This is a genomic window from Corynebacterium sp. HMSC062A03, assembly GCF_001811145.1.
GTDB lineage: Bacteria > Actinomycetota > Actinomycetes > Mycobacteriales > Mycobacteriaceae > Corynebacterium > Corynebacterium aurimucosum.
On the sequence record NZ_KV803693.1, the window covers coordinates 1 to 40,762 of the forward strand.

Genomic DNA, 40,762 nt, shown 5'->3' on the forward strand with positions numbered 1-40,762 from the left:
GTATATGCTCCACCAGCGCAATCCCCGAGTTGCGTAGGTGGAGGTAGGTTTCGATATCCCCCATGGCCACAGAGACTAAAACAGCACTAGCAACCCCGCAACTGGAGGAAGAAAATTCCTGGTTAGAGGGGTAATCGGGCTGGTAGGAGAAAAGCCCCTCAGATGAGGGGCTTAACGAGACTGAATAAATACGCTCAGCAGAGTGCTTTATTTAGACCCGGTCGGGACGCAGGCCGCGCCGATGATGCCAAGCGCAGCCAGCAGGCCGAGACCACCGGCAGCGTACTGAGCTTCGCGCGGGATGTTGCGGGCCATCGACTCAATCTGCTTCCGGACCGGCTCGAAGCCCGGGATGTTGAACTGTGTATTGGCAAACCCAAGGAAGGCCAGCGGGATGGCAAGGGCTGCGGGGATGGCGAGACCGAGGGCAGTCGGCAGGCAGCGCTCGCCAGTAGAAGAACCGGTTCGGCTGGCGGGCTTGCTGTCTACCTTGATGGTTTCGGAAGTGCCATCGGTGTACTTCACAACGAGGTTGCCCGCAGCGTCAGTGGTCACGGACTCGATACCACGGCCATCCTTGCCGTCTTGACCATCGGCTCCGTCCTTACCGTCTTTGCCGTCGCTACCCGGTGAGCCCTGGTCGCCCTTCGGTCCGACAAGGAGACCGAGATTATCGGTTGTGCCGTCGGTGTAGGCGACGATGACCTCGCCCCTGTCGTTGGTGGTCACGGACTCAATACCACGGCCGTCTTTGCCTGGCTTGCCGTCAGCGCCGTCTTCGCCGTCGGTACCATCCTTGCCATCGGCACCGACAACATTGCCGGCGTCTTCGGTGGTGCCGTCGGTGTAGGTGATGATGAGGTGGCCCTCGTCGTTGACGGTGACAGACTTGATGCTGCGAGACTCATCAGCCTGATCCTGGTCTTGAGCTGGATCCGGATTCTCAGCAGAGCCGCAGCCCTCGAGCTCGTCCGCAGAGCGTTTCACCGTCGCAAGGTTGAAGCCCACCTTGACCGGGTCGTGGTCGGAGGAGCGGTAGGGGTTATTGGCCTCAAAGACATCGCCGCCGGTGTAGTTGCGGCGGGAGTACTCCATGGCAATCGGCTCGTCGGAGTTGATGTTCCACGTCTGCGCGGCCTGGGCGTCGACGTGCTCGTTGGCCAGGATGTGGTCCAGGGAGCCGAGGTGGCCGGAGAACTGGTAGGAGGCCACGTCCTGCCAGTCCTCTTGGGCGTTGAGCTCCTCAACCGGGATGGTGTAGCCAGCGTTGCGGAAGACGGAGATGGCGTCTTCCTTGGAGTAAGCGTTTAAGTCACCCATGACGAAGGTGGCCTTCTTCTGCCACTTCGGCTGCTTGGACAAACCATCCAGGACTGCCTGGGCGTGGGCATTGCGCACGTTCGGGTTGTTGCCCTGACCATCGCCGGTGTCCTTGTCACCGTTGGCCACGGAGCCCTTGGACTTGAAATGGTTGGTTACCACCACGAAGGAATCGGGGCCCTCAGGAGCGCACTTGTCCTGCACTGGCATGAACTCGGCGGCGAGCGGGGTGCGGGCGGTACCCTTGAAACGCTCGTCCTCCAGCAAGGTGGCCTCACCTACTGGCTGGACGCGGTCCTTCTTGTAGATGATCGCGGTGCGGATGACGTCTGTATCGGCTGACGCGTTCGCCGGGGCCTTGACGTAATCCCACTTTTCAGACCCCGCACGGGAGTTGAGCTCACCCACGAGGTACTTCACAGCATCGTCGTAGGAACCGCCCACGGTGTTGGCGGCGTTCTCAATCTCCGACAGGCCGATAACATCGGCGTCGAGTCCCTCCAGCGCGGTGAGGATCTTGCCCTTCTGGTCGTTGAACGCGGACTCGGACCACGCGCCGCGGAAGGTGGGGCTGTCAGAACCCACGCCGTTGCCAAAGCGGTCATTGTAGGATTTCGCGCCGTTGTCTTCGCCCAGGTTGATGAAGAAGTTGAGCACGTTAAACGCCGCCACGGTGTAATCGCCAGCCACCTGCGGGGCCTCCGGACGGGCCGGGTCCCACGTAATTGGCAGATCTGCGGTAGCGGAGTCACCCGTAATCATCGTGGTGGGCTGGAAGCGCCACTGCTCGTGGCCGTAACCCAGGATGACGCCGGAGTCCGCGAACTCCACCTGGTTCGTCGTGCGAATCGTCTTCACATCCGAGCCATTTTGCATGATGTAGGGCAGCTTCGTGGATGCACCATCGCGGGAGAAGTCTCGCGTGGAACCGTCGTCCAAGATGACGTACTTCGCCGCGTTAGAGGCTTCCATGTCCTTTTGCTCCTGGGTGCCAGGGGAGACAATATCGGTGGGCTGGCGCAGCGCCTCGGTGCCCGGTGCTAGACCGAGCTCGCCGTAGCGGTTGAGGCCGTAGTTATCGGTCACCGTGTGCACGCCCGGCTTGAGCAGCATGGACTCGAGCTTCTCTCGCTCCTCATCTCCCTCGGGTAGGGCGTCGATGGCGAGCGGGGTGGCGGGATCGAGTGCGGTGTCGAGGACGGAGCCCTGGGCCAGGGCGATTTGGGTCTGGCCGTAGTACTCATCAACGGTGCCGGTGACCTCGACGGATTCCCCAATCTTTGGGTAGAAGCCGGTGCCGCCGGTGTAGACGAAGACAGCCTCAGAGGCCTCTGCCGGTACGGTGTCGCCCGTGCCCGGGGTCTGGATGGTGAAGCCGTTGAGGGACTTCTCACCCTGCCACACGGCGGTGACAACACCCTGGGTGGTGACGTTCTGTCCCTTGAGCGGGGACTCCGCGCCGGTGCCCTGGATTTCCGGGATGGTGACGGATGCGCCCGGCTCGGCCGGCTGTGGGTCCTCCGGCGCGGTGGCGCCACCGCCGGAGGAAGTAGGAGTCGGGGCGGCGGTGCTGAAGTCGGCGGCGTTGTCGTCGGTGTCGGTGCCGGCGTCATCGCGCTGCGCGGAGGTGGTGTTGCTCAAGGAAGAGGTAGGGGAGCCCTCGCTGAGCGACGCCTCCCCGTACCCCACGAGGTCTACTTCGGCCCCGGAGGCGTCGTAAAGCTTCACCGAGCCCTTGGAGCCGGACAGATTCAGGTTCCCCTCTGCATCAGGAGCAGGAAGCGGCTCACCGGTGCCGCCACCACCTTCCTGGATGAGGAAGTGGCCCGCGGCCGGGAGGGAACCGGACAGCTCGTGCTTTCCGCCAGAGTTGCCGGAGGCGGACAGGTACTCCACGGACCAGCCAGTGAGGTCGAGGCCAGCCGAGGTGGGGTTATAAAGCTCGATGAAATCGTGGTTAAACGCGGCACCCTTGTTGCCGCCGCCACCGTAGACCTCAGAGATGACGGCGTTGGAGCCGTCCACAGCGGCAGTGGCCTGGGGGACAACAATGCAGGTAGAGACAAGGGCGGCGATGGCGAGTGAGCCAATGCGTTTGAAATGCATGAGAGGTTCCTTGGATAGGTGAGAAAAGGGCAGCGCATCTCGTTCTACCTGGGTTTCGGGGCACGTGATACCGGAGCGCAGAGGGCGAGCTGGGGGTTAAGGTGGGATTCCCCAAGAATTCTTCAACCGTTTGGTTTGAATTCATCACCCCCAAAGATTCCGAATCTTTCATGCCGGCGGGATAGACTGGCGGGGCACCTATACTCACGCACAGTAAGGCAAAATTTTCATGGCTCGTGTAGTTGTCAATGTCATGCCCAAGGCCGAGATTTTGGACCCGCAAGGCCAGGCCGTCGTCCGCGCGCTGGGCCGCCTGGGGGTTGCTGGTGTCAGCGACGTGCGCCAGGGCAAGCGCTTTGAAATTGAAGTTGATGATTCGGTCAGCGCCGAGGAACTCGAGAAGGTGGCTTCCACCTTGCTGGCCAACACCGTGATCGAGGATTACGAGGTCATCCAGTAATGAAGATCGGCGTTATTACCTTCCCTGGCACGCTTGACGACGTCGACGCGGCCCGCGCCGCCCGCACCGCCGGCGCCGACGTCGTGTCCCTGTGGCATGCGGATGAAGACCTGCGAGGAGTGGACGCCGTCGTTGTTCCCGGTGGCTTTTCCTACGGTGACTACCTGCGCTCCGGCGCTATTTCGGCGCTGGCCCCGGTGATGCGCGCGGTGGTGGAAGCAGCGAATAAGGGCATGCCGGTGCTCGGCATCTGCAACGGTTTCCAGATTTTGACGGAGGCTGGCTTGCTGCCTGGCGCCCTGACTCGCAACCAGGGCCTGCACTTCCACTGCGTGGATACCTACCTCGAGGTGGAGAACGCACAGACCTCCTGGACCAGCGAGTTTGAGCAGGGGCAGCGAATCCTGATTCCGGCGAAGCACGGCGAGGGCCGCTTCCAGGCGGATGCGGAGACCGTGGAACGCTTGGAGGGCGAGGGCCGCGTGGTCTTCCGCTATACCGATAACTTCAACGGCTCCATCAACGGCATCGCCGGCATCACCAATGAGGCCGGCAACGTGGTGGGGCTGATGCCGCACCCAGAGCACGCCATCGATCTTCTCACCGGCCCGTCCACCGACGGTCTGGGTTTGTTTGTGTCCGCCCTCAAGGTCGTCGCTTAACCCGCGCCGACGGTTATAAGGAGAAACAATGACCGTACACAACGACACCGTCGAGCAAGCAGCCGCACAGCCTGAGCTGGAGCAGCCCTACCGCGAGTTGGGCCTGAAGGATGACGAGTACGCGCACATCCGCGAGATCCTGGGCCGCCGCCCCACCGACGCCGAGCTGACCATGTACTCGGTGATGTGGTCGGAGCACTGTTCTTATAAGTCCTCCAAGACGCACCTGCGCTACTTCGGTGAGACCATGACTGAGGAAATGGGCTCCAAGATTCTCGCCGGCATCGGTGAGAACGCCGGCGTGGTGGATATCGGAGACGGCAACGCGGTGACCTTCCGCGTGGAAAGCCACAACCACCCGTCCTACGTGGAGCCGCACCAAGGTGCTGCCACCGGCGTGGGCGGCATTGTCCGCGACATCATGGCCATGGGCGCTCGCCCGATTGCCGTGATGGACCAGCTGCGCTTCGGCCCGGCGGATGCCCCCGACACCAAGCGCGTTTTGCCTGGCGTGGTTGGCGGTATTTCGCACTACGGCAACTGCTTGGGCCTGCCCAACATTGGCGGCGAAACCGTTTTTGATGAGTCTTATGCTGGCAACCCGCTGGTTAACGCGCTGTGCGTGGGAACGCTGAAGGTGGAGGACCTGAAATTGGCCTTCGCCTCCGGTACTGGAAACAAGGTCATGCTCTTCGGCTCGCGCACCGGCCTCGATGGCATCGGTGGCGTGTCCGTGTTGGCTTCTGACACCTTCGAGGATGGCGCGGAGCGCAAGCTGCCGGCCGTTCAGGTGGGCGACCCGTTCGCGGAGAAGGTCCTCATCGAGTGCTGCCTGGAGCTGTACAAGTCCGGCATCGTCGTGGGCATCCAGGACTTGGGCGGCGCGGGCCTGGCGTGCGCCACCTCCGAGCTGGCCGCCGCCGGTGATGGCGGCATGGAGATCAACCTGGACAACGTCCCGCTGCGCGTCAAGGATATGACCGCCGCGGAGATCCTTGCCTCCGAGTCCCAGGAGCGCATGTGTGCCGTGGTGACCCCGGAGAACGTGGAAAAGTTCAAGGAGATCTGCGCGCATTGGGACGTCACCTGCGCCGAGATCGGTGAGGTTACCACTGGCAAGCACCTCATCATTCGCCATCAAGGCGAGGTCGTTGTGGATGCCCCAGCCGGCACCATCGCGGACGAGGCCCCGGTCTACGACCGCCCCTACGCCCGCCCGGAGTGGCAGGATGCGCTGCAGGAGTTCAAGGGCGTCGAGAAGCAGGACCTCACCGTGGCGCTGAAGAAGCTCGTGGCCTCCCCGGCGCTGTGCTCCCGTGATTTCATCACCGAGCAGTATGACCGCTACGTGCGCGGCAACACCGTGCAGTCCCATCACGCGAACGCTGGTGTGCTGCGCATCGACGAGGAGACCGGCCGCGGTATCGCGGTATCGGCTGATGCTTCTGGGCGCTACACCAAGCTGGATCCGAACATGGGCACACGCCTGGCGTTGGCGGAGGCCTACCGCAACGTCGCTGTGACCGGTGCCCGTCCGGTCGCCATCACCAACTGCCTCAACTACGGCTCCCCGGAGAACCCGGACGTAATGTGGCAGTTCCGCGAGTCCGTGCACGGGCTTGCCGACGGCGCCGTGGAACTCGGCATCCCCGTCTCCGGTGGCAACGTCTCCTTCTACAACCAAACCGGCGAGGAGCCGATCTTGCCGACGCCCGTCGTAGGCGTCCTGGGTGTCATCGACGACGTCCACACGTCCATCGGCAACGAGCTTGGACGCGTAGAGGAGCCGGAGGTCCTTGTTCTGCTGGGTGAGACCAAGGATGAGTTCGGTGGTTCCATCTGGCAGCAGGTAAGCGCTCGTGAACAAGGTCACGAGTCAGAGAAGGGACTCAATGGCCTGCCGCCACAGGTGGACCTGGCCAACGAGCAGTGTCTCGCGGACTTCTTCGTGGGCAACGAAGGCCTGACCGCTGCACACGACATCTCCGAAGGTGGCCTCGCCGTCACCGCATTCGAGATGGCCAAGCGCAGCGGCGTGGGCCTGAGCCTGGATCTGTCTAAGGTCCACGAGGACGCCTTCGTGGCAGCCTTCTCTGAGTCCGCCTCCCGAGTGCTGGTAGCAACGACCGCTGAACGCGTCGACATGCTGCTGCAGCGCGCCGAGGAGTGCGGCGTTCCGGCCGTCGTCGTCGGCCAGACCACCGACAACGGTGAGCTGGAGCTGGGCGGCGAGTCCGTTGCTGTTTCCGAGTTGCGCGAAGCTTGGGCGGCGACCCTGCCGGACCTCTTCGGTCACGCCGTCGGCGCGAACTCCGTCGTGGAGTAAAACGCGCAGTTCCGCTCAGCAGCGTTGACGCTGCATCAGCCCGGCTTCGGCCGGGCTTTTCCTTTTCCGAGTCATTTAAATTGTTTCTTCATCCCAGTTGCCATGAATACCGATACTGGCTTTTTCGACAAGAGGATTGGTGAGGAAGTGTCCATTTAACAAGGCCACTACTTTTTCAGGCCACGTGGTTCCAGGAGACACAGTCCGCAGTAAATGCGCCATGATTATCAAAGCGCCGAATAACTTCTCACTTTGATTCTCTGGAAGGATGTGTAGGTTTCCATTGTTCCGGATAACCTCAGTTGGAGCCGGAGCAAATGAACGATTCCACAGCCTTCCATGGTGGGCACATGTATTCCGAATGACAGTTAGCTGCTCGAGCCAACTCGCCAGCGGATGTTTCTTCGTAAGTCTTTGCTTCTGATTCCTATTCAAACTAGAGAAGTTGATCTTTATATTCAGCGCTTCCGAAATTGACCGTTGATCGTTGGATCCTAAGCCTGCATAGAGCTTTGAAATGTCCGAAAAATCGAGCACTTCAGCCACAACCCACATGGGATACTGTCCACCGTATTCATCAATGTAGTGCTTCACGGCGTCGCTCTTCTTCGCTCTCGCAAGCCGACCGTACGCTGTACTCAGCCACGACACGTGGTCAAAGTTTGGCCGAAAGTCGTCTGAACGGAGATAGAAAGTAGGATCATTGGGGTGTCGAGTACACAGTAGCTCGACGAGCTTGGTGCGCATCGCAACCTCGATTCGCTCCATACCATCATGAATCAGGGTACGGAGTTTCCGATCGGCTTCATATAAGGAGACGACGTCGGCAAAGTCAGTACCATCGACGAAGCTGCTAATTCGGCTAGTTCCGTCTTCAGTGAACTGTCTAGCCGGATACCAATAGGCGGAAAGCCGGTAGTAGCTGACGTGTGAAAACCATTGTTCAGCTAAAGCTCTGTCGATCTTCATGCCGCGGCTTTGCAGGCGAAGAATGTGTTCGCCAATGGTCGCTGCTGGCTTGAGCGTAGAAGACATGAAAAGCCAATCTAGAGGTGGGATGTGTTGCCACGATGACAGTGTTGGCGAGACTGCGCAAATAGAGATCCAGCCCACTCCGTGTTTCCGAAGGGAACCGGGCGGGCTGAACTATTAACCAAAATTTTACCGCAGAATCTTGACATGCGTCAATCCCTTTTTTCGGGCAAACGTGAACCTTGAAGATCTAGTTGTTTAGCTGAGGGTTAGTGGAATCAAATCCTGCAGTGGGTATATTTCGTGGTCGTGGTGATGAAGGGGGCTTGCGTCTGCAGTGAAGCGACAACCAGTCAAAACTTAGGCGCCGATAGTGCGGGCGATGGTCTGGTCCCAACTCAGCTTCATCTGGTGGGAGAAGAGGTTGAAGGTGTGCGAACCCTGGGGGCTGAAGTAGCGGTTCACGCGCACCCCGGCGTTGCGGGCGTTGCGGGTGAATTCCTCCGAGCACTGGTTGGCCACCATCTCTACCGCGCGGGGGCCCAGCCACTGGGCGGGGCTGTTGGTGCCATCGATGGGGCCCGGGGTGCCGGAGGCCGAGCCCACGAAGACCTCGACGTCGCGCAGGCGTCCGGGGTTGGCGTTGGGGTCGTGCTCGAACCACTGCGGGGAGCCTGGCAGGCCCCAGGCATTGAAGGAGGAGCCGCCGCCGTAGGCAATCATCGCGGTGGAGGTAGGGAAACCAATCGCACCGGAGCGCACCGGACAACCGGAGTAGGAGGCTGCGGCTTTGTAGCGCTGTGGGGCGTGGCCGGCGATGTCGAGTGCGGCGCCGCCAGTAGAAGAAATGCCGCCGATGGCATCGCGGCCGGTGCCGTGGAATTCGGCGTCGATCAGCGGGGGCAACTCAGCGGTCATGTAGGTGTTCCACTTGTTGACCCCCAGGATGGGATCCTCGGCATTCCAATCGGTGTAGAGAGAGTAGGCACCGCCGAGCGGCATTACGACGTTGACGTTCTTGCCCACGGCCCAGTGGCGGATATCGGAGTGCGTCATCCAGTTCATGCCGGCCTGGCCGCCCTCCACGCCGGGCAGCAGGTAGAAGGAGGGGCGCGGCTTATCGTCCTCAGGGAGCAGGACGTTATTAGAAATCACCGCATGATTGGCCGGGGACCAGACGTCCACCACCCAGTGGTTGCCGCCCATGTGGCGCTTAGAGGTAATGAAGGCCTTGTCACCGAGCCAGGGCTGCGGGTTGGTCACGCGCGAGGAAACCTCGCCGATGGTGCTGGACTGTGCAGAGGCGGAGCCGACGCCTGCCGACGCCGCTCCCAGCGCCACCATGGTAGCTGCGAACAGCGCCGCGGTGCGGCGAGAGCGTGAGACAAAGGAAAGCATAATGTGGGTAGTTTACGTGGCCAGTGCCCTCGTGCTGCAAATATTGGAAGAAAAACTGGAGGAAACTTTCGCTCCACCCTTGTCTGCCGCAATGCTCGGCCGTATAGTTACGGATACGTAAGTTTTGGGAGTGAATGCGTTATGCGCACGACCCGCATCTCAGGCAAGGCAAGGCCCCCACTATGAACGCACCCAGTGCTCAGAAATCGTCCCCGCAAGAATTTCCAGTTGAATCAGGCTCTGTGCAGGAAAATAGCACGATAGAGCAGCTCATCCAGCGCACGTACTGGATGGCGGACCGCGGCCCGCGCCCATTAACGCGCGGCTGGGGTCACCTCTTTGCTGCGCTTGCGTCCCTGATCGCATCGACAGTGTTGATTACCTTTGCGTGGATGACGCTGCCGTGGTGGCAGGGGTTAGCAGTAACGGTGTATGGCGTCGGCGTGGTTGGCCTCTTTACAGTCTCGGCGCTGTACCACCGCTGGCCATGGGTATCGATGCGTGCTGTGCAGTGGTGGCGGCGTGCTGATCACGCGACGATTTCGGTGTTCATCGCGGCGACCTACACGCCGCTGTGTGCCATCGTGCTGGAGCCCACGCAGGCGCTATGGATGCTGACTGCTGCGTGGGTGGGCGCCACCATGGGGGTTGTCTTGAACTTGGTGTGGATTAATCATCCGCGGTGGCTGGACGTGGTGGTCTATCTCGTGCTGGGTTGGCTCATCCTGCCTCTGTTGCCGAATCTGTGGCACTCCGCAGGGCCGGCCGTGGTGTGGCTGCTTTTTGCGGGTGGCGTGGTCTATTCAGTGGGGGCGCTGATGTACGGCTTCAAATGGCCGGGTCGCAACGCACGTTGGTATGGCTACCACGAGCACTTTCACACCGCGACGATTGCCGCGGCGGTGGTGCACATGGTAGCCATCTGGATGGTTGTTGCGGGCTAGCTTTAAAGGATCTATTGAAAGCGTCTATTAGGCGTTGGTGAGGTCCTCCGCGAGGGGAAATTCGACAACTAGGCCTTGGCAGAGCACACGTGCGTTAGGGTTGCCATCCCACGTGGGGTTGAAACCAACCGCACGCAGCGCTTCGACGAGTAGCTCGCCAACGGCCACAGGTGTGCTGAGCTCGGCATCGGTTTTCATAGTGCCGAAACCAAAGAAGAGATCTCCGGTGTGGATCAGCCTGTCGACGTCCTGCATGTGGCAATAAACATATCCTGTGGCATCGTCTTCTTCCGCCTTTTCGGCGCCGTACTCGGCGCCGTCGGAGGCGTCCCAGCCCTCGTCGAAGCTGAAGGCTAGGTTGCGCTGTTGCAGCTCATCACGGAGGGCATCGAGGCGCTGTGCGTCAGCGGACTTCTCTGTGACCTTCTGTGCGTACTCAGCGGCAACTTCGTCGATGATGGCGTCGAAATCTTCTGGGAACGGGTCCTTGCGGGTGCGGGTCCACTCGGAAGGATCGTCGAGAAGCTCGATGAAGTCGTTGTGAATGTCCTGGCGTGAATGGCCGTGGCACAGATGCAGCGAGATGTCGTTGCGAAGGGTTCCGGAGACCAAGATGTCTTCGGAAGGCGGGAAGGAACTGGAGAACATGGAGTGTGATGTGGTCATGCCTGTGGATGGTAGATGCGGGATACTGACAGTGGCCGAAAACTGGGCGAAAGCAGGGAGGGCACCCCGCCAGGTGGCGGAAGTGCCCTCGAGATGCGTGGCGTGACTAGACGTGGAGCGGATCCACACCGGCCTCGGTGAGCATCGGGATGTTGTGTACCTCAGGCGGAACGCCGAAGGCATCCACGAGTACGACGGACCATGGTGCGAGCGAATCGACGAGGTCGTTGATAGCAGCGCGGGCGGCCTTCATGCGGCCGGCCGGAATCAGGTTGTGCTCCTGGTACCAGCCCGCGTGCTGAACCAAGGTGTCGAAGACAAAGAGGTGGCGCAGCTGCTCGAAGACCTGGCGTGCCAGCGAACCTTCCTCCAGACGCTCCTCTGCCTCAATCATGGCTTGGACCAACAAGGTATCCACACGGGCCCAGCCGGCGGCGATGAGGTGATCCTGGCACTGGTCCACGATGGCAGCAGCCTGCACCTTATCGGCCTTGCGGGCTGGCTGGATGCGGCGCACGAGGGAGAAGAGGATGGACTGGGCACGGTCGTCGATCAGCTTGGCCTGGTAGGTGGCGTCGAAAAGCGAAGCCTCAGAAGGATTCACGCGGTCCACCAGGCTTTGCAGGCGGGTGGTAAAGCCGTAGCGGCGGCGAACCACATCGGTGGCGGTGGAGGCCGCGTATTTTACGGTGTCCCACGGGCTCATGTCATTCATCGCGCGGCCATAGGCGGTGAGCAGGTTCTTGCCCACCATCTGGATGAGCACGGTGTTATCGCCCTCGAAGGTGGCGAAGACATCGGAGTCGGCGCGGTAGGTGGTCAAGCGGTTCTCCGACATGTAGCCAGCACCGCCGCAGGCCTCGCGGCATTCCTGGATGGTGCGGGTGGCGTGCTGGGTCTGCGCAGTCTTGATGGCCGCAGCCAGGGATTCCATCTCGCGGGAGGCGAACTTCTGCTCTTCGGTCGGTTCCGTCACCGACCACGTTCCGGCCTCATGCTGATCGTTTTGCTCCTGGTAGCGTTCCAGAATCTGGTTGTAGAGCAGGTGCAGCGCGTAAGTACGGGCCAGCGGAATGAGCAGGCGGCGACGGTGCTGACGGTGCTCGATGAGGCGCTTTTCCGCGCCGGTGGCTCCTTCGAACTGGCGGCGGCAGTTGGCGTAGCGGATGGCGATGTCCAGGGAGGCCTCGGTGGCCGCGCCCGCTGCGCCGGATACACCGATGCGGCCGCGGATAAGCGTGCCCAGCATGGTGAAGAAGCGGGCATTCTTGGACTCGATCGGGGAGGAGTACTTACCCTTCTCATCGACATCGGCGAAGCGGTTGAGCAGGTTCTCGCGTGGCACGCGGACGTTGTCGAAGCGCAGGGTGCCATTGTCCACACCCACCAAACCACCCTTGTGGCCATGATCGCCCAGGGTGACGCCTGGTAGCTCGTTGCCTTCTTCATCGCGGATAGGGACGATGATGGCGTGGACGCCATGGGAGCGGCCATCGCTGTCCGGGGTAATGAGCTGGGTGAAGACGACGGCCGCACGGCCATCCTTGGCGGCGTTGCCGATGTAGTTCTTCACCGCGGAATCGGAGGGGGTGTTGATGATGAACTCATCGGTCTCCGGGTCGAAGGTTGCGGTGGTCTCTAGGGATTGTACGTCGGAGCCGTGGCCGCGCTCGGTCATGGCGAAACAGCCCGGAAGCTCCAGGCTGGCGGCCTTGTTGATCCAGTCGAGGTGGCGCTCGGTGCCCAGCTGATCTAGCGCGCCACCCCACAGGCCCCACTGCACACCGGACTTGATGGCCAGCGAGCCATCAACCCAAGCTAGGCCCTCGAGGGTGAAGGTGGAGAGATTCGGTTTGCCGGCGCCGCCGTGTGCGCTGCGCAGGCCGTGGCTGAATCCGCCGAAATCGCGAACCTTGGAGAGGTTCTCAAAGGTGTGCTGGCGCTGCTCCGCCATGGACAGGTGGGGCTTTGGGAAGAGCTCCGGGTCATTGAGGAAGGTGCGCAGTTCCTGGCGGAAGGCGGCATGGGGGCCGTCGAGAAGCGCGGCAAGTTCGGTGGCAACGGAAGGCTTGGGGGTGGTGGGCAGGCGGTGCGGGCTGCGGGCCTCCGCCTTGGGTGCATCGGTGGTGGCTTGGTTGTTGAGCTCTGGGGAGACGGGTTTCTTGTCTGAAGAAGACTTGGTGAGTGCCATGATGGGGGTCCTTTCTGAGAGGGCGGTGCTTAACGCTCGACGATGGCTGCGACACCCTGGCCGCCGGCGGCGCAGATGGAAATGAGGGCGCGTCCGCCGCCGTTTTCCTCAAGAATCTTGGCCGTGGTGGCGAGGATGCGGGTGCCGGTAGCGGCGAAGGGGTGACCGGCTGCTAGAGAAGAGCCCTTGGCATTGAGCTTGGCGCGGTCGATGGGGCCGAGTGCAGACTGCAGGCCGAGGCGCTCGCGACAGTAGGTCTCGTCCTCCCATGCAGACAGGGTGGCGAGTACCTGGGAGGCGAAGGCCTCGTGGATCTCGTAGAAATCGAAATCCTGCAGGCTTAGGTTGTTGCGCTCGAGCAGGCGCGGGACCGCGTAGGTGGGGGCCATGAGTAGGCCGTCGGGGCCGTGGACAAAGTCGACGGCCGCGGTCTCGGAGTCCACCAGGAAGGCGCGGGGTTCGATGTTGTGTTCGGCAGCCCACTCTTCAGAGCTGAGGAGGGCCACGGAGGCGCCGTCGGTCAGCGGCGTGGAGTTGCCTGCGGTCATGGTGGCCTGCGTGCCGTGCTGCTCGGCATCGCGTTTACCAAAGACTGGCTTCAGCTTGGCTAGGGACTCCAGGGAGGAGTCCGGGCGCAGGTTGGTATCGCGATTGACGCCGAGGAAGCCGGTGGTGAGGTCATTGAAGAAGCCCTCCTCCCAGGCCTTGTGGAGGTTCTGGTGGGAGGCGAGTGCCAGCTCGTCCTGGGCTTCGCGGCTGACGTTCATCTCGCGGGCGGTGATGGCGGCGTGGTCACCCATGGAGAGCCCAGTGCGGGGTTCGCCATTCTGCGGCTGCTCCGGAGCCAGCTGCGATGGGCGGATGGAGCCGACGAGCTGTGCGCGCTGTGCGGCGGTCTTGGCACGGGTGAGGTTGAGCAGTGTGCGTCGCAGCGTGTCATTGACAGCCAGCGGGGCGTCTGAGGTGGTGTCCGTTCCTCCTGCGATGCCGGCGGAGATGCGTCCTTGGGCGATGGCATCGCCGACGTGGATGGCTGCCGCAAGGGAAGTGCAGCAGGCCTGCTGCATATCGATAGCTGGCGTCGTGGAATCGAGGGCGGAGCCGAGTACGGATTCGCGGGTGAGGTTGAAATCGCGGGAGTGCTTGAGAACTGCGCCGGCTGCCACGAGGCCTAGGCGTTCATCGTGCAACCCGTAGCGTGCCACGAGGCCATCCAGCGCACTGGTAAGCATGTCCTGGTTGGACGCATGAGCGTACTGCTTATTGGAGCGAGCAAAGGGAATGCGGTCGCCACCCAGGATGGCTACGCGGTGCGGGGGGTTGGTCATTGAAAACTCCTTCGCGAGTGGTCTTGTGCGAATCGTCCCAGTGGGAGGGGGTAGCAACCCGACTGTTTATTTCGCGTCACAACTAAAGTGATATTGTTAGTTCTATCACTTAATTAACTAACCTTGCAACCGCTCGATCAAGGCTTGCAAGGTTGTGAAGAACCGAGAAAGGAACAGGCCAGCCTATGTCGCACGTCACATTTGCTGAGAAGCTCATCAACTCACCGCTCGCCGCCAAAGCAGGAGTACCGCAGGGGTACCCCCTGCGCCGCCACAAGATAGGGGAACCGGCGCTCGATGGTCCCATTGTCATCGGCGGTCAGGGGCGCATCGCAGACTTCCTGCGCTCCCAGCTAGCCGTGGACTACCAGGTCATCAACTCTTCGGCAGAGGCGAAGCGCGCTGCCCTCGTCTTCGACGCCACTGGTCTAGACACCCCTGAACAGCTGCGTGAGCTTTATGACTTCTTCAACCCCCAGATGCGCAACCTCCTGCCATGCGCGCGCTTGGTAGTTGTCGGCACCACCCCGGAGGCGGCAGATACCATCGACGCCCGCATTAGCGCACGCGCCCTCGAAGGCTTTACCCGTTCTTTGGCCAAGGAGATGCGCAAGGGCGGCACTGTGAACCTGGTGTGGGTAGACCCCGCGGCCACCGCAGAGGTGGAATCCACGGTCCGCTTCTTTCTTTCCGGAAAGTCGGCTTTCGTGGATGGGCAGGTTGTGCGCGTCAGCGCCCAGGGACAGGTTCCTTCCGGACATAGCAGTGGGACACAGAACTGGGAGCAGCCACTCGATGGGCGGCTTGCAGTGGTGACCGGTGCCGCCCGCGGTATCGGCGCCACCATCGCGGAAGTGCTGGCGCGCGACGGTGCCAGCGTTATCTGTATCGACGTCCCACAGGCCAGCGAGCACCTGGCAAAGACCGCGAACAAGGTCAAAGGCACCGCGCTGCCTCTCGACGTCACTGACCCTCAGGCCGCGGACAAGATTGCCCAGCACGCCCAGGAGCGCCATGGCCGAGCTATTGACGTCATCGTTCACAACGCCGGCATTACCCGTGACAAGCTTATGGCCAATATGAATGAAGGCCAGTGGGATGCTGTCCTGGCCGTTAACCTTCTGGCGCCGGTGCGTATCACCGAAAACCTTCTGGAATCTGGCTCCCTCGCACCGGGTGCGGCCGTGGTCGGTGTGTCCTCCATGGCCGGCATCTCCGGTAACCGCGGCCAAACGAACTACGCCACCACCAAGGCCGGCATTATCGGGCTGGTCGACGCCCTGCGTCCCGTCCTCGCCGAGAATGGTTCCACCATCAATGCCGTGGCGCCGGGCTTCATTGAGACCGCCATGACCGCCGCGATGCCGACCGGCCCGCGCGAGATCGGCCGCCGCCTGAACTCACTGCAGCAAGGCGGCTTGCCTGTTGACGTCGCCGAGACCGTCGCTTTCTTCGCCTCGCCGGCCTCCGCGGCGGTAAGCGGCAACACCGTCCGCGTCTGCGGCCAGAACCTCATGGGAGCCTAAATGAACGTCACCACACTCAACGAGATTCCAGATCTTCCTGCGCTCTACCGCAGCCTGATGGTAGGCGCGGTGCCCATCCCCGGGCTGGGGGCAGGCAAGCGCAAGGTCGACGACCCACAGACTGCTTACCGGGTCGCGGGAGTGCGCGTAGACACCGAGCACCTCGCGCGCTACTGCCAAGCCACGGGCCTGCGTCTGGGCAACGAGCTGCCCGCTACTTATCTCTACGCGCTGGCCTTCCCCCTCGCCATCAAGGTGATGGCCGCCCAGGACTTTCCTTTCCCCGCTGTGGGCGTGGTGCACCTGTCCAACCGCATTGAACAGATCCGCCCGCTGCGCGTCGACGAGAGCTGCGACATCACCGTGCATGCGGAAAACTTGCGACCGCACCGCAAGGGGCTGGTCATTGATATGGTGACCACCTACAGCGTGGAGGGGGAGGAGATCTGGCGCCAGACATCGGTCTTTCTAGGCCAAGGCGCGAAATTCACCAAGGACACCCCGCGGCAAGTGAAAACGCGCCCGGAGGCCGAGCGTTTCCTCGACTTCCCCGGCGATGAGGTGGGAACCCCCACGGCAACGCTGCGCTTTAGTGCCGAGAGCACTCGCGTCTATGCGGCGGCATCTGGCGATAAGAACCCCATTCACGTTTCCGCCGTGGGAGCCAAGCTCTTCGGCTTCCCCGCGCCCATCGCGCATGGCATGTACACGCACGCCCGTATGCTGTCGGTGCTCGACGGCACCCTTCCGGGTGCTGTTCGCATCAGCGCGGATTTCTACAAGCCCGTCATTCTTCCAGCGAGCACGGGAGTGTTTGTGGCTCCGAGCGTCGCCACAAACAGTGAGATCGGAGCCCGCACCGTTGCGTTGCGTAAGGCCAAGGACCCAAGCTCCCTCCACGTGGCGTGCCGGGTTGAGCCAGTGGACTAGCCCCTCGGCACTAGCGCCAAGCAGCTGTGGGGTGGTGGGGGAGCCTCGGGCTAATCTACGTGCTGGTGCTGTGGTGCCACCACCAGCGGCTTCGGGGAGTACTTGCCACGCAGGCCACGAAGAATGCCGGCGTGCTCCCAGAGGCGCTTATCCTCTTCGGTGCGTGGAGTGAACTGGCGGGCAGCTAGCGGCTGCCAGTCGGCGTCCATCGCCATGTAGGAGACGGTGGCGTGGATGGCGGTTTCCAATTGCTCGCGGCCACCGCGCGGGTTGCCCGAGCGCACGTGGACCGACATCTGCATCGAGCGGGTATCCGTGCGCATCATGCGGGCATCCACTTCGATGAGGTCTCCAATGTGAATGGGCCGGTAGAAGCGAATACCACCGGCATAGACCGCGACGGTGTGCTCACCCGACCATTCCATAGTGCAGGCAGCGCCGGCCTCATCAATCCATTCCATGGCCGTTCCGCCGTGAACGTTGCCGCCCCAATTGACATCGGTGGGCTTAGCCAAGAAGCGGTTTACCATTCGGGGTGCATCGGAAGGGCCATCATAAGTCTGCTTTTCCATTTCCGCTTCGATGGCCTGGCGCAGCTCGATGCGGGATTCTGCAGCCTCCCACACACGCTGGTGCTCAGTGGTGTCCGGAATCAGCGGCGGAACAGCCACCGACTTTCCGGTCTCGGTATCTTTGGCCACGAAGATGACGAGGCAGTCGCAGGCGCGGGTAAAAATGCCATCGCGAGGGTCAGCGGAGAGCACCTCGTTGACGATGTGCATGGAGGATCGCCCAGTCATCGCGATTCGTGAGCGCACCTCCACCAAGTGGCCCGAAGGGATTGGGCGAGTGAAGTGAATATGGCCCACGTAGGCTGTCACGCAGTAGGTGCCCGACCACTGGACCGCGCACGCATAGGCGGCCTTATCGATCCACTCTAGAACGCGGCCGCCGCCGATGCCTTGGGCGCCGGCGATAGTGAGATCTGTCGGGGCGGCCATAAACCGCAGCGTGATGGAGGGAGACTTGCCGGTGGGAACCAGCTTCTTTTCTTCCGAGGAGCTTGGTGGCATGGTTGGTGACATGGATAACAAAGTATCAGGGAGCGTGCTGACCGTATGAAAAAGGCTGTTGATGCCGCCACCACCCGCGCTGCTGTCGAAGCGGTGGAGGAGTGGATCCGTGACCCTGAAGGGGTGGAAAAACCAGGTCGACCGGCTCTTGCGAAAGCCACTCGGACCACAGCTCGCCTGTTGGAGGCGGACGCGCCGGGTCACTCCGTGGAACTGCGGGTCCCCCCATTCGTGGCAGTGCAGTGTATCGCCGGGCCTCGGCACACCCGGGGTACTCCTCCGAATGTGGTGGAGACGGATCCCCAGACGTGGTTGCAGCTGGCCACGGGCGTCCTGGACTGGGAGCAGGCGCTTCACGACGGCCGCGTGGACGCCTCCGGCTCCCGTTCTCACGAGATCGCTGGCTGCCTGCCCGTGATTCCGTTAGTTTTCACTGGCCGGAACGGCTAGGATTAGCGCCGTGGTAGCTGAACACGTCCAGAGCATGACTAAGCCCCTGTCTACGGATCCCAGCCTGGATCCGGAGCCCCGCGAAGAATGCGGAGTCTTTGGTGTTTGGGCACCAGGAGAAGAGGTTTCCAAGTTAACCTACTTCGGACTTTTCGCCCTCCAGCACCGCGGTCAAGAGGCCGCCGGCATCGCGGTCGGGGATGATGACCGCATTGTTGTCTTCAAAGACATGGGCCTAGTCTCCAATGTCTTCGATGAATCCATCCTCACCTCACTGCACGGAAACGTGGCCGTCGGCCACACGCGTTATTCCACTGCGGGTGGCAAGGAATGGTCGAATGTACAGCCGATGTTTGGGACGTCGCCCAGCGGCGTCGACATCGCGCTTGGTCACAACGGAAACTTGGTGAACTACCAGGAGCTGCGCACCAAGGCTGTGGAACGCGGGCTCATCAAACCGCAGGAAGAGTCCGTTTCGGACTCCATGTGTCTGTCCATCTTGTTGGCTGATGGCGTGAGCGAAGACAGTAGCGTGTTCGATTCCGCTTTGCAGCTCTTGCCCACCGTGAAAGGAGCGTACTGCCTGACCTTTACGGACGGGCACACCCTCTACGCCGCCCGCGACCCGCATGGCGTGCGCCCGCTTGCCCTCGGTCGGCTCAACACGGGCTGGGTGGTAGCCAGTGAGACCTGTGCGCTCGATATCGTCGGCGCGCAATTTATTCGGGAGATCGAACCGGGCGAACTCGTTGCTATCGATGAGACGGGCATTCGCTCCGAGCGCTTTGCAGAAACTAAGCGCCACGGCTGCGTCTTCGAATATGTCTACCTGGCGCGGCCGGATACCAATATCAAGGGCCGTTCGGTCAACGCTACGCGCGTGGAAATTGGGCGTCGTCTAGCGCGCCAGTACCCAGCACCCGATGCGGACATGGTGATCCCCGTTCCTGAGTCCGGCAACCCGGCCGCCGTGGGATATGCCCGCGAATCCGGGCTGACCTTTGCGCATGGCTTAGTGAAGAACTCCTATGTGGGGCGCACCTTCATCCAGCCCACACAGTCCCAGCGGCAGATGGGCATTCGCCTCAAGCTCAATCCGCTGCGGGAGGTCATCGAAGGCAAGTCCATCGTGGTGGTGGATGATTCGATCGTGCGTGGTAACACGCAGCGCGCACTAATCCGGATGCTACGGGAAGCCGGCGCTGCCGAAGTTCACGTGCGCATTGCCTCCCCGCCGGTGAAGTGGCCATGCTTCTACGGCATCGACTTTGCCTCGCCAGGCGAGCTTATTGCCAATGCCAACCCCTCCGATGATCCGGAAGAAGTAGCACAGACCATCTGCACCGCGATCGGTGCGGATTCGCTGGGCTTCGTCTCCACCGATGAGATGGTGGCGGCTACCCAACAGCCACGCAACGAACTGTGCTGCGCATGCTTCGATGGGAAGTACCCACTCGGACTGCCCGCCGGAAACCCGAATGCTGAGGCCGTGCGCACCCTGCAGGGCTCGACGACAAACTAAGGAATAAGGACTAAGTCATTCATGAGCGAGAACACGTATGCTGCCGCCGGCGTCAACATTGAGGAAGGCGACCGCGCAGTAGAGCTAATTACCCCCCACGCCAAGCGTGCCACCCGCCCCGAGGTGATGGGTGGGCTCGGCGGATTCGCCGGCCTGTTCAAGCTGGGGGACTACAAGGAGCCGGTCCTCGCAGCTGGCTCTGATGGCGTGGGTACCAAGCTGGCCGTGGCCCAGGCCATGGATAAGCACGACACCATCGGCATCGACCTCGTCGCCATGTGCGTGGATGACCTCGTCGTGTGCGGAGCCGAGCCGCTTTTCCTGCAGGACTACATCGCGGTGGGCGAGGTTGTTCCGGAAAAGGTAGCGGAGATTGTGAAGGGCATTGCTGAGGGCTGCGTCCAGGCTGGTGCTGCCCTCCTCGGCGGTGAGACCGCGGAGCACCCAGGCGTCATGGGCAAGGATGAATACGACGTCTCCGCCACCGCCGTTGGCGTGGTGGAGGCCGATGAGCTCCTCGGCCCAGACAAGGTACGTGACGGCGACGTCCTGATCGCTATGAAGTCCTCTGGTTTGCACTCCAACGGCTACTCCTTGGCGCGCTACGTCCTCCTGGAGCAGGCCGGTTTGCCGCTTGACGGCTATATGGAAGACCTGGGCCGTACTCTCGGTGAGGAACTACTGGAGCCTACCCGTATCTACGCCAAGGACTGCCTGGCCCTGGTCTCTGAGTGCGCGGTGTCCACCTTCTGCCACGTCACCGGCGGTGGCCTCGCTGGGAACCTCGAGCGCGTCATCCCGGAGGGCCTGACCGCTGAGGTGAGCCGCTCGACGTGGACTCCGGGCCAGATCTTCAAGACCATTTCCTCGGTGGGCAAGGTGGCGCTCGAAGAGATGGAGAAGACCTTCAACATGGGCGTCGGCATGATCGCCGTCGTTGCGCCGGAGGATCGCGAGCGCGCACTGGCCATGATGACTGCCCGCCACGTTGAAGCATGGGAGCTGGGCACCGTCCGCGTTGCCGAAGAAGGCGAGCCGCGCGTTCTGATGACGGGCGAGCACCCAGGGTTCTAGGTCCTAGGAAAGGAACCTGGGAAAGGAACAGGGCCGGCAGTTTCCTCCTCTTATTGAGGGGAAGCCTTGCCGGCCCTTCGCTTACGTGCTGTGCACGGTGGGGAAGTGATCCACGCGCTTAGCGCGCGTCGGAATCATCCTCATCCCACTCGTCCGAGTTCCAGCGATCCGCATAGTCTTCGTAATCCGCGTACTCCGAGTACGGGTCCTCGTCCTCATCGCGGGAGCGCTTGGAGTTCTGTGAGGCGAGTTCACGCTGGAGCGAATCCAGGTCCATCTCGGGCGAATTGTACTTCAGCTGGCGTGCAACTTTGGTCTGCTTTGCCTTTGCGCGTCCGCGTCCCATGTGCATGACCCCCTTGAGGTGTGTAGGGCGGTCCAGGGATTCTTGGCCGCCCCATCGTCTTAGTCAGATATGTGTATGTTCCTGTAAGACACCATAGCCTGTGTGACGAAAAAATTCCGAACTACCCCCCAGCGTCGCGTCGAAAAGGGCTCTAGCCCGCGGAGAAGAGGCGAATGTGTAATTCGCCACTACTTTCCGCGCAGGCGGTCCACAGCGGCGCGCCCGGCCTTGGGGCCCTCATCGGTGGGGATGGACTCTGGTTCAACCGAAGCTGCCACAGAGCCAATGTTCAGATCCCCGTTGTTGAGAGCGCTGCGCTTAATCAGACCAAGTGCGATGGGGCCATAATCGCAGTCCTCCACCACGGTGCCGAGCCGGCCAACGCGCCGTCCCCCGAGCGTAATGTCGGCGCCGCTATCGGGGCGCTCTGGAGCGGACCCGTCGAGGTAAAGCATCACCAGCAAACGGGGAGAGCGGCCGAGGTTCTCTACGCGCGCTACTGTCTCCTGTCCGCGGTAGCAACCTTTTTCTAGATGAACGAATGCGGGCACATCGTCGTTGCGCCGGATCCATTGTGGAACCTCATGGGCGATGGTTTTCTCATCGAGGTCAGCAGCCCGTTCGGGCTCACGTGCGCGCACTCGCTCTGCGGTATATGCCATGAGACCCGCTAAGCTTCCGCCCTGCTTCTCCAGCTCTGTTACGGCAGCATCGAGCCGCTGGCGCGGCACGAGGAAATCCTGGCGTGGACAGCCCGGCCACTGCACAGAACGCTCGACCAAGGCCGCCGAGGGCTGCTGCAGCGACTGCCCCAGAACCGTGATGACCGCCGCGTCTGCTTCCTCCACGGTGACCTGGGACCAGAACACCATGGCGGTAAGGAAATCTCGCAAAGACTCGAACTGTGCTGTGGGCACGTCGAGGTAAAAGGTGTCCCCGTCGAAGGACAGATCCATGTGGTGTAGGACGTGGCCCTGAATGTTGAGGTCAAGAGCGCCTGCGGAAAAGCCGCTGTCTACATCGTCGAGCTTCTGGCTCAGCAGGTTATGCAGGAAGGCACGGGCATCGGGGCCAGACACCGCGATGACGCGGCGATGGGAGCGGTCGATGATGGCGGAACCTGTCTCTACCGCGCGCTGCTCCACAAGGGGGTTTCCATAGTGCCAGGGGACCCCGGAGACATCGACAAGCGTGCTGCCCTGGAACTCAGTAGCTCCGGGCCGGGAAAGAAGTGGCGAAGAGTAACTCACGCCCTCCGATGGTAGGGCATAATCGGGTCTATGAGCCTTCAGCGCAGGAAAGAGCCGGTCATCTACGTTGTGGAACCGTTTGGAGGGTCGGTGCGGCGTCATATGCCGAACCTTCCGTTGGTCTATTGGGATGATGCCGCGGTGACGCGCGGCGACGGGATCTTCGAGTCCCTCCTCGTCCGTAATGGCAAGGCCGCTAATTTTCACCGCCACGCGGAGCGCTTCCGGCATTCCGCCCGCGCGCTCGATCTGCCGGAGCCGCCGATGCACAAGTGGCAAGAAGCCACTGAGCTGGCCATCGCGGACTTCTATGGCCCCGCCGGCGCGGATGGAGAGGAGGGCTCGTCGCTAGAAGCCAAGTGCACGTGGACTTATACCCGGGGCCGCGCCTCCACCTGTGTGCCCACGGCCTGGGTGGTGGTTCAGGAGGTTTCAGACGCGGTTGTGGCACAGCGCGCTACCGGCGTCAAGGTGATGAGCACCCCGCGCCTGTGGCAAGTAGCGGAGGAGCTACCTGCGAAAACGCTGAATTATGCGGCCACAATGGCTACGCTGCGCCTGGCACGCGAGCGTGGGTTTGATGATGTGATCTTTACTGATCCCGATACGGGACTGGTGCTGGAAGGCGCCACCTCTACCGTGGTGGCGGTCAAGGGGGCGAAGCTGCGCACGCCTGCGGGTAAGGGTATTTTGCCCGGCACGACGCAAGCGGCGCTCTTCGAATACGCCTCCGATCAGGGCTATCGCTGCAAGGCGAAGGAGCTTGACCTGCGCTACCTCGAGGAAGCCGACTCGGTGTGGCTTGTGTCTTCAGTGCGCACGGCGGTGCGCGTGACGCGCCTCGATGGCAAGAAGCTCAAGGCGCCGGCGAACGCGGAGGAAATACGCGCGCTGATCGACGCCGCCCTGGCGCGCTAGACTCCCTCGTACTGTGAGCTAGCGTTAGCTAGCTCAGCTAGCTCGCCTGCTGATTAGCCTGCCACGCGGGTGAGCTCGGCGGACATGAAGGGGCGCATTTCGCCGTCGACAAGCCGCTCATCTACCCAGCCCAGGTTGTTGTTCGGCATGAGGCCATACATACGCTTGCCGGGGCCGAGGTTGGTAGGCCCAGTTTCCGTGACCATGGTGGACGCAGATTCCAGCTGCCAGGCGCGCTCGTTGAACAGCGAGCCGTAGAAGATCTCGTTGATGCCATTGGAGGAGGTGTAGGTCATCTCAATCTCGTCCTTGAGGGAGATGCGCCAGAATCCGGACTCGCGGACATCTGGGCCCACCGGTTTGCCCTCGGAATCGATCTTCCAGGTGCGGGAGGTGTAGGTCAGGTAGTTCTCACCGTCGTGGGCGATGATGAGCTGCTGGCCAAAGGCGTACTGTTCGCCGTCGGTGCTGTGAGCCTGGCCTTCGCCCTGCCAGACACCGACGAGGGGGAGAAGTCCCAGGAGGCCATCGTGCAGTGACGGGCCTTGGCGTAGGTTCGCCGTCTCATCCGGCAGGGGATTATCAGCCACATCAACGGTAGGAATGTTGCGGGAGGCAGCATCCTTCCACGCTTCAGCAGCTTGGTTAACGGCCGCGTTGCCGTCGATCTTGGTGTTCTCCGGGTGGGTATTTTCCGTCTGGTTTTCATTATTAGTCTGTTCGCTCATGCTGCCCCAGCGTAGTCGTGGTGGCATCACGGTAACCACTAGGCTCCAGTAGTCTTGGGAGTCATGCGCGTTTTGCTGATCTCAAACCCGAACTCCACGAGTCAGAATTCGGCCCTTTTCCGTGAGGTTCTGCCCGTTATTCGGGACGTGGAGGGGCTGCAGCTGCTGGCCCGCTTCACGCACTACCCGGGGCACGCGCAGGATATGGTGCGCGGCATGACGCGGGAAGACTTCGATGTCATCTTGGTCTTCGGCGGCGATGGCACGGTGAATGAGGTTGTAAACGGGCTGCTGGGTCCTGCAGATTCCACAGAGCGCCCCAGCCCCCAGGAGATTCCAGCACTCGCAGTGATCCCCACTGGTTCCGCCAATGTCTTCGTTCGCGCCCTTGGTTTCCCCAATACCCCGGTCGAGGCAGCACACGTGTTGGCTCGGATGCTGGAGCGCAATACGCGTCGCACCGTCTCCTTAGGCGTGTGGAATGACAGATGGTTCGCGGTCAATGCTGGTTTCGGGTTAGACGCCGACGTGCTGGCTCGCGTGGACCGTGCTCGGGAGTTGGGCTTTGCAGCTACCCCGTTGCGCTATTTGGCCGTGGCCTTTCAGGCTTATCAGCGCGCCCGCATCCGCCCACCGCGCATTAGCGTGCGTGCGCGCTCGAGTTCGGGAGAAACCTTTGCGGCTGATGACGTACCCGTCATGTTCACCTCCAACACCAACCCGTGGACTTTCCTCGGCCCACTGCCCGTGGTGACCAATCCGCGCAACTCCTTCGACCAAGGACTTGGCCTATTCGGGGTGTCAGACCTTGGCGGTATTGATGGTCTCGTCGGTGTGCTCCACCTCTTCGGCGTGGATCACCGCCACTGGCTGAATAAAGTTACGGATGCCCGTACGCTGCACTTCGAGGATGCCGTCGAGGTGGATCTGGTGTGCCCGAAACCACACCGTTTTCAGGCGGATGGGGAGTCGGAAGGCACTTTCACAGAAGTGCACCTGGAATCGGAAGCGGACGCATTGGAGGTATTCGCTCCCATCGACCCGACCCCGCCCACGCACCGCAGCATCCGCAGGATCCTGCGGGACCTCATTCGAATCAACTAGTTCTGGCGCCAGCTCGGCGGAGTCGTTGGTGCGCTACCCACTTGGTTGGCCGTGTCTTGTGCCTTCTGCGCTGCATCCTCGACGGCCTTTTCTTCTGAGCCGTCGATCTCCAGCGGTGAGAGCTGCGCGGTCTTCAACGTGATGTTGCGGCGCTGCACCTCGAAGGTGATGGAGCCGCCGTGCAGTTTTACGGATGTGGCCTGTGAAGGCAGGGGGAGCTGGCGGGTATCCAAGACCAAACCGAAAGCCTTCTTGAGGCGTTCATCATCGGTTCCGTAGACGCTCATACGAAATTCCGGGCCCACGAGGCGCAGCGTTACCGTCGCGGTGGACTTGGTGTTGTCTCCTGGTAGCGTGCCGGTGAGCTCAGCTTGGGCCGAGGGGCCGCCGGTGGGAGACATGTCATCGGGATTGGCAATGGACAGATCGGTAATGCCCAGCATGCGGCCTAAGGCCACACCGTCGAGGCTGATGCTGCGCGTGTAAGTCGACACCGGTGAGCCTTCTAGCTCGCCGCTGAAGAGTTGTTCGGGGCGGATCGTGATGTCGCGCAGAGTAGTCGAGGCATTGACCATCCCGAGCTTGGGAACCTCCACGTCAGAAGATTTAACCTCCAAGTAGGGGATCTCCTTGGTGAGCGCGCCCAGGGTGAAGGGGACGCCGCCGATATACACGTTCGGCGTGTTTTCCAGCTGGGAGCTGGCCTTCGCCTGCTGGGCCACGGTGTGTTCCGCATGCATCGCCACTGCTGAATCCGCCAGCCATGCGGTCAGGACCACTCCCGCGACGGCGGCAAGACGTACGAGGTTGCGGCTGAGGTAGATGACGGTCACCCCTCTATTACTACCGCACGTAGGGTGGGAAGCATGAATATAGAGACTAATACTGTGCCGCAGAATCTAGATCTCGCGCAGCGCGTGGAGGAACTTGCTGCAGCGGCCGAAACACACGATGGTGTTGCGCCTTTCTCAGAACAGTTTCTTATCGGGCTGCGGGATGACCGCCTGGGCCACCGCCATCTGCTCTCTATCGAGGGCGACGAGGTGCTCGGTGTGGCTGCCCTCGACGGGCAGACAGTGGAGCTCTTTGTCGGTGTGGAACACCGTGGGCGAGGGGTAGGGCAGGCGCTTGTCGACGCCCTCCCGGCATCCCCCCAGATCTGGGCGCATGGCAACCTCCCGGCCGCCCAGGCGCTGGCGAAACGTAATGAGATGGACGTCGTCAGGCGCCTGCTCGTCATGGCTATTGAGGGCCAGGACCTACGCGCAGCGGAGGAAGCGTCCGCAGCGGTCGACGGCCTAGAGATTCACACGTACACCGAGTCGGTGGAGCGCTTCGGACGTGAACATGTCGAGGCGGAATGGGTTCGCACCAACAACGAGGCTTTTTCCTGGCATCCGGAGCAAGGGGGCTGGGACCTGGAGCGCCTACATCGCGGGATGGAAGCCGAATGGTTTGATCCTGCCGACGTGCTATTCCTGTGGGATTCGCACGGTGGTGCGCACAGTGCCCCAGCATTGGCCGGTTTCCACTGGCTGAAATGGCATGCCGAGGGCACCCCAGCCTTTGGTGAGGTCTATGTTGTGGGGCTGGGTGAGGACTACCGCGGGCGTGGGCTCGGTGGGCCACTGCTCACTGCGGGACTGCAGCGCATGGTGGAAAAAGGCGCGGACAAGGTCATTTTATATGTCGAGGCGGACAACGAACCTGCAGTAAAGGCCTATGAGCGTTTGGGCTTCTCGATTGCAGAGGAACACTGCGTCTGGGCGAAAAGTGACTAGCCTCACCGCCTTGTGGTACAAGTTCACCGATTGTTCATCTCTTGATCCCTGTGGGGTTAACCCACCAGATATAGCTTTACTTCCCGTGAGTTAATCGTGCCCGCCTTAAGAGGACGGCGGAGGGCGATTTACTCGGACAATCATTCTCTTGTATCCGCACCGGAAAGGTTTCCCGTGATCCGCAACTTCAAGCGCACTGCCGCTATCTTCGGCATCGTCGCCGCCACCTCCACCGCTCTCGTCGCTTGCTCCGAGTCCAACGACTCCGGCTCCGCTGAAGGCGGCTCCGAGGGCTCTGACGTCTCCGGCGAGCTCGTCGGTGACGGCGCGTCCTCCCAGCAGAATGCAATGTCTTACTTCCAGACCGCATTCTCTGAGGATCATCCGAACGCTTCCCTGTCCTACAACGCTTCCGGCTCCGGCGCTGGCGTTGAGGCTTTCACCAACGGCCAGGCCGACTTCGCTGGTTCCGACTCCGCTCTGAAGGAGGATGACGGTGAGGTTGAGGCTGCTGCTGAGCGCTGTGGCGGCAACGAGGCATGGCACCTGCCGACCACCATCGGTCCGGTAGCTATCGCTTACAACCTCGAGGGTACCGAGATCAACCTCTCCACCGAGACCCTGGCCAAGATCTTCAAGGGTGACATCACCAAGTGGAACGATGAGGCAATCGCCGCTGACAACGAAGGCACCGACCTGCCGGACGAGGACATCACCGTCATCTTCCGCTCTGATGAGTCCGGTACCTCCGCCAACTTCCAGAAGTTCCTGAAGGCCGCTACCGGCGACTGGGACACCGAGGGCAAGCAGTTCCCGGATGCAGTTGGTGAGGGCGCCAACGGCTCCGCTGGTGTTGCTGACCAGGTTGCCAACATCAAGGGTGCTATCACCTACGTTGAGTCCGGTTTCGCTGACCAGAAGGAAGCAGACGGCGTTCAGAAGGCAAAGATCGACTTCGGCCACGGCCCGGTTGAGCTGAACACCGAGTCCGTCAACGTTGCTCTGGAGAACCTGGAGTTCAAGGAGACCGAGTCCGAGCACAACATGGTTGTTGACTCCGACGCTCTGTTCGCGTCTGACGACGAGGGCGCATACCCGCTCATCCTGACCACCTACAACATTGTTTGCTCCGCTGGTTACGATGAGGAGACCTCCGCTCTGGTTAAGGCCTTCTTCACCACCGTCCTGGATCACCAAGATGACCAGCTTGCTTCTCAGGGCTTCATCCCGGTTGAGGGTGCACACCTGGACAAGCTGAAAGCTGCTGTTGACGCTCTGCAGTAAGCGCTAGAGCTCAACAAAGCTAAATACTCTTCGCCCCCACTGCCGCACTCGAATCGCGCTTTGGGGGCGCAGGTATGTAACGACAAACTCCATTCTTAACGCTGAAAAGGATTAGAACGTCTCATGGCAGACAATAATCTCACCACGGCGCCCGAGCAGACGGAGCTTTCCGTCTCCGCTGCTGAGCGGCCTTCTACCGGCGGATCCGAAGAACTTACCAAGGCTAACTCCAGCAGCGGAGTTAAGCGCCCGGGCGACCGAGTCTTCGAATTCCTTTCTTCTGCTTCGGCCACGTTGATCACCGTCATGATTGCTGCCATTGCGGGCTTCTTGCTGTGGCGTGCCGTGCCAGCCCTGGGCGTCAACGACGGTGGCATCATGGGGTTCTTCACCTACGGTGGCCGTTGGGAGACTGGCGATACTTCCGCGATGAAGTTCGGTATCCCGACCATGTTCGGCACTACGGTTCTTATCTCCGTCTTCGCCCTGCTGCTGGCTATGCCGGTTGCACTGGCGATTGCCATCTTCCTGTCTAACTACGCGCCGGCACGTCTGGTCAAGCCGCTGGGCTTCCTCGTGGACATGCTCGCTGCAGTCCCGTCCATTGTTTATGGTCTGTGGGGCTGGCAGGTCCTCGGTCCAGCTCTCTCCGGTTTCTACTCGTGGCTGGAGTCCTGGGCTGGTGGGTTCTTCCTTTTCACCGTCTTTGATAACTCGCCGTCGTTTGCTACCGGCCGTAACCTCTTCACCGGTGGCATCGTGCTGGCCGTGATGATTCTTCCGATTATCGCCGCTACGGCACGTGAGGTCTTCGTCCAAACTCCTCCTGGTCAGATTGAGTCTGCCTTGGCACTGGGCGCAACCCGCTGGGAAGTTATCCGCATGACGGTGCTCCCCTTCGGTATGTCCGGCTACATCGCCGGCTCCATGCTCGGTCTTGGACGTGCACTGGGTGAGACCATGGCTCTGTACATGGTTGTCTCCCCGCTCGTGGACTTCCGCTTCTCGCTCTTCGACGGCGGTACGACCTTCGCCATGGCCATCGCCTTGGCATCCGCAGAGTTCGGTAATGAGATGCGCGCAGGTGCCTACATCGCCGCCGGCCTCATGCTGTTCTTGCTGACCTTCGTGGTCAACGCCATTGCCCGCACCATCGTGAAGAAGAAGTAGGGAGGAGGACACAATGACTACTACTACAAACGCCAAGCCTGCCTCCGCAGGCGCTACCTTCCTTGATATTTCGGCTTCCCGAAAGGCCACCAACACCATTGCCACCGTCGTGGTATGGGCGGCCATGATTATCGCCATGATCCCTCTGGTTTGGGTTCTGTGGGAACTCTTTGCCCGCGGCAGCGGCATCATCTTCAGCGCCGATTGGTGGACCACGTCCCAGCGCGGTGTCATGAACAGCGTTGCGGGCGGCGGTGCTGCTCACGCCATCGTTGGTACCTTCGTCCAAACCGTCCTAGCCTCCATCATCTCCATCCCGATCGGTATCTTTACCGCTATCTACTTGGTGGAGTATTCCAAGGGCGGCTGGCTCGCCCGTACCACCACCTTCATGGTGGACATCCTGTCCGGTGTGCCGTCCATCGTTGCCGCGCTGTTTATCTTCGCTATGTGGATCACGCTCTTCGGCTTTGGCCGCTCCGGCTTCGCCGTGGCGCTTTCCTTGGTGCTGCTGATGATTCCGATCGTGGTTCGCAACACCGAAGAGATGCTCCGTGTTGTCCCGATGGACTTGCGTGAGGCCTCCTATGCACTGGGCGTTCCGAAGTGGAAGACCATTGCTCGCATCGTCCTGCCGACCGCCCTGTCCGGCATCGTTACCGGTATCATGCTCGCGGTTGCGCGTGTGATGGGTGAGTCTTCTCCGGTGCTGGTCCTTGTTGGTTCCTCCTCCATCATCAACTGGGACGCGTTCAAGGGCTCGCAGTCCTCGCTACCGCTGATGATGCTGGATATGTACAAGGCCGGCGCACAACCGGCTGTCCTGGATAAGCTCTGGGGTGCAGCGCTGACGCTGGTTATCCTTATCGCTGTCCTTAACATCGCGGCCCGTGTCATCTCCGCGAAGTTCTCGGTCAAGAAATAGATCGCCGTAACACTCGATTCCGCCATACATTCTTAAGAGGAGAAACTCCTAATGTCTAAGCTTGAGCTCAATGACGTGAACATTTACTACGGCGACTTCCACGCCGTGCAGAACGTCAACATGCAAATTCCGGCGAAGGCCGTGACCGCCTTTATCGGCCCTTCCGGCTGCGGTAAGTCCACCGTTCTGCGCACCTTGAACCGTATGCACGAGGTCATCCCCGGCGCCTATGTCAAGGGCGAGGTCCTCTTGGACGGCCAAGATATTTACGGCGCCAAGGTTGACCCGGTATCCGTTCGCAACACCATCGGCATGGTTTTCCAGAAGGCTAACCCGTTCCCCACGATGTCTATCGAGGACAACGTTGTTGCCGGCCTGAAGCTCTCCGGCGAGAAGAACAAGAAGAAACTGAAGGAAGTTGCCGAAAAGTCTCTGCGCGGCGCCAACCTCTGGGATGAGGTTAAGGACCGCCTGGATAAGCCGGGCGGCGGCCTGTCCGGTGGACAGCAGCAGCGTCTGTGCATCGCCCGTGCGATTGCCGTGGAACCGGAGGTCCTCCTCATGGACGAGCCGTGCTCGGCACTTGACCCGATTTCTACCCTGGCTGTTGAGGACCTCATCCACGAGCTGAAGGAAAACTTCACCATCGTTATCGTCACCCACAACATGCAGCAGGCAGCCCGTGTGTCCGATAAGACCGGTTTCTTCTCTCTAGAAGCCACCGGAAAGCCGGGCCACCTCGTCGAGTTTGATGACACCACCAAGATCTTCGAGAACCCCTCCAAGAAGGACACCGAGGATTACATCTCCGGCCGCTTTGGCTAAACACCGATAGCGCCATAGTGCCGAAAGCCGGCGCCCTCTCTCGACTGTTTAAGGTCTAGGAGTGGGCACCGGCTTTTGTGTTTTCAGGATGAGCTAGGTGTTACTAGCGGTGGATCGGCAGCTATTTCGAGCATGAGCCTCATCTAGTGATGGAACTGGCGCTCCAGCTCTGCCATGCGGGCCTCTAGCTCGGCTTCGCGTTGCTCCTGATCACGCTTGCGCATATAGCGGTCCGGGTCCAGGCCCGTTGCAAGATAAATAATGCGACCGGCAGCGGCGGCACAATGATCGGCGAAACGCTCGTAGTAACGCGATAGCTGCGAGGTTTCCACGGCCTGGCGCACTGTTCCTTTCCATTCCCGCTGGGTCAGCATGCGCAGCAGGTGATGGTTGATGTCATCGACGGCATCATCATCTTCGGTCAACCGAAGGGCTAGCTCCGGATCGCGGGTGATGAGGATGTCCTTGAGCCCCGCGGACATATCGAGAACGAGGCGCGCATATTCCTCGAAGTAGCCCATGATGTCTGCTGGTACCACTGGCTCGGGGTGGCGGCGGCGGGCACTCGTTGCAATGTGCTGGGACAGGCGGCCCATGCGATAAAAGTCTTCAACAATATAGATGGAAGAGATGACCTGGCGGAGATCCTTGGCCATCGGATTTTCCAAGGCTAGCAGGGAGACCGCGCGGTCTTCGCACCGCGAGCGCACCTCATCCAGTTCATCGCGCAGTGACACAGCCTCCTCAGCCGGTTGCAGGGAGGCCTTGATTAACGCCTGGGAGGCGAGGGCCATCAGCTTATGGACGGTCGTGCTCATGATGATGAGATCATGAGAAAAATTATCCAACTGTTCACGGTAAGCAGCGCGCATGCCACGTACTTTAGCTGAACTATTGGTCTAGTGCCTGTCGAACAACAAGTTTGAATAATCGCGGTTAGCCGCCGGAGTGCATAATCTCCGCGCCTTCCGGCACAGTGGCATCCTCCGGATCATCGAGCCAACCCTCGGGAAGGACTACCTTGGCGGGTGAGCCCTGGCGGCCGCGGGCACCATCGGCGTCGTCGGCAAGCGCAGGCGAGTCGGCCCACGGCGCCAGCAGTTCGCGCAGATCCTCCAAGGAATTGACGCGAGAAAGGCCCGCACGTACCTGGCCGCCCACGGGAAAACCACGCAGGTACCAGCCAATGTGCTTGCGAATATCGCGGCTGGCTTGAGCCTCGCCCTCATGCTGGGCTAGAAGCTCTGCGTGGCGGAGCATGATGCGCGTGACTTCGCCTAGCGTGGGCTCTTCCGGTACTGGTTCACCCCGCAGGTGGGCGGAGAGTTCCGCAAAAAGCCACGGGCGGCCCAAACAGCCGCGGCCCACCACGACGCCGTCACATCCAGTTTGCTCCATCATGTCGTGCGCATCGGTTGCCTTGAAGATATCGCCGTTGCCCAAGACTGGGATGCCTGTGTCTGCCAAGTGCTCCTTCAAGCGGGCGATTTCGCCCCAGTCGGCGTGACCGGAGTAGCGCTGGGCGGCAGTGCGCCCGTGCAAAGCAACTGCTGCGGCTCCTTCCGCCACAGCGATACGCCCGGCATCGAGGTGTGTCTTGTGCTCTTCATCAATGCCGACGCGCATCTTCACCGTGACTGGAATATCCGTGCCCTCAGTCGCCTTGACTGCGGCGGAGACGATGTTGCCAAACAGGCGGCGCTTATAAGGAAGGGCAGAACCCCCGCCGCGGCGCGTGACCTTGGGGACCGGGCAGCCAAAGTTCATATCGATGTGGTCCGCCAAGTTCTCATCCACGATCATCTTGGCAGCCTTGTAGGTGTACTCCGGATCGACGGTGTACAGCTGCAGCGAGCGGGGCTGTTCTTGGGGAGCGAAGGTGGTCATGTGCAGGGTCTTGGGGTTGCGCTCGACCAAGGCGCGAGCGGTGACCATTTCGCACACGTAGAGCCCGGAGACAGTCCCGGTCTTTTCAATCTCTTGCTCACGGCACAGCACGCGAAAAGCCACGTTGGTCACGCCAGCCATGGGGGCGAGGACAACGGGGGAGTTGAGCTGGATTTTTCCGATTGCAAGAGTCACGCCGCCAATTGTGCGCGGAAAGAGCCTGGGGTGGCAAATTCTGATGAGGAAAGTGAGGTGTGCACACGGTTTGGGGCAGAGTGCGGTAAATTCGCCACTGATTCGCTAGTGTGGTGCATGTAACTAATAGGAAAGGACCGTAACGTAGGTCGTTTCTGCACATAAAAGGAGGACTAATGTCTGAGAGAATTGCATACGCGCCGTTTGAGAAGCTCGTGATGAGCGCTGACGAGGCCGCACAGTTCGTCAACCACGGTGATCGTGTGGGAATCTCCGGCTTTACCGGTGCTGGCTACCCCAAGGCCCTGCCGACCGCTATCGCGGAAAAGGCAAAGGCGGCCCACGAGGCGGGGGAGGAATTCAAGATCGACATCTTCTCCGGTGCCTCTACCGCCCCGGACTGCGATGGCGTCCTGGCTGAGGCAAACGCCATTCGCTTCCGCTCCCCATACAACTCTGATCCGGCATTGCGCGGCCGCTTCAACGATGGCTCCGCCCTCTACCAGGATGTTCACCTCTCACACTCTGGCCAGCAGGTGGAGGAAGGTTTCTACGGTGACTTCCAGGTAGCCATTATTGAGGCCGTGCGTATCGATGAGAAGGGAAATATCGTTCCCTCCTCCGCAGTAGGTAACAACCTCGAGTACATCGAGGCCGCCGACAAGATCATCATTGAGATCAATGAGTGGCAGTCTCTCAACCTCGAGGGCATGCACGATATCTACCGCATTGAGAAGCTGCCGAACCGTCAGCCGATCCCGATTACCAAGCCGGCTGACCGCGTTGGTACCACTTACATTGAGATCCCGGAAGAGAAGGTCGTGGCTGTAGTCAAGACCAACGCCCCGGACCGCAATGCTCCGTTCAAGGCCCCGGATGAGGTCTCTGAGAAGATCGCTGCGAACTTCATTGAGTTCCTCGAGGGCGAGGTTGCTGCCGGACGCCTGGAGTATGACAAGTTCATCATGCAGTCCGGTGTGGGCAACGTCCCGAACGCAGTGATGGCCGGCCTGCTGGATTCCAAGTTCGAAAACATTCAGGCCTACACCGAGGTTATCCAGGACGGCATGCTGGATCTTATCGACGCCGGCAAGATGACCGTCGCCTCTGCTACCTCCTTCGCCCTGTCCCCGGAGTATGCGGACAAGATGAACGCTGAGGCTGAGCGCTACGCCAAGCACATCATCCTGCGCCCACAGCAGGTGTCCAACCACCCGGAGGTTATCCGCCGCGTTGGCCTGATCTCCTCCAACGGCATGATTGAGGGCGACATCTACGGCAATATCAACTCCACCAACGTCTCCGGCTCCCGCATCATGAACGGTACCGGCGGCTCGGGTGACTTCACCCGTAACGCCTACATCTCCACCTTCGTGTCCCCGTCGGTGGCAAAGGGCGGCGCTATTTCCGCCATCGTGCCTTTCGTGTCTCACACCGACCACACTGAGCACGACACCATGGTCATCATCACCGAGTATGGTGTTGCGGACCTGCGTGGCCTGGCTCCGAAGGAGCGCGTGGAGAAGGTTATCGCCGTGGCGCACCCGGACTACCGTCCGCTGCTGGAGGAGTACTTCGAGCGTGCCAAGGCGAATAAGTTCCAGCACACCCCGCACGATCTGAAGACCGCTTTTGACTTCCAGGTGAACTTCATGGAGAAGGGTGACATGCGCGGCTAATTGCGCATCTCTGCTAGGTAGTGGCCCTTTCCGCTGGAGGTGAGGGCCATTTCGTTTTCTTTAGTGCGACCTACTAAGATGGTTGGGCGTTGGGCCTTTAGCTCAGTTGGTAGAGCTACGGACTTTTAATCCGCAGGTCGCGGGTTCGAGCCCCGCAGGGCCCACAAAAAGAGCCGCCTTCGGGCGGCTCTTTGAGTAGTTTTAGGGGCGTTGAGCTTGCAGGGATGCGGCTGGGGTTTGTTAGCTCTTGACGAGCTTCCGAATGGCCCGCATAGCCTCCTCTAGCTTCTCTGAGGCTATTTCCCCGTCCTCGGCGGCGGCTCCTGCCACGCAGTGCTCTATGTGGTCCTCCAGGAGCGCCAGGGAGACATTCTCGAGCGCGGAGGTTACCGCCGAGATCTGCGTGATGATGTCAATGCAGTATTGGTCCTCTGTGATCATGCGGTGGATGCCGCGGGTTTGCCCTTCGATGCGCTTGAGGCGCGCTAAGTATTTCGCCTTTTGATCGTCATTGGAGTTGTAGCCGTGTACACCCGGCTCATGGCAGGAACAGGTATCTCGCTGGTCAGTCATAGTTTTTCACCTTTCTGCCGGGGCGATTTGGTTAAGTAAGGATGTCTCCAGTATATTTTTACAAAGTTGCCTCAAGGCAACGGGCCCCCATCGTCTAGCGGCCTAGGACACCGCCCTTTCACGGCGGCGGCACGGGTTCGAATCCCGTTGGGGGTACCAACACCTTTGTGTTGGCACACAAGTAAATATATATGGCCCTGTGGCGCAGTTGGTTAGCGCGCCGCCCTGTCACGGCGGAGGTCGCGGGTTCAAGTCCCGTCAGGGTCGCCATATTAAGCCTCGAGGCATTGTTAGAGAAACAAGCCTCGGGGCTTGCGTCGTTTTGTCTCCGTCAGCGATTAATCCTGCTGGCGCATGCCGCCGGTGGAGCGGGAAAGCTTATAGGTCTAGGTGCTGTGGGGTGGGCTGTATACCGAGGTCTAGTGCACGGTAAAACTGAGTCTGACGTGCTGATTTGCTGTGCTTATCTAGCTGTGTGTAGAGTACTTATTCGTGCCCAGCGCACAAGAGAAAACTAAAAATGGCCCTGTGGCGCAGTTGGTTAGCGCGCCGCCCTGTCACGGCGGAGGTCGCGGGTTCAAGTCCCGTCAGGGTCGCCGAAGTCCTAGTGGCTTCTGGCCAGATAGCTCAGTCGGTAGAGCACACGCCTGAAAAGTGTGGGGTCGCCAGTTCGATCCTGGCTCTGGCCACAAGATAGCCCCCTCCATTTTTGGAGGGGGCTTTTTTGGTGCATTTTTTGGTTTAATGGGCGGCATGACTACTTCTGTTGCGCACCAAACCGATCAATCCCGCTTCGTTATTACCGTCGATGGCGAGGAAGCGGGTTTTGCCGAATACAGTGACTCCGCAGCCACGCGCGAGTTCACGCACACGGAAATCTCTGAGGCCTTTCAAGGTCAAGGCCTGTCCAAGCCGCTCATTAAGGCGGCGTTGGATGATGACTCGACGGTAGGCCGCCAAGTCATCCCAACGTGCAGTGCCGTAGCGCGGTTTATTGAGAAGAACCCTGAATACCAGCGTCTGACTAAGCGTGAGGGCAGCCTCTAAGGACAGGCTCTGGGGCTCTTAGATGTAGTAGTCCGGGTCCACCAGCTTGATGCGCTCATTCTTCTTGCGAGGACGGTTCTTAGCCGGAATACCCGTAGCGGTGTGATTAGCGGGCACATCCTTCGTCACCACGGCGTTAGCGCCTACTGCGGAGCCTTCGCCGATGGTGATGGGGCCTAGTACCTTGGCGCCGGCACCGATGGTCACGTTGTCCCCGATCGTTGGGTGGCGCTTGGTCTGCGTGAGCACCTGGCCGCCGAGCGTGACCCCGTGGTAGAGCATCACGCCATCGCCGATTTCGGCGGTTTCACCAATAACGATGCCCATGCCGTGGTCAATGAAGAAACGGCGGCCGATGGTGGCACCAGGGTGGATCTCAATACCGGTGAAGAAGCGGTTTACTTGTGCCAGGATACGTGCGGGGCCGCGCCAACCATGCTTCCACATGCGGTGGGCGATGCGGTGCGCCCAAATAGCGTGGAGGCCGGAATAGACCACGGCATTCTCGACGTCGCCGCGCGCGGCCGGGTCATGCTCGCGCGCGTTGGCGAGGTCTTCACGAATCATCTTCAAGATGTGCATGCGAACCATCCTATCCAGAAAGAAAAAGCGCCCCCTAGCACAGAGGGCGCTTTTATTCGGAGGCTCATCACGGCGCCGTGCTTGGCGACGTCCCGCGGAGAGCCATGTTGACTATTCCTTAAGCTTCGCGGATGTCCTCGAAGAGAATGGTGGAGACGTAGCGCTCACCAAAGTCCGGGGCGACAACGACGATGGTCTTGCCCTTAAACTCGTCACGAGCGGCCAGCTTGAGTGCTGCAGAGACGTTGGCGCCGGAGGAAATACCAACGAGCAGGCCTTCTTCGGTAGCCAGCTTGCGGGCGGTGGACACGGACTCTTCGGTGGTTGCGGTAAGAACCTCGTTGAGGATCTCACGGTCCAAAACCTCTGGGACGAAGTTAGCGCCGATGCCCTGAATCTTGTGCGGGCCAGCCTTGCCCTCGGACAGAACAGGGGAATCGGAGGGCTCTACGGCTACGAGGTAGGTATCCGGGTTCTGAGAGCGCAGGTAGCGACCAACACCGGTGACGGTGCCGCCGGTTCCGACGCCAGCCACGAAGGCGTCAACCTTGCCCTCGGCGTCCTCCCAGATTTCAGGACCGGTGGTTGCCTCGTGGATCTTTGGGTTGGCTTCGTTGGCGAACTGGGAAGCCAGGATGGCATTGGGGGTTTCGGCGATAATCTCGTTGGCCTTCTCTACAGCGCCCTTCATGCCCGCAGCGCCCGGGGTGAGGACGATCTCTGCTCCATAAGCGCGCAGCAGAACCTTGCGCTCGTTGGACATGGTCTCCGGCATGGTGAGGATGACCTTGTAACCTTGGGCGGCGCCGACGAGTGCCAAGCCGATACCGGTGTTGCCGGAAGTGGCCTCGACGATGGTGCCGCCTGGCTTCAGCTCGCCGGATTCTACGGCGGTGTCGACAATCGCCTTGGCGATGCGATCCTTGACGGAATTTGCGGGGTTGAAGGACTCAACCTTCACGAGGACCTCAGCGCCGAGGCCTTCGGTTAGGCGGTTGAGGCGGACGAGCGGGGTGCCGCCGATGGTCTCGAGAATGTTGTCATATACAGCCACGATGTGGACTCCTTGAAAATAACTTCTGATGTACAGCAGACACCTTACACCCCAACGGTAGACAGAGTGGTATATAAATTCTGAACCGAGCATTCGGGCATCGTATGTGGGATTCGGGGTGGAGGAGAAGGGTGGGCCGTGATTTAGAATTACCCCCGTCGGCCGGTTATACTTCGCAAATAGTGTTCACCTACCCCCGTTTCAGGCGGGGAATGTGGGTGCACCTGCTGGTTACCCCCGAGTAAGAGAGAGTCTCATGGAGCCGCACCGACTCAAGGATGACGACGAAGCCGTACGCGCAGCGCTCTCGTCGCTGAAGACTGCAACGGGAATCCCCGTCACGATGTACGGAACCTTGCTGCCGGATAATCGCCTGCAGATTACCCAGTGGGTAGGTCTGCGGACCCCGGCTTTGCAGAACTTGGTGATTGACGCGAACGTGGGCGTCGGCGGGCGCGTTGTTAGTACTCGCCGCGCGGTTGGTGTTTCCGATTACACCCGCGCTACCACGATTAGCCATGAGAATGACCGCTATATTCAAGACGAAGGCCTGCACTCCATCGTGGCGGTCCCAGTTACCGTTCAGCGTGAGATCCGTGGAGTCCTCTATGTCGGTGTTCATTCGCCGGTGCGCTTGGGTGACAAGGTGATCGAGGAGGTCACCATGACTGCCCGCTGCCTCGAGCAGGATTTGGCGGTTAATTCCGCACTGCGCCGGGCCGATGGTGGTAAGGGTGGTGCTGCGCGCGGCCATGTGATGAACGGTGCCGAATGGGAGCAGGTGCGCTCGACGCACTCCAAGCTGCGGATGCTGGCTAACCGCGTCAATGATGAAGACCTTCGCAAGGAGCTTGAGGCACTGTGTGATCAGATGGTCTCTCCGGTCCGTGTGAAGCAGTCCACCAAGCTGTCCGCGCGCGAACTCGATGTTCTTTCTTGCGTCGCCCTTGGCCATACCAACGTTGAGGCTGCCGAGGAGATGGGCATTGGTGCCGAAACTGTGAAGTCCTATCTGCGTTCTGTCATGCGCAAATTGGGTGCGCATACTCGCTATGAGGCGGTTAATGCGGCCCGTCGTATAGGCGCGTTGCCCTGATTGTAGGTAAGTTGGGTGGGCGTGAAAGACCAATTTATTGTCTCCGGTGGGGCGCGCCTGCAGGGCACCGTCAAGGTTGACGGTGCTAAAAACAGTGTGCTGAAGCTGATGGCTGCGGCACTGTTGGCGGAGGGCACCACCACGCTGACCAACTGTCCTGAGATTCTCGATGTCCCTCTAATGCGAAAGGTCCTTGAGGGCCTTGGCTGCACCGTGGAGATTGATGGCCACACCGTGCGCATCACCACCCCGGCCGAGCTGCACTCCAACGCGGACTTCGATGCGGTGCGTCAATTCCGCGCTTCCGTGTGTGTGCTGGGACCGTTGACCGCGCGCTGCGGTCACGCGAAGGTGGCATTGCCAGGCGGTGACGCCATCGGTTCCCGCCCCTTGGATATGCACCAGTCCGGGCTGGAGAAGATGGGTGCGCGCACACGCATCGAACACGGTGCTGTGGTGGCGGAAGCTGATCGTCTCCACGGGGCAAATATCCGGCTTGATTTCCCTTCCGTCGGCGCGACGGAGAACATTCTTACCGCCGCCGTGCTTGCTGATGGTGAAACTCAACTCCACAATGCCGCCCGCGAACCGGAGATCGTCGACTTGTGCACGATGCTTAAGGAGATGGGAGCCGATATCTCTGGGGAGGGGACATCCACCATCACCATTCGGGGAGTGGACAAGCTGCAACCAACAGAGCACGAGGTTATCGGCGACCGCATCGTTGCGGGTACCTGGGCCTATGCTGCTGTGATGACTCGCGGTGATATTACGGTGGGTGGCATTGCTCCTAAGCACCTGCACCTGCCGCTGGAAAAGCTCAAGTCTGCCGGCGCTGACATTGAGGACTATGTGAACGGTTTCCGGGTGCGCATGGACGGTCGCCCGAGCGCCGTGGATTATCAAACCCTGCCGTACCCCGGTTTCCCTACGGATCTTCAGCCTATTGCTATTGGTCTTTCCGCCGTGGCGGAAGGCACCTCCATCATTACGGAGAATGTCTTCGAATCGCGCTTCCGTTTCGTCGATGAGATGCTCCGCCTTGGCGCCGATGCCCAAGTTGATGGACACCACGTAGTCATCCGCGGGCAGGAGCGTCTGTCTTCGACGCATGTCTGGAGTTCCGATATCCGCGCAGGCGCCGGGTTGGTGCTCTCTGCACTGTGTGCGGATGAGACGACCACCGTGCACGATGTCTTCCACATTGATCGCGGCTATCCCAACTTTGTGGAGAATCTCCAGGCCTTGGGCGCCACGATCGAGCGCACTCAGGAGGAAGAGCTCTACTAAGGCGCCGTGCTTGGCGACGTTTCCCCGGTTCAATCCCACGGTTGAACTGGGGATTTGTTGTTTGTTGGGGGTGTGCGTAT

General features: G+C 60.8%; 36 protein-coding genes and 5 tRNA genes. 25 read left to right on the forward strand and 16 right to left on the reverse strand.

Annotated features, from left to right (window positions below; all coding sequences use genetic code 11):
• Positions 1–207 precede the first annotated feature (207 nt).
• Positions 208–3,426: an ExeM/NucH family extracellular endonuclease gene (locus HMPREF2781_RS09490; protein ID WP_246821836.1), complete on the reverse strand. Its 3,219-nt coding sequence runs from the start codon at positions 3,424–3,426 to the stop codon at positions 208–210.
• A gap of 229 nt (positions 3,427–3,655) precedes the next feature.
• Between HMPREF2781_RS09490 and purS the strand changes: the two genes are divergently transcribed.
• The 3 genes from purS to purL are packed head-to-tail and all read left to right on the forward strand — an operon-like array spanning position 3,656 to position 6,874.
• The gene (gene purS, locus HMPREF2781_RS09495) at positions 3,656–3,886 is read left to right on the forward strand and encodes a phosphoribosylformylglycinamidine synthase subunit PurS (RefSeq protein WP_039676532.1); all 231 of its coding nucleotides are present in this window, start codon (positions 3,656–3,658) and stop codon (positions 3,884–3,886) included.
• A complete protein-coding gene (gene purQ / locus HMPREF2781_RS09500) occupies positions 3,886–4,548 on the forward strand; it encodes a phosphoribosylformylglycinamidine synthase subunit PurQ (protein ID WP_070645623.1) in 663 nt (220 codons plus the stop codon). Before purS ends, purQ begins: the two co-directional genes overlap by 1 nt.
• Positions 4,549–4,576: 28 nt before the next feature.
• Positions 4,577–6,874, forward strand: coding sequence for a phosphoribosylformylglycinamidine synthase subunit PurL (gene purL, locus HMPREF2781_RS09505; protein WP_070645625.1), 2,298 nt, complete (start codon positions 4,577–4,579; stop codon positions 6,872–6,874).
• Between the two features lie 75 nt (positions 6,875–6,949).
• Here the strand turns inward: purL and HMPREF2781_RS09510 are convergent, their stop codons facing one another.
• Both HMPREF2781_RS09510 and HMPREF2781_RS09515 read right to left on the reverse strand, forming a co-directional pair.
• Complete coding sequence (locus HMPREF2781_RS09510) at positions 6,950–7,909, reverse strand: Abi family protein (protein WP_070645627.1); 960 nt, start codon at positions 7,907–7,909, stop codon at positions 6,950–6,952.
• A gap of 297 nt (positions 7,910–8,206) precedes the next feature.
• Positions 8,207–9,244 carry an alpha/beta hydrolase gene (locus tag HMPREF2781_RS09515; protein ID WP_070645629.1) on the reverse strand — a complete coding sequence of 346 codons (1,038 nt, stop codon included), beginning with the start codon at positions 9,242–9,244 and terminating at the stop codon, positions 8,207–8,209.
• Between the two features lie 290 nt (positions 9,245–9,534).
• Between HMPREF2781_RS09515 and HMPREF2781_RS09520 the strand changes: the two genes are divergently transcribed.
• Entirely contained in the window at positions 9,535–10,188 is a 654-nt protein-coding gene (locus HMPREF2781_RS09520; protein WP_236659413.1) for a PAQR family membrane homeostasis protein TrhA, read from the forward strand.
• A 27-nt stretch (positions 10,189–10,215) separates the two neighbouring features.
• Here the strand turns inward: HMPREF2781_RS09520 and HMPREF2781_RS09525 are convergent, their stop codons facing one another.
• The 3 genes from HMPREF2781_RS09525 to HMPREF2781_RS09535 all read right to left on the reverse strand — a co-directional run bounded on the left by HMPREF2781_RS09525 (position 10,216) and on the right by HMPREF2781_RS09535 (position 14,373).
• Positions 10,216–10,854: a DUF6891 domain-containing protein gene (locus tag HMPREF2781_RS09525; RefSeq protein WP_070645632.1), complete on the reverse strand. Its 639-nt coding sequence runs from the start codon at positions 10,852–10,854 to the stop codon at positions 10,216–10,218.
• Positions 10,855–10,960: 106 nt separating this feature from the next.
• On the reverse strand, positions 10,961–13,045 hold the full coding sequence (locus HMPREF2781_RS09530; protein ID WP_070645634.1) for an acyl-CoA dehydrogenase family protein: 2,085 nt from the start codon (positions 13,043–13,045) through the stop codon (positions 10,961–10,963).
• Between the two features lie 29 nt (positions 13,046–13,074).
• Positions 13,075–14,373: an acetyl-CoA C-acetyltransferase gene (locus HMPREF2781_RS09535; RefSeq protein ID WP_070645636.1), complete on the reverse strand. Its 1,299-nt coding sequence runs from the start codon at positions 14,371–14,373 to the stop codon at positions 13,075–13,077.
• A 185-nt stretch (positions 14,374–14,558) separates the two neighbouring features.
• Here HMPREF2781_RS09535 and HMPREF2781_RS09540 point away from each other — a divergent pair, with 185 nt between their 5' ends.
• Both HMPREF2781_RS09540 and HMPREF2781_RS09545 read left to right on the forward strand, forming a co-directional pair.
• Positions 14,559–15,899 carry a 3-oxoacyl-ACP reductase gene (locus HMPREF2781_RS09540; RefSeq protein ID WP_070645640.1) on the forward strand — a complete coding sequence of 447 codons (1,341 nt, stop codon included), beginning with the start codon at positions 14,559–14,561 and terminating at the stop codon, positions 15,897–15,899.
• Positions 15,900–16,829, forward strand: coding sequence for a MaoC/PaaZ C-terminal domain-containing protein (locus HMPREF2781_RS09545; protein WP_070645641.1), 930 nt, complete (start codon positions 15,900–15,902; stop codon positions 16,827–16,829).
• Positions 16,830–16,879: 50 nt separating this feature from the next.
• Here HMPREF2781_RS09545 and HMPREF2781_RS09550 read toward each other — a convergent pair whose 3' ends face one another.
• Entirely contained in the window at positions 16,880–17,914 is a 1,035-nt protein-coding gene (locus HMPREF2781_RS09550) for an acyl-CoA thioesterase (protein WP_070645643.1), read from the reverse strand.
• 33 nt (positions 17,915–17,947) lie between these two features.
• Between HMPREF2781_RS09550 and HMPREF2781_RS09555 the strand changes: the two genes are divergently transcribed.
• Genes HMPREF2781_RS09555 through purM form a run of 3 tightly spaced genes read left to right on the forward strand, consistent with a single transcriptional unit; the run spans position 17,948 to position 20,948 of the window.
• A complete protein-coding gene (locus tag HMPREF2781_RS09555) occupies positions 17,948–18,352 on the forward strand; it encodes a sterol carrier family protein (RefSeq protein ID WP_070443897.1) in 405 nt (134 codons plus the stop codon).
• A 34-nt stretch (positions 18,353–18,386) separates the two neighbouring features.
• Positions 18,387–19,874 (forward strand): amidophosphoribosyltransferase, encoded by a 1,488-nt coding sequence (gene purF / locus HMPREF2781_RS09560; protein ID WP_201829149.1) that lies wholly within the window; start codon positions 18,387–18,389, stop codon positions 19,872–19,874.
• 21 nt (positions 19,875–19,895) lie between these two features.
• Positions 19,896–20,948, forward strand: a complete 1,053-nt coding sequence (gene purM / locus HMPREF2781_RS09565) for a phosphoribosylformylglycinamidine cyclo-ligase (protein ID WP_010188991.1) — start codon at positions 19,896–19,898, stop codon at positions 20,946–20,948.
• Positions 20,949–21,066: 118 nt separating this feature from the next.
• Here the strand turns inward: purM and HMPREF2781_RS09570 are convergent, their stop codons facing one another.
• On the reverse strand, positions 21,067–21,294 hold the full coding sequence (locus tag HMPREF2781_RS09570; RefSeq protein WP_201829151.1) for a DUF3073 domain-containing protein: 228 nt from the start codon (positions 21,292–21,294) through the stop codon (positions 21,067–21,069).
• A gap of 188 nt (positions 21,295–21,482) precedes the next feature.
• Positions 21,483–22,544, reverse strand: a complete 1,062-nt coding sequence (locus HMPREF2781_RS09575; protein ID WP_070645645.1) for a CAF17-like 4Fe-4S cluster assembly/insertion protein YgfZ — start codon at positions 22,542–22,544, stop codon at positions 21,483–21,485.
• Between the two features lie 30 nt (positions 22,545–22,574).
• On the opposite strand from HMPREF2781_RS09575, the gene HMPREF2781_RS09580 reads away from it, so the two are divergent.
• Entirely contained in the window at positions 22,575–23,462 is an 888-nt protein-coding gene (locus HMPREF2781_RS09580; protein ID WP_070645647.1) for an aminodeoxychorismate lyase, read from the forward strand.
• 53 nt (positions 23,463–23,515) lie between these two features.
• Here HMPREF2781_RS09580 and HMPREF2781_RS09585 read toward each other — a convergent pair whose 3' ends face one another.
• On the reverse strand, positions 23,516–24,190 hold the full coding sequence (locus tag HMPREF2781_RS09585; RefSeq protein WP_070645650.1) for a heme-binding beta-barrel domain-containing protein: 675 nt from the start codon (positions 24,188–24,190) through the stop codon (positions 23,516–23,518).
• Positions 24,191–24,253: 63 nt separating this feature from the next.
• Here HMPREF2781_RS09585 and HMPREF2781_RS09590 point away from each other — a divergent pair, with 63 nt between their 5' ends.
• Positions 24,254–25,294 carry a diacylglycerol/lipid kinase family protein gene (locus HMPREF2781_RS09590; protein WP_070645651.1) on the forward strand — a complete coding sequence of 347 codons (1,041 nt, stop codon included), beginning with the start codon at positions 24,254–24,256 and terminating at the stop codon, positions 25,292–25,294.
• On the opposite strand, the gene HMPREF2781_RS09595 is transcribed toward HMPREF2781_RS09590, so the two are convergent.
• A complete protein-coding gene (locus HMPREF2781_RS09595; protein ID WP_070645653.1) occupies positions 25,291–26,127 on the reverse strand; it encodes an LmeA family phospholipid-binding protein in 837 nt (278 codons plus the stop codon). The genes HMPREF2781_RS09590 and HMPREF2781_RS09595 overlap by 4 nt on opposite strands.
• 33 nt (positions 26,128–26,160) lie before the next feature.
• Between HMPREF2781_RS09595 and mshD the strand changes: the two genes are divergently transcribed.
• The 5 genes from mshD (at position 26,161) to pstB (ending at position 31,279) form a co-directional block, all read left to right on the forward strand.
• A complete protein-coding gene (gene mshD, locus HMPREF2781_RS09600) occupies positions 26,161–27,075 on the forward strand; it encodes a mycothiol synthase (protein WP_070645655.1) in 915 nt (304 codons plus the stop codon).
• A gap of 174 nt (positions 27,076–27,249) precedes the next feature.
• Entirely contained in the window at positions 27,250–28,359 is a 1,110-nt protein-coding gene (gene pstS, locus HMPREF2781_RS09605) for a phosphate ABC transporter substrate-binding protein PstS (protein WP_070443870.1), read from the forward strand.
• Positions 28,360–28,482: 123 nt separating this feature from the next.
• On the forward strand, positions 28,483–29,529 hold the full coding sequence (gene pstC, locus HMPREF2781_RS09610; protein ID WP_070443867.1) for a phosphate ABC transporter permease subunit PstC: 1,047 nt from the start codon (positions 28,483–28,485) through the stop codon (positions 29,527–29,529).
• 13 nt (positions 29,530–29,542) lie between these two features.
• Positions 29,543–30,454, forward strand: a complete 912-nt coding sequence (pstA, locus tag HMPREF2781_RS09615) for a phosphate ABC transporter permease PstA (RefSeq protein WP_070645657.1) — start codon at positions 29,543–29,545, stop codon at positions 30,452–30,454.
• 51 nt (positions 30,455–30,505) lie between these two features.
• The gene (gene pstB, locus HMPREF2781_RS09620) at positions 30,506–31,279 is read left to right on the forward strand and encodes a phosphate ABC transporter ATP-binding protein PstB (RefSeq protein ID WP_070443861.1); all 774 of its coding nucleotides are present in this window, start codon (positions 30,506–30,508) and stop codon (positions 31,277–31,279) included.
• A 143-nt stretch (positions 31,280–31,422) separates the two neighbouring features.
• Here the strand turns inward: pstB and phoU are convergent, their stop codons facing one another.
• Both phoU and dusB read right to left on the reverse strand, forming a co-directional pair.
• On the reverse strand, positions 31,423–32,151 hold the full coding sequence (phoU, locus tag HMPREF2781_RS09625) for a phosphate signaling complex protein PhoU (protein WP_070443858.1): 729 nt from the start codon (positions 32,149–32,151) through the stop codon (positions 31,423–31,425).
• Positions 32,152–32,215: 64 nt separating this feature from the next.
• Positions 32,216–33,361 carry a tRNA dihydrouridine synthase DusB gene (gene dusB, locus HMPREF2781_RS09630; protein ID WP_070443854.1) on the reverse strand — a complete coding sequence of 382 codons (1,146 nt, stop codon included), beginning with the start codon at positions 33,359–33,361 and terminating at the stop codon, positions 32,216–32,218.
• Positions 33,362–33,537: 176 nt separating this feature from the next.
• On the opposite strand from dusB, the gene HMPREF2781_RS09635 reads away from it, so the two are divergent.
• Positions 33,538–35,040, forward strand: coding sequence for an acetyl-CoA hydrolase/transferase family protein (locus HMPREF2781_RS09635; protein ID WP_070645659.1), 1,503 nt, complete (start codon positions 33,538–33,540; stop codon positions 35,038–35,040).
• 91 nt (positions 35,041–35,131) lie between these two features.
• Positions 35,132–35,204, forward strand: a tRNA-Lys gene (locus tag HMPREF2781_RS09640).
• Between the two features lie 76 nt (positions 35,205–35,280).
• On the opposite strand, the gene HMPREF2781_RS09645 is transcribed toward HMPREF2781_RS09640, so the two are convergent.
• Positions 35,281–35,613, reverse strand: a complete 333-nt coding sequence (locus HMPREF2781_RS09645) for a metal-sensitive transcriptional regulator (RefSeq protein WP_070443848.1) — start codon at positions 35,611–35,613, stop codon at positions 35,281–35,283.
• Between the two features lie 83 nt (positions 35,614–35,696).
• Here HMPREF2781_RS09645 and HMPREF2781_RS09650 point away from each other — a divergent pair.
• The 5 genes from HMPREF2781_RS09650 (at position 35,697) to HMPREF2781_RS09670 (ending at position 36,660) form a co-directional block, all read left to right on the forward strand.
• A tRNA-Glu gene (locus HMPREF2781_RS09650) sits at positions 35,697–35,772 on the forward strand.
• Between the two features lie 34 nt (positions 35,773–35,806).
• Positions 35,807–35,883: transfer RNA gene (locus HMPREF2781_RS09655), tRNA-Asp, on the forward strand.
• 252 nt (positions 35,884–36,135) lie between these two features.
• Positions 36,136–36,209, forward strand: a tRNA-Asp gene (locus HMPREF2781_RS09660).
• 20 nt (positions 36,210–36,229) lie between these two features.
• A tRNA-Phe gene (locus tag HMPREF2781_RS09665) sits at positions 36,230–36,302 on the forward strand.
• 55 nt (positions 36,303–36,357) lie between these two features.
• Positions 36,358–36,660 (forward strand): GNAT family N-acetyltransferase, encoded by a 303-nt coding sequence (locus HMPREF2781_RS09670; protein ID WP_070645661.1) that lies wholly within the window; start codon positions 36,358–36,360, stop codon positions 36,658–36,660.
• A gap of 18 nt (positions 36,661–36,678) precedes the next feature.
• On the opposite strand, the gene epsC is transcribed toward HMPREF2781_RS09670, so the two are convergent.
• Both epsC and cysK read right to left on the reverse strand, forming a co-directional pair.
• Positions 36,679–37,242 carry a serine O-acetyltransferase EpsC gene (epsC, locus tag HMPREF2781_RS09675; protein WP_141740752.1) on the reverse strand — a complete coding sequence of 188 codons (564 nt, stop codon included), beginning with the start codon at positions 37,240–37,242 and terminating at the stop codon, positions 36,679–36,681.
• 118 nt (positions 37,243–37,360) lie between these two features.
• Positions 37,361–38,299 (reverse strand): cysteine synthase A, encoded by a 939-nt coding sequence (cysK, locus tag HMPREF2781_RS09680; RefSeq protein WP_290206601.1) that lies wholly within the window; start codon positions 38,297–38,299, stop codon positions 37,361–37,363.
• A gap of 253 nt (positions 38,300–38,552) precedes the next feature.
• Between cysK and ramA the strand changes: the two genes are divergently transcribed.
• Positions 38,553–39,392, forward strand: a complete 840-nt coding sequence (gene ramA, locus HMPREF2781_RS09685) for an acetate metabolism transcriptional regulator RamA (protein ID WP_010189033.1) — start codon at positions 38,553–38,555, stop codon at positions 39,390–39,392.
• A gap of 21 nt (positions 39,393–39,413) precedes the next feature.
• On the forward strand, positions 39,414–40,682 hold the full coding sequence (gene murA / locus HMPREF2781_RS09690) for a UDP-N-acetylglucosamine 1-carboxyvinyltransferase (protein ID WP_070448154.1): 1,269 nt from the start codon (positions 39,414–39,416) through the stop codon (positions 40,680–40,682).
• Positions 40,683–40,762 lie beyond the last annotated feature (80 nt).

Coding starts and splice junctions, on each gene's coding strand:
- purS (WP_039676532.1), top strand. CDS start 3,656: ATGGCTCGTGTAGTTGTCAATGTCATGCCCAAGGCCGAGATTTTGGAC.
- pstC (WP_070443867.1), top strand. CDS start 28,483: ATGGCAGACAATAATCTCACCACGGCGCCCGAGCAGACGGAGCTTTCC.
- HMPREF2781_RS09490 (WP_246821836.1), bottom strand. CDS start 3,426: ATGCATTTCAAACGCATTGGCTCACTCGCCATCGCCGCCCTTGTCTCT.
- HMPREF2781_RS09520 (WP_236659413.1), top strand. CDS start 9,535: ATGGCGGACCGCGGCCCGCGCCCATTAACGCGCGGCTGGGGTCACCTC.
- purM (WP_010188991.1), top strand. CDS start 19,896: ATGAGCGAGAACACGTATGCTGCCGCCGGCGTCAACATTGAGGAAGGC.
- HMPREF2781_RS09570 (WP_201829151.1), bottom strand. CDS start 21,294: ATGGGACGCGGACGCGCAAAGGCAAAGCAGACCAAAGTTGCACGCCAG.
- HMPREF2781_RS09540 (WP_070645640.1), top strand. CDS start 14,559: ATGTCGCACGTCACATTTGCTGAGAAGCTCATCAACTCACCGCTCGCC.
- HMPREF2781_RS09545 (WP_070645641.1), top strand. CDS start 15,900: ATGAACGTCACCACACTCAACGAGATTCCAGATCTTCCTGCGCTCTAC.
- HMPREF2781_RS09510 (WP_070645627.1), bottom strand. CDS start 7,909: ATGTCTTCTACGCTCAAGCCAGCAGCGACCATTGGCGAACACATTCTT.
- HMPREF2781_RS09525 (WP_070645632.1), bottom strand. CDS start 10,854: ATGACCACATCACACTCCATGTTCTCCAGTTCCTTCCCGCCTTCCGAA.
- mshD (WP_070645655.1), top strand. CDS start 26,161: ATGAATATAGAGACTAATACTGTGCCGCAGAATCTAGATCTCGCGCAG.
- HMPREF2781_RS09530 (WP_070645634.1), bottom strand. CDS start 13,045: ATGGCACTCACCAAGTCTTCTTCAGACAAGAAACCCGTCTCCCCAGAG.
- purL (WP_070645625.1), top strand. CDS start 4,577: ATGACCGTACACAACGACACCGTCGAGCAAGCAGCCGCACAGCCTGAG.
- HMPREF2781_RS09550 (WP_070645643.1), bottom strand. CDS start 17,914: ATGTCACCAACCATGCCACCAAGCTCCTCGGAAGAAAAGAAGCTGGTT.
- purF (WP_201829149.1), top strand. CDS start 18,387: ATGACTAAGCCCCTGTCTACGGATCCCAGCCTGGATCCGGAGCCCCGC.
- ramA (WP_010189033.1), top strand. CDS start 38,553: ATGGAGCCGCACCGACTCAAGGATGACGACGAAGCCGTACGCGCAGCG.
- HMPREF2781_RS09580 (WP_070645647.1), top strand. CDS start 22,575: ATGAGCCTTCAGCGCAGGAAAGAGCCGGTCATCTACGTTGTGGAACCG.
- phoU (WP_070443858.1), bottom strand. CDS start 32,151: ATGCGCGCTGCTTACCGTGAACAGTTGGATAATTTTTCTCATGATCTC.
- purQ (WP_070645623.1), top strand. CDS start 3,886: ATGAAGATCGGCGTTATTACCTTCCCTGGCACGCTTGACGACGTCGAC.
- HMPREF2781_RS09590 (WP_070645651.1), top strand. CDS start 24,254: ATGCGCGTTTTGCTGATCTCAAACCCGAACTCCACGAGTCAGAATTCG.
- pstB (WP_070443861.1), top strand. CDS start 30,506: ATGTCTAAGCTTGAGCTCAATGACGTGAACATTTACTACGGCGACTTC.
- HMPREF2781_RS09535 (WP_070645636.1), bottom strand. CDS start 14,373: ATGACCAACCCCCCGCACCGCGTAGCCATCCTGGGTGGCGACCGCATT.
- epsC (WP_141740752.1), bottom strand. CDS start 37,242: ATGCACATCTTGAAGATGATTCGTGAAGACCTCGCCAACGCGCGCGAG.
- pstA (WP_070645657.1), top strand. CDS start 29,543: ATGACTACTACTACAAACGCCAAGCCTGCCTCCGCAGGCGCTACCTTC.
- HMPREF2781_RS09555 (WP_070443897.1), top strand. CDS start 17,948: ATGAAAAAGGCTGTTGATGCCGCCACCACCCGCGCTGCTGTCGAAGCG.
- HMPREF2781_RS09670 (WP_070645661.1), top strand. CDS start 36,358: ATGGGCGGCATGACTACTTCTGTTGCGCACCAAACCGATCAATCCCGC.
- HMPREF2781_RS09645 (WP_070443848.1), bottom strand. CDS start 35,613: ATGACTGACCAGCGAGATACCTGTTCCTGCCATGAGCCGGGTGTACAC.
- HMPREF2781_RS09585 (WP_070645650.1), bottom strand. CDS start 24,190: ATGAGCGAACAGACTAATAATGAAAACCAGACGGAAAATACCCACCCG.
- HMPREF2781_RS09635 (WP_070645659.1), top strand. CDS start 33,538: ATGTCTGAGAGAATTGCATACGCGCCGTTTGAGAAGCTCGTGATGAGC.
- HMPREF2781_RS09515 (WP_070645629.1), bottom strand. CDS start 9,244: ATGCTTTCCTTTGTCTCACGCTCTCGCCGCACCGCGGCGCTGTTCGCA.